Below are 55,012 nucleotides of genomic sequence, written 5' to 3' on the forward strand. Positions count from 1 at the left end.
CAAAGAACAGGTTGCGCATGGGCTGGGTCTCGAAGAGCGTGGTGGCGTGGTCAGCACGCCAGTCTAATCACTTGCGATGCTCGCGGCTCGTTGCCGTTTCGCAATCGTCTTAAAGCCAGGCTTCACCCCAGGTGGGCATGTGGTGATTGCCCATTCGCCAATGGGGCTGCCGAGGCCTGAGGCACACACCGCCGACCCAACGCTCATGGCTGGCGTGGTCCATCCAGTTGGTGTCGCCGTTCAATACAGCCTGCCCCAGTGGCGTCAACGCCAAGGGGCGCTTAGGCCATGGTTGATCCCTCTCTGTTTCCACCAGCAACGGCTGCTCGCCATCGATCAACGGCCGCATCAGCGCATGAAACATCAGGTCGCCAAGGAACGGCAGGGGTTCGCGCCTGGCCATCAACTCTGCGAAGACCCGGGCAAACGCCACTGGCCCGCTTTCGGCGATATACCTCAGCGCCAAGCGCTCGGTCAGTGAGAGGCCATCCTCAATTCCTGGCAACTCCTGCAATTGGCGGCGTAGCGCCGGTGCAAGCAGCGGCAGGCTCGGGTGAGCGGTACGGGCCAGTTCTGCCAGCTTGGTCGGCGAGGAGTCGCAATAAGCCGACCAGGCTTGTTTGGCCAGGTGCACCGCCGTGTCGTCGATCAAGCGTCGCTGCGGCCATAGCCAGGCAAGCACGTCGGGCGCCAGTTGCCCGATCCCGATAAACCGTTCGACGCCCGGTATGCGGTCGACCTCGATCAGCTCAAGTTTTTTCGGCGTGCGTTCAAGACTTGAGAGTGCGCGAATCAGGAACAATTGGTCATAGGCATCCGCTTCACACCACAACACGCTATGTTCGGCGCCGGCCAGTGCGTCCAATTGGGTGTATTCCCCGTCAACGCGCAGGTTTACATCAGCAGGGGTCAAGGCAAAAGTCTGGCTGATAAAAGCGCTGCGCAGGCGGCGGAATTCGGCGCTGGGAAGATTGCGTACGGGGCCCATGCACAGTGGGTCGCTGAGCATCTGGAAGCGGCCCTTGAACCCAGCCACCTGCAAGCTGTGGGCAATGTCATTGCCACAGCGCCAATGGTGAGTACGTGCCTCGTCGCTGGCCTCGAAACCGGGGTGGCGCGCAGCAAAGTCCAGGGCATCGATATGCGCCTTGAGCTTGGGCCAACTGGCAAAACCCAATTGCCTGGCGACCTGCCATTGGGCCTGGGCCAAGGTGGCGCTGGGGTCTAGTTTTTTCAGGTGCGACAACAGTTCCTTGGCGCGCTTGCGCTGCTGCTCAAGGTTGAGGCGGCCATTGGTAGAGGAGGCCAAAGGGCGTTGCGACATACGAGCTCCTTGCACAAACCTTTTCCGCTTCAAGGTTGGGAGTCGTAGAAATGTGGTGGAGCTGGGATGTCTTGGGCGCAGCCCTTTCCGCGGAAGGTGGCGTAGAGAGCGCCAGGCGGGAAATATAGGCAGCATTGCCGTTCGGTGCAACCCTGAAAATGTGGGCTTGCCCCAATGCCACTCAGTCAAGCGCAGCTCCCACATAGGATTTTCGTTGCTTTGGGGATTGCGTTCGCTTAATTCATCGACATTGGGGCAGGTGCTGTTTTATTTGTCCTGGCGCGCATCCAGGGTTTTTTGATGCTCGGCCAGGAAGGGTTGCTCCGCTGGATCAAAACGATCAATCCCGGCGGTGAAGCGGTGCCAGTAGGGGTACAACGGCTGACGGCGAGTGACGGCTTCGATGCGCGCCGACTGCTCGTCGGTGAGTTTCAGTTCGGTGGCCGCCAGGTTATCGCGCAGGTGTGCTTCCGTACGGGCGCCGACAATCAGCGAGGTGATCCCCGGGCGATCCTTGAGCCAGGCCAGGCAGGTACGGGCGACCGAGACGCCGTGTTCATCACCGACGGCGGCGAGGGTCTCGATAATGTCCAGCGCACGTTCCTGGTCGTGGACGTAGGGTTCCGGCCAACCGCTGCCCTGGCGGGTATTGGCCGGTGGCTTGTGCCCGCGGCGGGTTGTGCCGGTCAGCAAGCCTTCGCCCATCGGGCCCCACACCAAAGTGCCGACCTGCTGGTCCAGGGCCAACGGCAGCAACTCGTACTCGGCCTCGCGGGATTCCGGAGTGTAGTAGATCTGCTGGGTAATCGGCTTGAGCATGCCGTGCAGTTCAGCCTTGCCCAGGGTTTTCATCATCTGCCAGGCGGTGAAGTTGCTGGTGCCGAAATAGCGGATCTTGCCCGAACCCACCAACAGGCGCAGGGCTTCCAGGGTCTCTTCGATTGGCGTCATGCCGTCCCAGTTGTGCAGTTGGTACAAGTCGATGTGGTCGGTACCCAGGCGCTTGAGGCTGGCTTCGCACGCGCGGATCAAGTGGTAGCGCGATGAGCCGGAGTTGTTGGGGTTGTCGTCCACCGGGCTGCGGCCCTTGGTGGCTAGCAGAATGTCGTGACGCTTGTCGCCCAGCGCCTTGCCCACCACTTCTTCGGCCAAGCCGTGGGAATAGAGATCAGCGGTGTCGACCATATTCACCCCGGCGTCGAACGCCATATCGAACATGCGCTTGGCCAGGGGCACATCCACCGCACCGCATTTTTCAAATTCTGCGCGACCGCCAAAAGGGACGGTGCCAAGGATGATTTCCGATACCAGCAGGCCGGAATGACCCATTTGTCGATACTGCATGTTGCCTCCTACTTAACGTTGCACGTGAAGGTGTGAACGATGGGGGCGGCGATAGTTTGAATTTTTTCGTGAAATCCTCGCGCCCGTCTTGGCATGACGTCAATGAAGATTGTTTCGCTGGATGAAATGCTGGATTGTGAATCCTGGTCATTCCGCCAGACAGGGCAGCGGTAGAACATCCCTGGCGTCGATACCCACTCATTTGGAGCCTGTAATGACCCAGCCTGCGATCAAACTCTATGGTTTTCCCCTGTCCGGCCACTCCCACCGGGTCGAGCTGATGTTGTCCCTGCTGGGGCTGGCGAGTGAATTTATCCTGGTGGACCTCAAGCAAGGCGCGCATAAAACGCCTGAGTTCCTCACCACCCTGAACAGCTTTGGCCAGGTGCCGGTGATTGATGACGGCGGGATGGTACTGGCCGACTCCAATGCGATCCTGATTTACCTGGCCAGCACCTATGGCAGCGGCCAATGGCTGCCGAGCGACCTTGTCGGGCAAGCCAAGGTGCAGCGTTGGCTCTCGGCCGCCGCCGGCCCACTCCATGCCGGGCCTGCCACGGCGCGCTTGGCCACGGTGTTTGGCGCCGAGGTGGACACTGTCGGCGCAATCAACCGTGCCCATGCCTTGCTTAGCGTGATGGAGCAGCAACTGAGCCAGAGCCGTTTCCTCGCCAGTGAACAGCCCAGCATTGCCGATATCGCCTTCTACACCTATGTGGCCCACGCGCCGGAAGGCAATGTGTCCCTGGCCGACTACCCTAAGGTGCGCGCCTGGCTCGCTAGCATCGAAGCACTGCCGGGTTTCGTTGGCATGCCGCGCACGGCGGTGGGGCTGCAATCGCAATAACAACCAAGGGGCACCGATGGACCGTTTTCATGAAATGCAGGTGTTCCTGGCCGTGGCCGAGGAGGAGGGCTTTGCGGCTGCCGCACGGCGCCTGAACACGTCGCCGCCCAGCGTGACCCGCGCCATTGCCGCCATGGAGCAACGCATCGGCACCCAGCTGCTGGCGCGCACCACCCGCAGTCTGCACTTGACCGAAGCCGGCCAGCGTTACCTGGAAGATTGCCGACGAATCCTTGCCGAGCTGAACGAAGCCGAGGAAGCGGCGGCGGGCAGTTACTCCATCCCGGGCGGCCAGTTGACGGTGACCGCACCGGTACTGTTTGGCGAGTTGTATGTGGCGCCGGTACTGGGGGATTATCTGGACCGTTTTCCCTTGGTGACTATCAACGCCTTGCTGGTCGATAGGGTGGTCAATATGACCGACGAAGGTGTTGACGTGGCGGTGCGTATCGGCCACCTGCAGCCATCCTTGCAGCAAGCGATCAAGGTCGGCGAAGTACGCCGGGTGGTGTGCGCATCGCCGGCTTATCTTGACCAACACGGGCGGCCCCAGCGCCCCGAGCAGTTGCGTGAGGCCAAGCTCGTCACCTCATCGTCCAGCCAACTGGTCAGTGAGTGGACATTCATCGACGCCGGCCAGCCGCTGAAGGTACCGATCGAGCCACGCCTGGTGGTCACCGCCAACAATGCCGCGATCAACCTGGCCCGCCTGGGCTGGGGCATGACGCGGGTACTGTCTTATCAAGTCGCGGCAGCGGTGGCGGCGGGTGAGTTGGAGCTGGTGCTGGAGGATTTCGAACCGGCGCCGCTGCCGATCCACGTGGTGTTCCAGCAAAACGGCCGCATACCGGCCAAGGTCAATACGTTTGTGGATTTCCTCAGCCATCGCCTCGGGCAGGACCCGGCCCTGAACGCGGCGACGAAGCAGCGCGCCTGATGGAGCGTTTTCGCGATATGCAGCTGTTTGCCGCGCTGGCCGGGCAACCCAGCCTGGCGTCGGCGGCGCGCCATGCGCAGGTCTCCGGCCCGACGCTGGTACGAGCGGTTGCGCGCCTTGAGGCACGCCTGCGCGTGGTGTTGCTGCAACGCAGCACCCGTGGGGTCAGCCTGACCGATGCAGGCCAGGCTTACCTTGCCGACTGTGTGCGTCTGCTGGCAGCGGTGGACGCGGCCGAGGCTTCGGCCAACGGTTTGCATGTGCAGGCCCAGGGCGACCTGCGGATATTCCTGCCGTTGCTGTTCAGCCGCTATGTCATGGCGCCGTTGTTGGCCGGCTATGCGGATCGCTACCCGGCGGTGCGTGTCATCGCGCACTATCACGATTATTTCCCTAACCTGCACGTAGAAGGGCTGGATGTGGCGGTACTGGTCGGCGAATTGCCCAGTTCGTCGCTGATTGCGCGGCAGGTCGGGCAGGTGGGCACTGTCCTTTGCGCCAGCCCCGCTTACTTGGCGAACCGGGGCGAACCCCGACATCCGGCCGACCTCAAGCAGCATCATCTGATTGCCAGCGCCGACCCGGTGCACTGGGATTTCCCGCATTACACCCTCAAGGCTCGCGCCCGGCTGCGTTGCGCCACTGTCCAAGGTGCGATCAATGCGGCGGTGCAGGGGGCTGGCGTGATTCGAGCCTTGAGTTACCCCCTGCACGAACACCTGGCGAGCGGCCAGTTGCAGCGCCTGTTGCCTTCCTTCGAGTCGCCGCCGCAGCCGGTGTATGTGGTTTACCGCGAAGGTCGTCATGCGTCGATGCGCGTGCGCAGCTTTGTCGACTACTGCGTCACCGCGTTGCGCGAGCATCCGGCGTTTCAGTTGGCGTAATAGTGGATTGCCCAGGGTGGGCATTCTCTCCATCGCGGTGTGGGTGCAGCATCTTCAGTATCTAACCGGAGGTGAGCGCCATGCACTCGATTGAACCAACCCCTTGGCATGTCGGCGAACGACACATGCAGGAAAGTGCCGGCGTCTCTGAACGCATGGCCATGATCGGGCCTAAGGTCATTCGTGATCATCTGCCTGAGCAGCACCGCGATTTTTATCCGCTGCTGCCGTACTTGATCGCGGGTGTGGTGGACGAACAAGGCATCCCCTGGGCAACGATGCTGGAAGGCGCTCCAGGGTTTGCGCATTCACCGGACCCACACACGCTGCAGATCGACAGCCTGCCCGCCAAAAGCGATCCCGCCTGGGCTGGGATAACGGATGGCGCGGCGATCGGCCTGCTGGGCATCGACCTCAACACCCGCCGCCGCAATCGCATGAATGGCCGGATCGGATCGCTTGAGGATGAGGGCTTTACTGTGGACGTAGTGCACACCTTCGGCAATTGCCCCAAGTACATCCAACTGCGGCCCGTCGCTGGCATTGCACGCAAACCCGGCAACCTGGCCGAGCGCAGCTGCCGCCTGGACGACGCCGCACAAGCACTGATCCGCCACGCCGACACTTTCTTCGTCGCCAGCTACGTCGAACTGCACGGCGAACGTTCGGTGGACGTCTCCCACCGAGGCGGCAATACGGGATTTGTGCGCGTGGAAGGTAACGTACTGACCATCCCGGATTTTTCCGGCAACCTGTTCTTCAACACCCTCGGCAACCTGCACGCCAACCCGGTGGCGGGGTTGTTGTTTGTTGATTTTGAGACGGGTGACGTGCTGCAAGTGGCCGGGCGTACTTCGTTGATCCTGAGCGGGCCGCAAGTAGCTGAGTTCGAAGGCGCGCAGCGCTTGTGGACGGTGACGGTGGAACATGTGGTCCGCCGCCCGGCAGCGTTGGCCTTGCGTTGGCAATTCGCTGAATTTTCACCGCACAGCCTGGCGATGGGCACCTGGTAGCCTGGCACGATAATGCCATGTAGGAGCGAGCTTGCTCGCGAAAAACGTCAACGATAACGCGTGCTTCCTGAGTAAGTGCGGCGCCTGTGGGTTTTTCGCGAGCAAGCTCGCTCCTACAGAAGGTGGTATGAAGTGTGGCGCAGGCAGGTGGATGAGCTCGCTCTAGGGAAGAAGGTCAGCCTGACGTCGAGTCATGCCGTAATCAGCATTGGGAAACAGCTGATTGGTCATCTCGATGATTTTGCTTTGCGCGTCGATGAACTTGCCCATTCGGGCGCCACCCGAAGTTGAGTCATACAACGCCTGTCCGACCCTTCGACCGTTCTCGAACACCTGAATATCGGCGAAGCTCATGTACAGCGCCATGTCCCAGCTCCATGTACCGATATAAGTGGTCGACAGCGCGCAACTGGCGGGCGGGGCGCCTGGCGGCAACTCGCGGGGTTGAAAGCCCTTACTGCGTAATTGAGCGGTGTAAGTCGTATTGAAGCCTTCACGCAAGCCTGCGGCGGGAATCATGCAGATTTCGGGCGAGTGAACAGTTGAGGAGGGAACGGGGGTGACGGTTTGCGTGATACTGCAGCCGGTGAGGGCGCCGCATACCAGTAAGCAAGCGAGGGTTGTTACCTGGTGCATAGCGACCTCCATGTCATAAGTAGTGGCTGGATGATAGCAGTGAAGTTCCAGCATGGATCACTATCTACTGAGACACAGCCGATCCAATGTGGGAGCTGTCGAGCTTTAGCGAGGCTGCGATGGCGGCGGCACTGTCAACATACTCATTGCCTGACCCACCGCTATCGCGGCCTCGCTAAAGCTCGACGGCTCCCACAGGGGAATGTCATTGCCTGGCGGGTTTGCGCGTTTTCATCAGGCCGCCGGGCACTCAAGGTTCAGCGCTTCACCCACGAACATGTTGCTGGATGTTGAACCATCATCCTTAGCGATTCCTTTGGGTTAGCCTTGTTTTCCTACTGACAACAAGGATTGGTCATGCAACGAAAGGTTATTAATCCCACGACGGTATTCAACTCCCTGCAGTACGGTTTCAGCCAGGCCATGGAAGTGCCAGAGGGCCGGCGAATCATGCTGTCGGGGCAGGTGGGGGTAGATGCTCAAGAGCACACGGTCGGCCCCGGCATCGCCGAACAGACCGCCGCAGCGTTGGACAATATCGAAAAGGTGCTGGCCGAGGTCGGTGGCGACCTGTCTCATGTGATCATGCTGCGGCTGTATACCGTCGAGTCTGCCCGTGAGCAGCAAGCGTCGATCGCCCATGCGCTACTTGAGCGCTTCCCGCACAACCCGCCACCGTCTTCGTGGATTATCGTCAGCGGGTTGTCGTTGCCGCAGTGGTTGATTGAGATTGAGGCGGAGGCGGTGATATGAGTGGCTTTCACCGAGCGCTGACAAATGCTGCTGATCATCTGTAGTCAAACCGCGATTCCCCCCGTACCATTCGCCCCCCTCGCAGTGACGCGAGGCGCAGCGCCAGGAAGGCTCATCCCATATTTTTCCTGACGCCTGCCGTTTATTTTTATGCCTGCGTTCAGGGTTCGATATGTCTCGCTTCTCTCGGCCTTTGGCCTTGTTCTTGATTACGGCAGCCCTGGCAGGTTGCGGTACTCAGTCTGCGTCGCTGGTTAGCCAGCCGTTGCAACCTGGCCCCCAGGACCCGGTCGCTTATGTAGTCGGATCAATCGGCCCGCAGAGCCTTAGCGCATCTCCTGCGCCTAATCAGCGTTTACTGTTTCGCAAGCGCGGTTCCGAGTTTGGCGCCGCAGCGATCTGGGTGGGCGTCGGTCGGCAAACACCTCAGGATGTGAAGGATGCGGCCGGTGCCGCCAGTGTATTCGTGTTGGCGCTCAAGCCTGGGGATTATGAGTTCTATGATTTTCAGTTTTTCTCCAGCAGTTATTCACCCCCTCTGGGGACGACCTACACCTCGGTGCAGGCGCGAGAGAAATTCAACCTGCCACTGCGCCTGAAGGCCGGCAACGCCTATTACCTCGGTGAATTTCGCTCGTTATGCCTTGGCGCTTCGCTGTGTGCCTTCCGCTGGCGCGACCAGCAAGCACGCGATGAGCCGCTAGCGCGGCACTCTGTTGCGGGCCTGCCGGCTCTGGAGTTGTTGCCGCTGGATTATCGCAGCGCCGCCCCTTATATCATCGCGCCGCTGCCATCCGGGGCGGGCCAGAACATCCTTCACGAGACACGCCCATGAACCGTTTTATTACGTTCAGCGCCCTGGCGCTGCTGACCGGGTGTGCAACCACCCATACGCTTCCTGAGCGTGCATTGCCGGATGGCAAGGAATATCTCAAGCCGATCCACGTCATGATCGATGACCCGCTTAATGCAGCACAAATTCGTAACCAATTGCGTGAGACTGGGGTGTTTCGCAGTGTCGAAAGCGGCCGGGGCAACGCGGACGATTACTCGGTGTGGGTGCGCTACAACGTTCAGCGTGATATGCCGCCTTTCCCGGTGGTACTGCTGAGCGCGGCAACTCTGTTTCTGCTGCCCCTGTCCGTGAGCATTGACACCACCACCGAGTTCTCCCTGCAGCACAATGGGAAGCAGCTCAAGCAGTACAGCTACCGCAACGTCACCCACAAATATTCCTGGCTGCTGGATGGCCCTGGCGGGATGGAGCTACAGAGCGGTCACCGTGTTGCACGGGCTTTTGCCGAAGATGTACAGCGCGACGGGCTGCTGCCCGAAGAGCACGCACAATGATCAGGACTGCGTTACTGGCCGCCGTGCTGTTGCTCGGTGGTTGCGGTACCGCCCTCAAACCGTTGGATTACAAGGCAGAGCGTGCCTACGTGCCGATGAGTGTCACGATGCCGTCGCCCGTGTCGAGGTTTGAACAGCAGACGCAACGCGAAGTTATCCAGTTGTTGCGTGACACAGGTGCCTTCAGTTTTATGGATGGCGGTTTCAGCAAGACGGGCTACAGCTTGTTGGTCGATCAACGCGGCGGTAAAGGGGCCGGTGCGCTCCCGGCGATACTTGGCGCGTTGACGCTGTTGACCGTGCCAGTGCCCTACACCTACGAGCGCCAGTTGCACGGCTCGCTGTTCAAGGACGGGCAACTGCTCAAAACCTATGCTTACAAGCGTGGTGGTTGGACAGCTACGACCTGGTACATCCCCATGACCGAGCCCCGCAGCGAAAGCGAGATGTTGAGCGAGTTGATGCGGGATCTGGAGCACGATCACTTGATTCCTTATCAGTGACAGTTGGTTATTTTAATTAGTGTTGATAGAGAGGTTCACGGATGAATTACGAATTGTTGTTTGGCTTGGATGTGCAACTGGGCTTTTTGGTGATGGCCTTTGTGTTGGTGATGGCGGTGATTGGCTTCATTCTGGACAAAGACACCACGCCGCAAGTTGTCGTGGCGACCGGCGTTGCGCTGATTTCGATTGCCGCGTGTGCCGTGGTCTCCATCGACGCATTCAATGGGCTGGCGCAGTCACTGCACGAAAAAGGCAAAATCAGCGGTGCTCTGTTTGACCAGGTGAAACACCGCTCCAACCTGTTCCTCTTTGTTTTCCCGTTTGTAACCGCCGCCATCGGCACGAACCTGATTTCCGACGTGTTGACCAAGAAATTGCATTATGAAAAATCCTTGGGCCCTGTGAATTTGTTGCAAGGGTGCTTGGAACTTATGAAAATTCTTTTCGGTTTGGTTATTTTTCCGTTTGTTGCAATTGGCTTGGCGCCCTTCGTGTTGGTCGATACGTGGAAGCGCCATGTCACCCGTTATATGGAAGGAGTTGGCGCAGTGAATCGTCATCTGCAACTCAAGATGCTGAAGGCCGACATCATTTCCAGGAACCTGTTTCGTGGCCCACCCGCCAAACCTGCGCCCTGATTCCGGTCGTCGGCACTCAGCCCTTAATACCGAACCATCACCGACTTAAGCTCGGTGTAGTCCTCAATGAACGCACTGCCAAACTCCCGCCCTAATCCCGAAGACCGGCTGCCACCAAACGGCACTGCCGGGTCGAGCAAGGTGTGCATGTTCACCCACAGGGTGCCGGCCTTGACGGCCGGGATCATGCGCAGGGCCTTGCCCAGGTCATTGGTCCACAGGCTGGCGCTCAACCCGTAGGCCCCGTGGTTCATCATGGTCAGTAGTTCGTCTTCATCGTCGTAGGGCAGGAAGGTGGCGATGGGGCCGAAGGTCTCTTCGTTGAGCAGGGTGTCGTGCAGGTGGTTGGCGAGGATCACGGTGGGTTCGACGTAGCAGCCGGGGCGGTCGATGAGGTGGCCACCGTGGATGATCGTGTTGTTTTCGGCGCGGGCCTGGTTGAAGTAGCCGAGCAGTTTTTGTTGGTGTTGCTGGTGGGTCACCGGGCCGAATTCGGTGTGTTCATCCAGGGGCGAGCCGATGGTCAGGCGGCTGAGACGCGCCTTGAGTTTTTCCAGCACGGCGTCGATTTGCGAGCGGTGCACGAAGAAACGTTCGGCCGCTGCGCAGATTTGCCCCGAGTGCAGGAAACCCGCTTCGATAATGCCATCCACCGCTTTGTCTACATCCATGTCGCGCAGGAAGCCGGCGGCGTTCTTGCCACCCAGTTCCAGGGTCGCGCGGGTCAGCCCGGCGCCCATGGCACTGCGGCCTACTGCAATACCGGTGGGCACTGAGCCGGTGAAGGACACCTTGTGCGTGCCGGGGTGTTCCACCAGCCCCTTGCCGACTTGGCCGCCGCCGGTCAGCACATTGAGCACCCCCGCCGGCAACCCGGCGTCGATGGCCAGTTCGGCGATGCGCAGCAGGGTCAGCGGTGTGAATTCGCTGGGCTTGATGATGATGCTGCAACCGGTCACCAGTGCCGAGGCGAGCTTCCAGATGGCGATCATGGTCGAGAAATTCCACGGCACAATGCCCACCACCACGCCCACCGGTTCGCGCAAGGTGAAGGCGGTGTAGCGCTCGCCATTGAACGAAGGCAGCGACGGCGTGAGGGTCTGGCCGCTGAGCTTGGTGGCCCAGCCTGCGTAGTAGCGCAGGAAGTGCGCGGCCTGGTCGACCTCAAAGGCGCGGGAAATCTGGATGATTTTTCCCGACTGGCAGGTTTCGATCTGCGCCAGTTCTTCGCGATGGTGTTCCAGCAGGTCGGCCAGTTTCAGCAGCACGTTGCCACGGATGGCGGGAGCGGTCTGGGACCACAGCTGGAAACCACGGTTGGCGCAAGCGACCGCGGCGTCGATATCCGCCAGGTCTGCGTCGGCCACGTCGGCGATCACCTGGCCGGTGGCGGGGTTGGTCACGCTCAGGCGTGCATCGGCGTGGCTGCGCACACTGGCGCCGTCGATAAACAGCCCATGACGGCGACGCAAAAAGGCTTCGACGTGAGGCAGCAGCGGGATATCGCTCATGGCAGGTTCCTGGCAGTTCACAAAAGAAACCCCGAGGTTAACCAACGCGCAGGTACGCGGCTTGACTGTGCCTGCCAGGTTTTATGCCTGTGCCTGCCGTGCCTGTGAAAAGTACAACCTTGCCTGCCGAACGTGCATGTTGTGCCGGCGCAAGCCGTTCGATACTGGCCCTGCATCCCGCGCCGTTCCACGATTCGGAGCGCCTGCCGGACTTCCAATAATAAGCAGGGCCGTCCATGAAAAAGCCAAACCCGCTCCTCGAAGACCTCAAGCCTCTTCTGCCTGCCATTGCCGCGAACGCCAGCCGTGCCGAACAGCTGCGCCAGGTGCCGGATGAGAATATCGCGCTGCTCAAAAGCATCGGCCTGCACCGCGCCTTCCAGCCCAAGGCATTCGGTGGCCTGGAACTGTCGCTGCCCGAATTCGCCGACTGCATCGCCTTGCTCGCCGGCAGTTGCGCCAGCACCGCCTGGGCCATGAGTTTGTTGTGTACCCACAGCCATCAACTGGCGCTGTTCTCGGCGCAGTTGCAGGAGGAGATCTGGGGCGCCAACCCGGATGCCACGGCCAGCAGCAGTATTGCGCCGTTCGGCCGGGTGACCGAGGGCGAGGGTGGCGTGTACTTCAGTGGCGAGATGGGCTGGAGCAGCGGCTGTGACCATGGCGAGTGGGCGATTGTCGGCTGCCGTCGCCAGAATGCCGAAGGTACCCAGGATTACTGCTTTGCCGTGCTGCCGCGCAGTGACTATCAGATCCGCGATGACTGGTTCGCGGCCGGCATGAAAGGCAGTGGCACCAAGACCCTGATCATCGACAACGCCTGGGTGCCTGAGCACCGGATCCAGAAGGCCAAGGACATGATGGAAGGCAAGTCCGCAGGCTTTGGTCTCTACCCAGACAGCCAGATTTTCTACGCGCCGTACCGGCCGTATTTCGCCAGTGGTTTTTCCACCGTCAGCCTCGGCGTGGCCGAGCGCATGCTGGAGGTGTTCCGCGAAAAAACCAAAAACCGTGTGCGCGCCTATACCGGTGCCGCCGTCGGCGCAGCGACCCCGGCGCTGATGCGCCTGGCCGAGTCCACCCACCAGGTGGCCGCTGCTCGGGCGTTTTTGGAGAAGACCTGGCAAGACCACGCCGAACACAGCGCCGCCCACCGCTACCCAGCGCGAGAAACCCTGGCGTTCTGGCGCACCAACCAGGCCTACGCCACCAAGATGTGCATCGAAGCGGTAGACCGCCTGTTCGCCGCCGCCGGTGGCAATGCCTGGTTCGAACACAACGAAATGCAGCGCCTGTTCCGCGATGCCCACATGACCGGCGCGCATGCCTACACCGACTATGACGTGTGCGCGCAAATCCTTGGCCGTGAGCTGATGGGCCTGGAACCCGACCCGAGCATGGTGTAGCTGCGTTTTCCCTACAACAATCAGGGCGGCCCATAGAGGCCACCCGGGAGTCTTGCATGTCTGACGTATTCGACCCACGGGCCTTTCGTCGCGCCTTGGGCAATTTTGCCACCGGCGTGACCGTGGTCACCGCCGCCACCGCCTCCGGGCGCAAGGTGGGCGTGACGGCCAACAGTTTCAACTCGGTGTCCCTCGACCCGCCGCTGGTGCTGTGGAGCATCGACAAACGCTCCAATAGCCATGCCGTGTTCGAGGAGGCCAGCCACTTTGCCGTGAATGTGTTGGCGGCGGACCAGGTGCATCTATCCAACAATTTCGCGCGCCCCCGTGAAGACCGCTTCGCCCTGATCGAATACGAGCCGGGGGAGGGAGGCTCGCCGGTATTCGCCGATTGCTCGGCGCGTTTTCACTGTGAGAAATACCAGCAGGTGGACGGCGGCGACCATTGGATCATGATCGGCAAGGTGGTGGCCTTTGATGATTTTGGCCGTGCGCCGCTGCTCTATCATCAGGGCGCCTATGCCGAGGTCCGGGCGCTGCCTCCGTGCGCGCCCGAGGCGGTTTAGAACGGCACGGCGACCACCAGTTGGCTGTAGACATTGGTGCCGTTGCCGCCGATCTGATTGCCGCCGTTTTCGGCTGATTTATTCGGTTTGTACAGGCCGAGCAGCGGCGTGATGATCAGGTGCTCGTTGACGGCCCATTCGGCATACAGGTCCAGTTCGCGGCCATCCAGGTTCAATTGGCCGCGGGTGCTGACGGTGTTGTAGTCGAAGAACAGCGCCCCAAGCGTGACGTTCTCCAGTGGCTTGACCTTGAGCGCCACGTGCTGCACGGCGGTGTTGCTGTTGAAGGGGCCGGAATAGTTGCCCGCTACTTCGCCCTGCACCCAGGTGCCGTAGCCACGGTTGAAGCCTGAGAACATGCCGTCCCAGTTCTTCGAATAACGGGCGTAGCGGTAGGTCAGGTCCGGTGACCACGGCAGGTTGGCGAAGGTGTAGCCGGCTTCGGCGTAACCGGCATTTTCCTGGCCATCGCGACGGCTTTGGCGCGCCAGTTCGAAGGCGAAGTGCGCGTTGTCGATACCGGCATTGCCGGTGCCGCGCAGGCTGTAGAGGTTCATGCCTTTGCGCTGGCGCTGCAGGTCGGTGGCGAAGCGCTCATCCACGTCGATGCCGTGAATATAGGTCAACCCCAGGGTGCCCGGCGCGGCACTGTATTCCAGGGTACCGGCGGCCATTTCGGTGAGGGCCTGGGCGCGGTTGTCGGATTTGATCCACATCAGGCTGCCATGCACGCCGTCCTTGCCACCCAGGCGAATCACCGCCGTCTTATCGAAGGCATGGCGTGCGGCGATGTAGTAGGCGCCGCCGCGATTGAACTCGCCGTCGCCCACACCGTTGCCCAGGTTGGGGCCGTCGTCGTTAAGGATAAAACCGTCGCCCAACATGATGATCTGGCGGCCAAACGACAGGTCCACACCGTCCTTGCCCAAAACCGGGAACAGCTCCCCGGACCGCCAGCCGGCGAAGGCTTCGTCAAACTTGGTGGTGCGCTCGGTGCCGTTGGTCAACCCGGATGCGTCGCCATCGCCCCAGGTACCGGAACTCACCAGGTTGGCCGTGCCATACACACCGCCCAGGTTGCCCAGGCGCTGTTCGACGCTCAGGCCGTACTTGATGAACGCCTCACGCCAAGTGGAGCCGTCGCGGCGCCCATCGTAGTTCTTCGGGCTATTGAACATACCGTACACGGCGAGGAAGTTGCCGGTGACCTGAGTGTCGGCGTCGGCATACAACTCGATGGCCTGCGCCTGGCCCACCAGCAGTGCCACGCCCAGGCCGACCGTCTGGCGCAGGCGGCGGTTTTTCAGTGTGTGCTCCATTGTTATTGACCCCATCTTGGTTAAGAGTGAGGGCGCATTAGGGCGAGCGGTATGAGGCCAAGTCTTTTCCCTGCGTGCCAGGCAATTGACTCTGGCCGCCAGGCCACACGCCGTGGCAGGCAGCAACAAAACCGGCGGCAGACAGGGGCAAGACGATCAACGGGAGTGGGGCGCAGAGTGCCGACACATTAAAAAAAACCGCTTCGAGGACCCCTCCATGTCGATCAACGACCGACTCACCGCACACCTCAACCGGGGCACGGTAGGTTTTCCCACTGCGTTGGCCAGCACCATCGGCCTGATCATGGCCAGCCCGGTGATCCTCACCGCCACCATGGGTTTCGGCATCGGCGGCAGCGCCTTTGCCCTGGCGATGCTGCTCGCCGTGGTGATGATGCTGGCCCAGGCCACCACCTTCGCCGAGGCCGCGTCGATACTGCCTACCACCGGTTCGGTGTACGACTACATCAACTGTGGCATGGGTAGGTTCTTTGCGATCACCGGGACCTTGTCGGCCTACCTGATCGTGCATGTGTTCGCCGGCACCGCCGAAACTATCCTCGCCGGGGTCATGGCCCTGGTGAACTTCGAACACCTCAATACCCTGGCAGAGTCGGCCGGCGGCTCGTGGTTGCTGGGCGTCGGTTTCGTACTGGTGTTCGGCGTGCTGAATGCTTTTGGCGTCAGCGCATTTGGCCGCGCCGAGATCATCCTGACCTTCGGCATGTGGACCACCCTGATGGTGTTCGGCGTACTGGGCCTGATCGCCGCGCCGGCGGTGCAGTTGGAGGGCTGGTTCGGCGAGTCGTTGGTGGGCACCGACCTGGTTACCGTGCTGTCGCTGGTGGGCATGGCGATGTTCATGTTCGTGGGCTGCGAGTTCGTCACCCCGCTGGCGCCGGACCTGCGCCAATCGGCCAAGGTGATGCCACGGGCGATGATGCTCGGGCTGATGGGCGTGGCCACCTGCATGTTCATCTATGGCGCGGCGATGAAACGCCAGGTGGAGAACGTGGTGCTCGACGCAGCTTCGGGGGTGCACCTGTTGGACACACCCATGGCCATCCCCCGGTTTGCCGAACAGGTAATGGGGCAGATAGGCCCGTTGTGGCTGGGCATCGGTTTTCTGTTCGCTGGCGCTGCGACCATCAATACCCTGATGGCCGGCGTGCCGCGCATTCTCTACGGCATGGCAGTGGATGGCGCCCTGCCCAAGGTGTTCACCTACCTGCATCCGCGCTTCAAGACGCCGCTGTTGTGCATCCTGGTGGCCATGTTGATCCCGTGCCTGCACGCGCTGTACCTGGGCGGCAACACCGACAACATCATGCACCTGGTGCTGGCGGCGGTGTGTGCCTGGAGTTTCGCTTACCTGTTGGTGACGCTGTCGGTGGTGATCCTGCGCATTCGGCGTCCGGACTTGCCCCGCGCCTATCGCTCGCCGTGGTTCCCGCTGCCGCAGATCGTCTCCAGCATCGGCATTCTGTTGGGCATGTGGTTTATCACCCCGCCCGGCATGAACCCGGCGGACATCTACGTGCCGTTTGGCGTGATGCTCGGCGTGACGGCCACCTACGCGCTGTTCTGGACCCTGGTGGTGCAGAAGGTCAACCCCTTCAAGCCCGCCTGCGTAGAGGAGGTGTTGGCCAAGGAATTCAATCACGAACCGGGGCACGCCCATGCAAGTTATAGCGACCTTGCGGCAAAAACTGTTTGAGCTGTTTCGTGCTGACCGCGCACCCAGTGGGTATCGGCCGGGGGTGACCCTGGCCCACCTGCGGCGTGATCTGGGCCTGGCAACCCTTGAAGTGGACGGTGTGGCCTTCGAAATTGTCGAGCGCACCGAGTCGCAGTTGTTGATGCACCTGGTGCTGACCGAATATGTCCTGCGCGCTCCTGCGGCAGCGGGTGGCGCTGGCAGCTTCGAAGTGCACCATGGCGGCGCGATCCGTCGCAGCGGCATTCATGTGCGGCGCCGCTCTGGCAATCAGGCACTGGGCCGTGAGTTGCAGGCGCGTCTGCTGGCTGACAGCACGTTGTTCCAAGCGTTAATGCCGCTGGATTTCAAGCGCCTGCGCATCGAGCTGCACGACCAGCAATGGTGCGTTCGCCTGGAGCATATGGGCGGCAGCGAGGTGGTCAACCGCATGCCGGCGTTTCGGCGCTACATTGCGCTAAGCCGTGCACAACGCGAGCATCTGCTCGCCACATTGGTCGGCCTGCACAGGGTACTGTCGAATCTCTGATTGGCACCATTAGTGCTTCTGCAAAGGGCAAACAGGTTGTTGTTGCGTGCATATAGATAACATGTTAACTATTGCGCAGAACAACAAGAATAACGCCACTGCGGAGACACCCCATGAGCATCCCACAGCATGCACCCGACGGGCTCGACAGCTGGAACCGCGAACTGCGCGCCGCGTGCGGCCACTTCGATACTCAGCTGGCTTTCAACCGGTCGCTGTTTATTGGCGAGATCCACAACCTGTCGCGTGGCTTGGCCATCCTGCGCACCAACGCCGGGCTGATCAAACGCCCGACGCACCAAGCCGACCATGACAACGACCAGGAATGTTTCCTGGTCAGCCAGCGCAGCGGCTACTCCCAGATCACCCAAAACGACCAGACCGTACAACTGGCCCCCGGAGAAATGCTGTTGATGGACTCGGTGGGCTCCATCGAAATCACCCCCTTCGGCCTGATCGAACACGCCTCGTTGTCCCTGTCGCGCAGTGCGGTGTGCAAGCACCTGGGTGGCCAGGCACGGGCCTTCGGCAAGATCTCCTCGACCAAAGCCTGCGGGCGCATGCTGCATGTGCTGATGGACCAACTGTGCAAGGACGATACCGACGAAGACGCCACGCAAGTGGAAGCGCTGCAAGCGGCCTTCGTCTCGCTGTTGGGGTCGGCGTTGGAGCAGGGCGATGAGTGTCGCGAGGGCGTTGCTGCGTTGCACGGCAATAACCTGCGCAGCTATGTACAAAAGGTCATCGATGAGTCCCTGAGCCAGCCAGGCCTGAGCCCGATCGGCCTGGCCAACCGCCTGAATATTTCGGTGCGGCATCTGTACCGTCTGTTTGAAGAACAGGACGACAGCGTCTGCCGCTATATCCAGCGCGCACGGCTCAAGCGCAGTGCGGATGACTTGACCAACCCGTTCCTGCGCAGTGAGTCGATCACCTCGATTGCGTACAAATGGGGCTTTACCGACTCGGCGCATTTCAGTCGGTCGTTCAAGAAGCAGTTCGAGGTGTCGCCCAAGGAGTTTCGTTCCAGCCGGTTGCAGGCGGTGGGGGCATAAACAGCTCCTCGTGATCGTTCCCACGCTCTGCGTGGGAACGCCGCCCCGGACGCTCCGCGTCCCGCTCCAGAAGTCGTGACGCGAAGCGTCACAGGATGCATTCCCACGCAGAGCGTGGGAACGATCGGGTTTCAGATTTCGGGCAGCGTCGCGCCACCGTCCACCACCAGCGTCTGCCCGGTGATATAGCCCGCCAGGTCAGAGGCCAGAAACACCATCGCCCCGGCAATATCCGCCGCCGCGCCCAGGCGCCCCAGCGGCACACGGCGGGCGATGCTGTCATTCACGGCCGCATCGCCCAGGTTATCCATCGCCGGAGTGGCGATCATGCCGGGCTCCACGCCGTTGACCCGCACATTCAACGGCGCCAGCTCCAGCGCGGCATTGCGGATAAACCCATTCACCCCGGCCTTGGACGCCGCATAGTGGCTCAGCCCCGGGTAACCCACCCGGTTGCCGGTGACTGAAGACGTCACCAGCACGCAGCCCCGGCCTTGCTCGCGAAACCTCGGCAACGCCGCCTGGGTCAGCCAGAACAGCGCCGACAGGTTCACCGCCAGGGTGCGCTCCAGGATCGTTGGGGTGATGTCGGCAAAGGCGGTCAGCGGAAAGTACCCGGCGTTGTGCACCAGTACATCCAGTTGCGCCAAGCCTTGGACGCAAGCAAACACCGCTTTGGCATCCGCCAGGTCAACGCCAACGGCTTCAACTTGATGCCCCCGTGCGCACAACCGGGCAGCCACGGCTTCAGCCTGTTCAAGCAGACGGTCAGCAATCACCACCCGCGCACCGCGTTGGGCAAAGGCCTGGACGATGCCCAGGCCAATGCCCTGGGCGCCGCCGGTGACCAGCACGACCTGGCCGCTGAAATCCAGGTCATTCGTCATGGGCAGGCTCCAGGCGCGTAAACGCCAGCGTCGGCACGTCGACGATGCTGGCCCCACCGTCCGCCACCAACGTGGCGCCGGTAATGATCGAGGCGTCGTCGCTGGCCAGGAAGCGGCACACCTTGGCGATCTCGTCGGCACGGGCGGCGCGCCGCAGCGGGACATCGGCACACACCCGTGCATAGGCCTGCTGCAAGCTCTCGCCGTACGCCTCCATCAAAGGCCGCATCTCCGCGTCGGCCATCGGCGTGTGCACCCAGCCTGGGCACACCGCGTTCACCCGCACGCCATGGGGGCCATAATCACGGGCCAGCGAGCGGTTGAGCCCGAGCAGCGCATGCTTGGCGGTGGTGTAGCCACACACCTCGGGGCCTGCCGCCAATGAAGCGATGGAACCGATCAGCACCATGTTCCCGGCGCTTTCCTGCAACAGCGGCAGGCAGGCGCGGGCGCTGTAGAACGCACTGTCGAGGTTGCTGCGCAGCGCGCCTTCCCAGGTGGCCGGGCTGGTCTGGGTCGCGCTGCCTAGCCCGTGGCCACCGGCACAGGCCAGCAGCACATCGAGGCGCCCGAAGTGGCTGCGGATTTGCTGGATAAAGCCGTCCCAGGTGTCCGGGCAGGCGGCATCGCCCACCAGGATCAGCCCGCCGGTGTCCTGCGCCACCTGTTCCAGGGGCTCACGACGCCGACCGATCAGCACCAGCCGTGCGCCTTCCTGTGCGTACAAGCGTGCGCAGGCAGCGCCGATGCCGGTGCCGGCCCCGGTGATCACCACCGTGCGCGGCTCAGTCACGGGGATACTCCGTGCGGTTGAGCACCTGGCAATAGGAACTGATCGGGAAGTTCGACAGCGCGTCGAAGGACGCCCCGGCATAGCCGAAGATCTTGCCGTCGCTGCGGTGCTGTTGCAGGTCGATCAGCACCAGGCCGAGGGTCGGTACGATCTTCTCCTGCCACACGAACAGGTACAGCTGTTCGGCGATCTTGTAGTAATGGCAGCGGTCGGTGTCGCACAAGCCTTTCTCCACGCCCTCAAGGCATTGCCAGGCGTAGAACCGAGGGTTGAGGTAGATGTGCTCGTAGACCTCGCTGGGGCTGTAGCGATAGTGGTTGCGCAGGCCGACCAACTCGTCGGTGGGGGCGTGCAGGCAGTGGCCATCCTGCCACGGCCGGTCGAGGCTGCCGTGGAGGAAGTCGACCTGTACCGAGGTCAGCGGTTTGCCGGCCAGGGCGCGGTGGTAGAGGCCTTCGTGGGTCTTTGCTGGTTCCGGCATACGGCCAATCACCGCGGTAAAGGAGGCATTTGGTGTGTCCAGCACCAGGCTGATCGACCAGCTTTGCCCGGCCTCGTGCTTGATAAAGTCCACCAGGTACAGGCCCGGGCGAATCGAGCTGGCGCGGTAGGCGGCGCTGCCGCTGGAGTGGCCATCGGCGGCGTGCCAGGCCAGGCGCTCCTGTTCGAAGCGGTGTTCGATCTGCCAGCCATTGGCAAAGTGCAGGGTGAAGGTCTGGCCGGCCAGGTCGGCCAGGTTCGGCAGGATGAACGCCTCGGGTGCAAACCCCTCAGCCAGGACGCCCACGGTGATCCAGTCAGATGAATTCGACATGGCAACGCCTCCCTTACACGACGGCGAAGTAGTGTTTGACGAAACTCTCGCTGACCACTTCCCACAGCACCGGCGTGCCCTTGGTCACGAACCAGCTGTCACCGGCCTTGTAGCGGGTGGATTGGCCGGTGGACTCGTCGGTCAGCACCACTTCGCCGGTCACTACTGTGGCTTGCTCGGCGAAGGGGTAGACCATGCGGAACTTGCCCTGGGTCGTGCCGAAGTACGCACTGCTGACCGCATCGGTGGGCGCGCCAAAGGTCATCTTGCCGAAGGCGCGGACGTCGCCTTCAAGGATTTGCGAGCCGAGGTCGGCCACGGTGCCCCAGGCGTCGAGTTCCGACAGCTGGACGTTGTGTTTCAGGGCGGTAAGAGGCATGGCAGTGGTTCCTGTGAGTGAGAAAAGAGGGTTAGCGGCGCCCATTCCAGTAGCCGGAAAGTTGGTGCCAGGATTTGCCCGCCGTCAGCAGCAGGGGGCGAATCGCGTCCTTGCCGATGATGGTGGGGCGGTGAATCGAGCTGACCAGGTCATAACGCGCCGAGCCTTCGCTCATGCCTTCGGCCAGTACCTTGCAGATGATGTGGCTGGGCGTGACGCCAAAGCCGGAATAGCCCTGCACGAAAAACGCATTGCTGCGCCCCGGCAAGGTGCCCACTTGCGGGAACAGGTTCGGGCTGCACGCCATCGGGCCGCCCCAGGCCAAGTCGATTTTCACGTCCTTGAGGTAGGGGAAAATCTTCAGCATCAGGTGACGGTTCCAGGCTTTCAGGTCGCCGGGAATGTGCTCCACCAAAGGCGTTGCGGCGCCGAACAGCAGGCGGTTCTCGTTGGTGACGCGGTAGTAGTCGATCACTGGGCGGATGTCGCTGTAGGCCCCACGGATTGGGCTGATGCGCTGGATCAACTCCTCGGACAACGGCTCGGTCATCATCTGGAACGCGTAGGTGTTGATGGTCGAGCGGTGCAGTTCTGGCTCCAGCTTGTTGAGAAAGCTGTCACAGGCCCACAGCAACTTGCTGGCGCGTACCGAACCGCGACCGGTGCGCACGGTGATGCGCTCGCCGTAGCTGACTTCCAGCGCCGGGCTGTTTTCGAAGATCTTCACGCCATGGCTGGCCAGTGCGGTAGCTTCGCCCAGCAACAGGTTCAGCGAATGCACATGCCCGCCACCCATGTGCAACAGGGCGCTGGTGTAGGCGGTGGAGCCGATGATCTGCTGCACATCGGAGCCGGCGAGAAAGCGGATTTCGTGCTGGCTGTTGATCGACTTGAAGTCTTTCTCCCAGGCGCGCAGGGTTTTTTCCTGGCGGGCGTTGAAGCCCATATAGCCGTAGCCGTGGCAAAAGTCCGCGTCGATGTTGTACTTGGCGATGCGGTTCTTGATGATGTCGGCGCCCAGGTCGCTGATCTCGAACACTTGGCGCAGCCCGTCTTCGCCCACGTCCTTCTTGATCTTCTCCAGGTCATGGCCGATGCCCGCCATGATCTGCCCACCGTTGCGGCCCGTGCCGCCAAAGCCCAGGTAGCGCGCTTCGAGCACCACAATGTTAGTGATGCCTTTTTCCGCCAGCTCAAGGGCCGTGTTGATCCCGGAAAAGCCGCCACCGATGACCACGACGTCTGCGTCGATATCCTGTTCCAGGGTGGGGAAGCTGAGGTTGTATTTCTTGGTGGCGGTGTAGTACGTGGGGGTTTCGATGTTGATCATGGCGCAGCCTGAGAAAGTGAAGGAAGGCGCTAAAGCGGATGCCTCCATTAGGGCCCCTGGCGGGCTGGAAGTCTTGATCCTGCGTGCCCGGTTTTTTGATTCAGCGCGCCACGGGCGAGGGCACCTACAAGTTATAGCGCGCTCGCCGGCCGGGAATGTTAGAGTTTCGTTAAACTATTAACTAAATACTTCGTGACCCTGAGCCCTATGTCCACACCTCGACAATCCCTGACCCTGGCCTTGCTGCAAGCGCGTGAGGCCGCGATGAGTTTTTTCCGTCCTTCCCTGAATGAACACGGCCTGACCGAACAGCAATGGCGCATCATCCGCATCCTTGAACAGCATGGTGAGTTGGAGATCTACCAACTGGCGGAACTGGCCTGCATCCTCAAGCCGAGCATGACCGGCGTGCTGGTGCGCATGGAAGCGGCCGGCATGGTGCACCGGCGCAAGGCCGAACAGGACCAGCGCCGGGTGCTGATTACCCTGGCGGACAAGGGCAAAGCGAGTTTTGAGTCCATGAGCCAGTGCATGGAGGCCAACTACCAGCGCTTGCAGGATCAGTTTGGCGAAGAGAAATTCCAGACCTTGTTGGGGTTGCTGGATGACTTGAAGAACATCAAGCGCTGACCTAGTGACTGAACCACCACCGGTCAACGGTGGGAGCAGGCAAGCCAGCTCCCACATGGATTTCAGTAGACACCACCGGTATTGGCAGCCACCGGTACGTCTTTGAACTTCCCGGCCAGGCTTTGCAGCCCCCGCATCAACACCGTGGTATCCACCCCCACCGCCACGAACGTCGCCCCCAACTCGATATAGCGTCGTGCGAGATTTTCATCTGCACTGAGAATCCCTGCGGCCTTACCCGCCTTGACGATACGCACGATGGCGTCCTCAATCGCCGCCTGTACCTGCGGATGCCCCGGGTTACCCCGATGGCCCATGGACGCGCTCAAATCTGCCGGGCCGATAAACACACCGTCCACGCCTTCGACGGCGGCAATGGCGTCCAGATTGGCCAGGCCCTCGGCATTCTCAATCTGCACCAGCAGGCACATCTGCGCGTCGGCCTGGTCGAGGTAATCGGCGATGCTGTTCCAGCGCGAGGCGCGGGCCAGGGCGCTGCCGACCCCGCGAATACCCTGGGGCGGGTAGCGCAGGGCGCGCACCCGTTCTTGGGCCTGGGCAGCGTTTTCGACCATGGGCACCAGCAGCGTCTGGGCGCCGATATCCAGCAGTTGTTTGATCAGCGCCGTGTCGCCGATCACCGGGCGAATCAACGCCTGGCTGGGGTAGGGCGCGATGGCCTGTAATTGCGCGAGCATCCCCGGCAGGTGGTTGGGCGCATGTTCGCCGTCGATCAGCAGCCAGTCGAAACCGGCGTTGGCCGCCAGTTCCGCGCAGTAGGCGTTGGCAAGGCCGAGCCACAGGCCGATCTGTACTTCGCGGTTGTGCAGGCGTTGCTTGAAGCGGTTGACAGGCATGTCCATGACAGCACTCCTGGGTTCAGACGAAGCGGCAGGCAATCGAGCCGAGCAGGTCGTAGTCGACGTGGAAGGTATCGCCAGGGCGGGCCGCCACCGGGCGGGTAAACGAACCGCCGAGAATCACTTGGCCGGGCAGCAGGGTGACGTCATAGGGCGCCAGCTTGTTGGCCAGCCACGCCACGCCCTTGGCCGGGTGGTTGAGCACTGCCGCCGAGACGCCGGACTCTTCGATCACGCCATTGCGATACAGCACCGCCGGCACTTTGCGCAGGTCGATCTCGGTGGGGCGCACGGCGCGGCCGCCGAGCACCACACCGGCGTTGGCGGCGTTGTCGGAGATGGTGTCGAATACCTTGCGCGTGGCGTTGGTGTGCGGGTCGACCTGCTGGATGCGGGCGTCGATGATTTCCAGCGCGGGGATTACCCATTCGGTGGCGTCGAGCACATCGAACACCGTGCAGTTGGGCCCCTTGAGCGGTTTTCCGAGAATGAAGGCCAGTTCCACCTCCACCCGTGGCACGATGAAACGCTCGAAGGGAATGTCGCTGCCTTCGTCGAAAAACATGTCGTCGAGCAGGGCGCCGTAATCGGGTTCGGTGATATTCGACGACACCTGCATGGCCCGTGACGTGAGGCCGATCTTGTGGCCCTTGAGCGTGCGCCCGTCCTTGATCTTCTGCGCGACCCATTCACGCTGGATGGCGTAGGCGTCCTCGATCGTCATATCGGGGTAGTCGAGGGAAAACTGGCGCACCTGTTCGCGGCTGCGTTCGGCGCGGTCCAGGTGGGCGGCGGCCGCGAGGATTTGCTGGGAGTCGAGCATGGCAACGGTCTCTAGTGTGGGTTGACGATGGCGGCCTGGGTGCGCAGCACCAGCAAGCCACCGAGGGCGATAAACAGCGCGAGTACGTACAGGGCCAGGCTGGCGCTCTGGGTGGCGTCGCGCATCCAGCCGATCAGGTAGGGCGCGAGGAACGCCGCGATGCTGCCGAACGAACTGATCATGGCGATGCCCGCGGCCTGGGTGGTGTGGGAGAGAAACGCCGGCGGCAGTTGCCAGAACATCGGCAGGGCGGCACTGGCGCCCATGCCGGCGACCACCAGCCCGCTCATCACCAGCAGCGCATTGGCGGGCGCCAGGCCCGCCACGGCGATACCGAACGCCGCCATCAGCAATGGCACGCACAGGTGCCAGCGGCGCTCGCGGTGGCGGTCGGACGAGCGCCCACAGCCGAGCATAAAGAAGCAACCGGCCAGGTACGGCACGGCGCTGAGCAAGCCGACCTGGCTGTCGCGGCCGATGCCGGCGCCGTGGATCAGGGTGGGCATCCAGAACGCCAGGGTGTTGACCGCCAGCATCACCGCAAAGTACACAGCCACCAGCAGCCACACCTGCGGGTCTCGCAGGATGCCGCCAAACGAGGTGATGGTCTTGCGCTGTTCCTCGTTGCTCAATTGGGTGCGCAGTTGCTGTTTTTGCTCGGCAGTCAGCCAGTGCACCGACTCGAAACTGTCCGGCAACCACTTGAGCACCACCAGTCCCAGCAGCACCACGGGCGCGCCTTCGATCAGGAACATCCACTGCCAGCCGCGCAGGCTGCCGACGTCGTGGAAGTTCTCCAGGATCGCCCCGGAAATCGGCCCGCCCAACACCCCGGCCATAGGCACGGCAATGGCAAACAAGGCGGTGACCTGGGCGCGACGGCGCGCCGGGTACCAGCGGTTCAGGAATACCAGGATCCCCGGAAAAAACCCGGCCTCGGCCACCCCCAGTAGAAAGCGCAGCACGTAGAACCCGCGCGCGCTCTCCACCCACAACATGCCGGTGGAGAGCAGGCCCCACACCACCATCAGGCAGGCGATCCAGCGCCGTGGCCCGACGCGGTCCAGGGCAATGTTGCTGGGCACGCCGAACAGTGCATAGGCGATGAAGAACAGACCGGCGCCAAAGCCATACACGGTGTCGCTGAAGTGCAGGTCGCTGCTCATCTGCATCTTGGCAAAGCCGATGTTGATGCGGTCCAGATGGGCGAACAGGTAACACACCAGCAACAAGGGCATCAGGCGCCAGGTCACCAAACGATGGGTGCGGTCGTGCTCGGCAAGCCGCAGGCTTGCAGTGGAATGGGCTGTGCTCATGATGGTGTTCTTCTTGTAGTTGTAGGAGCCGGGGTCGTTTCAGCTCGCCGCGTTGTTCAGGAACGCGTGCACATTGTTCTGCTTGAAGTTGAGCTGCGGGTGCAGCTCGATCATCTCGAACGACAACGCGAGCAAGCGCTGTGCCTGCAGCTCGGCGAAGTGCGCGATGATCACCGCGAACACCGCTTGGGCGACGGCCTCGCGCGTGGTCAGGTCGCGGCCATGGCCGACCTTGAGGGTCATGTGCACAAAGGCATAGTCATGCTTGCCGTCGGCCATGCGCCAGGTGTCCAGGCGTACGCCGCGACTGCGAATGCCGCCCAGCGGAAACACACCGCTGTCGCCCAGCACGCGGTGGACTTTTTCAAACAGGCCGGGCAAGTCGGCCTGCTGTTCGAGGTTGTCGGTGTACTCGGCGATAAAGTGCGGCATGGGGCTCTCCCAGGGTTAAAGCGGGAAAATCGCGTTGATCTGGCCGGTGCCCGAACTGCCGAACGGCGGCGTGATGATCTCGGCCGGCTTGGCATAGTCCGGCCCACCCAGCAGGCCCAGGAGCATGGCGGTGTCGTGCATCTTGCCTTCGCCAAAACAGTGTTCGGCGTAGTCGGGCAACATGGCGCAGAACTCCTTGAAGCGGCCTTGCTTCCACATTTGCACGACATGCAGGTCCACCTGCTTGTCGAATTCGCGGGTCCAGTTGTGGATATTCGCCTCAGCCTCGCGGTCGTCCGAGAACCGATGGGACAGCGAGCCGGACGCCAGCACCAGTACCTTGCGATCGCTCTTTTCAATCGCCCGGCGCACGGCGGCGCCGAAGGCAAAACTGTCTTCCAGGCGATGCCAGGCGCACCAGGCAGCGATGGAAATGACTTTGAATTTTTCTGCGTCGGACACGCCCATATGCATGTAGCGCATGGGCACCAGGGTGCCGTATTCCAGCTCCAGGCTCGGGATGTTGTGGGCCATGCTGCGCACGCCAGCCAGGTTGGCTTCGGCGGAGATCAGCTCGCCCAGCTCGGGGCAACCGGGGTAGGCGTAGTCCATGTTCTTGATGAAGTGCGGCAGTTCGTTGCTGGTGTAGGTGCCCTGGAACTGCTCGCCGCAGTTGACGTGGTAGCCGCTGTTGACCAGCCAGTGCACGTCGAACACCACCGCGGTGTCGGCCCCCAGTTCGCGGGCGCGCCGGCCGATTTCCTTGTGCCCGGCAATCGCCGCTTCGCGACAGCCGTGATGTTTGCCGGGCAGTTCCGACAGGTACATCGACGGTACGTGGCAGATCTTCGCTGCCAGAACCACTTCGCCCATGATGACTCTCCTGAATAATTATTCTTGTATGGCCTGTGAGGTCCCTGTGGGGGCTGGCTTGCCTGCGATGGCATCGGCTCGGTACGGCTGAAGGACCGCGGTGCCTGCATCGCGGGCAAGCCCGGCTCCCGCAGGAGGCTTGTTTGAGCCTGGGCTATACGCCCCAGCGCGGAATGTGATGACTACCCATGGAAATACACACGTTCTTGATCTCGGCAAACACTTCGAAGCTGTACTGGCCGCCTTCACGCCCGGTGCCCGAGCCTTTGACCCCGCCGAACGGCTGGCGCAAATCCCGTACGTTCTGGCTGTTGATAAATACCATGCCCGCTTCGATACCGCGCGCCAGGCGGTGGGCCTTGCCGATGTCCTGGGTCCAGATGTAGGAGGCCAGCCCGTATTCGGTGTCGTTGGCCAATTGCAGTGCCTCGGCTTCATCCTTGAACGGAATCAGGCACACCACCGGGCCGAAGATTTCTTCCTGGGCGATGCGCATCCGGTTGTTCACGTCGGCAAACACCGTCGGCTGGATAAACTGGCCGCGGCTCAGGTGCGCCGGCAGGTTGGCCGGGCGTTCCAGGCCGCCAGCCAGCAGCGTGGCGCCTTCCTCCAGGCCGATCTTGATGTAGCCGGTGACCTTGTCGTAATGGGCCTGGGTGATCATCGAGCCGACCTGGGTCTTGGGGTCCTGGGGGTCGCCCACGATCAGGCGCTTGGCCCGCGCCGCGAATTCGGCGACAAATTGCGGGTAGACGCTTTCCTGGATAAAGATCCGGCTGCCAGCGGTGCAACGCTCGCCGTTGAGGGAGAAGATCGTGAAGAGTGCGGCGTCGAGGGCGCGTTCCAGGTCGGCGTCTTCGAAAATCAGCACCGGCGACTTGCCCCCCAGTTCCATGGAGTACTTTTTCAGGCCGGCGCTCTGCATGATTTTCTTGCCGGTGGCGGTGCCGCCGGTAAAGGAAATCGCCCGCACGTCCGGGTGGCGCACCAGTGCATCGCCAGCGGTGGCGCCGTAGCCCTGGATCACATTGAGCACGCCATTGGGAATCCCGGCTTCCACCGCCAGGCGCCCCAGTTCATTGGCGGTCAGCGGCGACAGTTCCGACATCTTCAACACCGCCGTATTGCCCAGCGCCAGGCACGGCGCGGTCTTCCAGGTGGCGGTCATGAACGGCACGTTCCAGGGCGACACCAGTCCGCACACGCCCACTGGCTGGTACAGGGTGTAATTGAGCATCTGGTCGTCCACCGGGTAGGTGTGGCCGTCCATGCGGGTGCAGACTTCAGCGAAGAAATCGAAGTTGTGCGAGGCACGCGGGATCAACACGTTCTTGGTCTGGTGGATCGGCAGGCCGGTGTCCAGGGTTTCCAGCTCGGCCAGGTGTGGCACGTTCTGTTCGATCAGCTCGCCCAGCTTGCGCATCAAGCGCGCGCGCTCTTTGGCCGGCGTATTGGCCCACTTGGGGAACGCGGCCTTGGCCGCCGCCACGGCCTGCGCGACTTCTTCGGCACCCCCGCTGGCCACTTCACCGATGGCCTCGCCGGTGGCCGGGTTGTAGTTGATAAAGGTGTCTTTGCTTTCGACCTCACGGCCATTGATCCAGTGTTTGATCATGGTGCTCAAGCCTCTTTGCGCGCGGAGAAAAACTCCGTTTCACTGACAATACGGTTGACCAGGCGGCCCACGCCTTCGACTTCCACCACCACTTCATCCCCCGGTACCACATCGGCCAGGCCCTCGGGCGTGCCGGTGGCGATCATGTCGCCCGGTTGCAGGGTCATGAAGCTGGACAGGTATTCGATGAGGTAGGGGATATCGAAAATCATGTCTTTTGTGCTGCCTTCCTGGCGCAGTTCGCCGTTGATCCAGGTGCGCAATTTCAGGTTGCCTGGGTCGGGCACATCGGCCACGTCGACGATCCATGGGCCGACCGGGGTGGTGGCGTCGCGGTTTTTCACGCGAAGGTTGGGGCGGTAGTAATTCTCGAGGTAGTCGCGGATCGCATAGTCGTTGCACACCGTGTAACCGGCCAGGTAGTCCAGGGCGTCGGCGCGTTTGACGTTGCGCGCGGTCTTGCCAATCACCGCCACCAGCTCGCACTCGTAGTGCATGTAGGCGACGTTGTCCGGGCGCCAGGTGACTTGGCGGTGGCCGGTGTAGGTGCCCACCGATTTGATGAATGCCAGCGGTTCGGTCGGCGGCGTAAAGGCCAGTTCGGCGGCGTGGTCGGCGTAGTTCAAACCCAGGGCGAACATGTTGCCGGTGGCGGGTGGTAGCCATTGCACCTGGTCTTCGGCCAGCAACCGCCCATCCTCCAGGCGCACGCTGCAGTCGGCTTGCACCAATACGTTGTGGGTTGCACCTTCAAAGCGGATACGTGCGCGTTTCATGCCGATGCCTCTGCTGCAATGGTGTTGCTCAGTCGGCCTATGCCGGTGATGTCGACCTCAACCTGGTCGCCTGGCTGCACATCCACGCGGCCTTGCGGAGTGCCGGTGATTAGCACATCGCCGGGGTACAGGGTCATGAACTCGCTGATCTCGGCGATCAATTGCGGGATGTCGCGTACCCAATGGACGGTAGAGCTTTCCTGGCGCAGCTCGCCATTGACGAACAGCTTGAGGCTCAGTTGATTGGGGTTGGCCACTTGATCCCGCGCAACCAGCCGTGGGCCCAGGGCGCAAAACCCATCGCGGCATTTAGCTTTGACGGCAGGGCGGTAGTAGCTGTCTTCCGGCAGGCTGAATTCATTCACCACCACATACCCGGCCACATGGGCCATGGCGTTCTCCGGGCTGACACGGCTGGCGCGCTGGCCGATCACCACGCCCAGCGCCGGGCCCGGTTGCAGGCGCTCGCCGTGCGGGTGTAACACCACGCCGTCGTGCCCATTGCGCGTGTTGGGGGTTTTGATAAACAGCACCGGCTTGGTCGGTGGCTGCTGGTAGGGCGCCTGCTGGAAGGCGGCGAGATGCTGGTCCAGCAGGCCTTGGTAGTTCAGCGCAACGCCGAACAGGGTGCCGCTGGCAACATCATGCAGGGTACGACTCATGCGTTTCTCCTGGCGGTGACGACGGCTGCACAGGCCGTTCGTTAAGTTGTTAACGTTATAATTAATATGTTAACTACCGTCAAGCGTGGCACACTGCGCTGGCCTCACAACAACAAGAAGAGAGCCCCGTGAAGCCGATTCCCAACATCAACATCGGGCAGGTCTACGACCAGCGCTACAGCGACGCCGAGGTGCATTACGACAAGCTCGGCAACCTGGCAGGTTTTTTCGGGCGCAATATGGCCGTGCATCGCCATGACCGGTTTTTCCAGGTGCATTACGTCAAGAGTGGCGCGGTGCGGGTATATCTGGATGACCACCAATACGTTGAATCGGGGCCGATGTTTTTTCTCACGCCGCCCACGGTGGCCCACGCTTTTGTCACCGAGGCCGATGCCGACGGGCATGTGTTGACGGTGCGCCAGCAACTGGTGTGGAGCTTGATCGACGCCGACCCCAGCCTTGCTTGCGGTGCCGCATGTGTGGCCTTGACTGGCGACGCCGAGGGTCTGGAGCCACTCTTCGAGGCGCTGTGCAGTGAGATCAACGCCGAACGGGCAGGGCGCGCCGCCGCCCTCGACAGCCTGACGCGGCTGATCATGATCCGCCTGCTGCGCCTGTGCGCCCACGCCCAGCCCGCACGTCCGACAGCCCATGAAGACCTGCGTATCTTCCATCGCTTCAACGAACTGATCGAAGCCCACTATCTGGAACATTGGCCGTTGGCGCGTTATGCCCAAGGTATTGGCGTGACCCAGGCGCGGCTCAATGAAGTGTGCCGGCGCATCGCCGGCCTGCCCTCCAAGCGCCTGATCCTTGAACGGCTGATGCAGGAGGCCAAGCGCCTACTGTTGTTTACCGGCAGTTCCGCAAATGAAATCTGCTACCAACTGGGGTTCAAGGACCCAGCGTATTTCAGTCGGTTTTTCTTGCGGTACGCGCAGATGACGCCGGGGGAATATCGGGTGCGTCAGTCGGCGATACGCTGAGGATTGTTCGGAGAAAAAGCGCAACGCTGAGGAATTTTCTGATAGCGGTTCGTTGAACGAGAAGGATGTTGTTACCTGTCTGGCAGGAACTTTTCCGACCGCCTGGCCACGCATGAGTACTTGTTCAGTGCAGGCTTTCGGCAGCGGCGGTGAGCAAGTAGCGCCTGATAGTTTTCGCTTGTCCTCCTTCAATTAAATGAGACTTCCTACAATGCTCACGCACACTCAGCCTGCTTACTCACCTGCGCACTCAACGTTTACACAGCCTGATAAAACCCTTGATCAACCCGTTACAGATCGACCCAATCCCTTGGGTCAATCACCGGCACATTATCCGATTGGCCCAAGCGTTAACTCAAACCGTGACGCAGAGCTGGGGGAGCTGTTGAGGTTGTTGGGGACATTAGTCGTGGCACTTAAAACATGGATGAGCAGGGAGAATGAGGCGCCGAAACCCCAGCCACCCGTTGTGGCTTACCCAACCCCTGTTGTGGGTTCGCCGCACAGACCACTGATGAATACGCAGACTGCACCTGACACCGTGCCAACCGTTAAAAGTGTATGGAAAGAACAATTGGCGCCCTTCATGAACCGGCCGAACCTGGCCAAGACCCGAAGCGCGTTTGATACCGAACTCGCTGAGATGTTTTCAGATAAAAACTATGAGCCAATCACTACGTTTATGTCTGAAAAACCCAAAGGGCAAAAGCCTGACGACCTGCGCAATGGGTTGCGTGCCACGTATGAGAACTTTCCTTACCTGGGCATCTTGGGCCGAGAGGAGCACGTGGCCGCGATCAAGGTTGTCATGGCTACATTCGGGCAAAGCCCTATCGGGATTTTCAAGCACGTCGTCAAACATGGCGACCACTATGACGTGACGATGCGAGACGGCTTCAAGCTGATAATCACCGTTGAAGAACTTGAACTGGCGGCCAGGGCGGCAAAGTTCAGTGGCGGCGATGAAGGCATGGTCAAGGATGCGCAATTTCTGTTTGGCGTGATGAGCAAGCGCCAGCACATTGAGCTGGCGCGCGAGAGGGCCGCGGACCGTTTCTTCAGCCACTATGAAAAAGACAGCGCGTACCATGCCGAGGCTAGTTATCCGGGTGTACTGGTGGGGGCCGGAGGCGGCATCGACGGTGACACGGCGCTGTCCTATCTGGGGCTGAAAGAACATATGCAGGTCATCGAGGCCAGTGCTTTGGGGGCGCAGGTCGGGGTGCCGTTGGACAAGGGCGGGAGAAACAAGAACGGCGTGATTATTGAGGGCGTGATGGAGGGCCAGTTATACAACACGCCGGTTTCACCGTCATTGAAGGTAGTCACCCTTCGCGGGTAATTTGAAGTGTTCGGTAAGTGTCAGGAGGTTATCCAACATGTTAGTGTCTTGCGTTAATGCTGTTGCTCTTGGTCATGCCAGGGCGAGCGATGCTGTAACTTCTCCAGTTGTTTTATCTTCTTCCAATCCGCCTGCGCCAGCCAGCGAAGCCAAACAACTGAGTAGCCTGGTAGGCGAGTTGGAACGTCTGTTGGCCACGTTATCCGCTCGGTTGAAACCCGACGTTGATTCAGTACCTTTGCCTGCGAGTGTCACCGATAACCGCACCGTCAATCGTGACGAATTCTTGAAAGGTACGCCTGCGAATACGGGCATCAAGCCCACTGATATTTTCAAAAGCTTTTACCAATTGACCGAAGGTAATTGCGTGACGATATCCGCCATTAAGGCCGTGATGATGAGATTCGGCCATAACCCTTACGGTATTTACAAATCCATCGTGGTCACCGACACCGGCTATCGTATTGTCACGCGCGATGGGTTCAAGCTGCACATCACCCATGACGAACTGAAGCAGGCCACGGCCGGCGCCAACTTCGGCTCCGACCGGCCCAACGATGTTCTGGTCAATGCACACTTTCTATATGCCGTCAGTGCCAAACGCGCCTACCTCGAAAATAATGACGGGGAGGCTAATAAGAGTTTTGCCGCCGCCATACGCAGCCTCAATGATGGCGAGTATCCGGGACAGGCCTTGCGTCGCCTGGGCTTGAAAGACTTCGTGGCGCCCGCAACCCTCCAGGACTTCCTGAACGGCGCTATCGGCACGGTCACCAGCGGCTTTCATTCGATGGCCGTGGTGGGCGGCTTCCTGGACAAATACGGGCACAAACAACCACTGGAAAGCGGCGATGCAAACCGGCGTGCCGCGGTTGGGCTCAAGTTACTCTAACGTCGTGTGTTTATCAGGCGCCCACCATCCATTTGGCCAGGCCATGCCGGCCGCTCACGCCCAGCTTGGCGGCTGCGCGCTTGAGGTAGGTCTCGATCGAGCTGTTTTTGACACTGAGTTTCTCCGCGATTTGCGGCACGGTACCGCCGGTCAGCAGGCCGAGGCACACCTCCTGTTCCCGCGCCGAAAGGGTGATGTCGCTCAAAGACAAGCGTTTGTAGAACTCACGCTGCAACTGCGATTGTTCCAGCAGGGTATGGGCCGGCTCAGTTTCGGCGCGTGGAGCCTGGCGCAGGCTCTGGGCGTGCCGCTCCATCAACGGCAACAGTGTGTCCGACAGGCGCTTGAGAAACGACAACTCAGCCAGGGAAAACCCCTGCTGGGTCGGCGGACGGTAGAGCGAAATCACACAGCGTCGATTGCCCTGGCGCGATACCAGGTTGCATTGGTGGGAAGTGCCGCGCGGATGCGCGCTGTTGGCCTTGGCGTTCATTTGGATCAGCAGCGGGTCTTGCATGTGCAGCATCTGCCGCAACAGCGGGTGGTCGTTCAGCGCATGCAAGGTCTGGGGCACCGACAAATCCTTTTTCACCCCGGCGCTGCCTAGTAACTTGATGCCCAGCACGCGGTCGCGCAGTTCATCCAGGGTCCATTCGCTGAGGTCTACCAGGTGAATCGGTACCCACTTGCCCACCAACTGCAACATCGTGGCGGCGAAATGTTCGTCGCCGCTGTTTGAAATCAACTCGCCCATTTCGGCATAGAAAAAATGCGGGCCGCAGGTGCCGCCAATACTGGGGGTCAGACTCATAGCCATCTCATCCTTGATGTCGAAAACCGTCAACGGTTGCCCAGGGCCTGTGCAGGGCGCTCCGTACTGCTTGAACGTAACTCGGCGTTCGAAATTTCATTTAGCCATGGGGCTTTGTCCTACGTATGTAGCGGGAACGAGGGACACAAGCTGCCATAAAAACTGCGCCATTAAACCGACGTTTCTCATGAGTTGAGCCGGCTACGTACAGGCATAAGTTATTTTTAGTTTTGCTTAACTTACTGAAAATCATTAGGAAAATAGAAAAAACAGGAGGTATCAAAAACGCCACTATCGATCAGATGTAGCCAATCTCCTACAGCGCTTTAATCATTTCAGCCATGCACCGTCGGCCAAGGCCTATCCCTCCGTTTGAATGTCCGGGTTTCGGGTGACAGCCCCCCCGGCGGCCATGCTCCCATCCGGCAACTTCGGCGTAATGAGCCACCTCTGCGCGGCGAGTGCCTGACCCCCCATGAGAAGGATCTTATGCAGCATTCCTCTAGCCTGCCGGCCCGCTTCTCCCTCACTGGCGCCCAACAAGACATTTGGCTCGACCAACTGCGCGTGGGCGAGTCACAATCCTGGCCCGGCGTGGTCTCGACACCCTGGCGGGGCTGTTGGCGATCCTCAAGTCCGAGGCCTGCTACGTGCCGCTGGACCCGGCCCATCCCGCCGAACGCCTGGAGTATCTGCTGCACGATAGCGCACCGGTTGCCATCCTGACCCAGCAGAACCAGGGACACGGCTGGCTGGCCCTTTACAAACCATGACAAAAGGCCAGCAAGTACAGTGCCTCAGCGTATCCCCGGAACAAACGCCACACTCCCTCCCTCACGCGCCCTGAACAACCGCTCCCCATTATCCGGCTGGGTCGTCACCACCTGATGATCCACCCCCAGAAACGCCAACGGCGTCGGCTCGTCCTTGGAATACTGCGTGACGATAATCGTGCGTTGCGGATCAAATCCCTGGCCGCTGGTTTTTTCCAACCAGGCCATGAACGCGACGCTGTTGCCCTGGCGCCGGAAGTCCTGGCTTTCGCTGACGTAGTAGAAAGGTTTACCGTGGTTTTGCAGGTACATGGGCAGCTTGTTGTCGACCTCTACCAGCACCAGTTGCCATTGGTTCCAGGGCGCGCTTTTCTCCGCCTGGGCTTGCAGGTCGGCGGCGAAGCGGGTAACGCCGCCGTTGCCATTTGTCCAAGGGTAGATCACGCCCAGCACCAGCAAGAGCAGGCCTGCGCTGAGGCCAAAGCCTGTTTGCCAGCGCGGCCAGCTCATCGGTTTTTTGCGCAGGCGTTCACTCAGCCACCAGGCGGCGAGCAGTTGGGCAAAGGGTACCAGCGGCAACACGTAGTAGCTGCGGCGGCTGCCGCTGGCGGTGAAGAATACAAACAACAGGCCCAGGCCCCACACCAGCCAGCGTACGTTGGGCGGCGCTCTGCGCCAGTTGCGCACGGCCAGCCACAGGCCAAGTATCCAGCAGGGTGCCCAGGGCAGGGTGTAGACCGGCAAGTAGATCAGGTAGGTGTAGATCGGCCCCATATGGTCGAAGGGGTCGAAGAAACGCACCACGTTTTCGCGGAACACCAGCTCCAGGCCGCTCTCGCCGTAAGTGGGGGCGCCGTAGCGGTGGGACAGTACAAAGGGAATCGCATACACCACGCCGGCGATGAGCAGGGCCAGCACCAGGCGCAGGTTGAGGTGGCGTTTGTAGCGGTGTTCGCTGAGCAAGTGTGGCAACAGCATCAGCGCCGGCAGCACCACACCGATCAAACCCTTGAACAGCGAGGTGGCGGCCAGCAACAGGAAAAACACCGTGTAGCGCCCCAGCCGCGTGTCATCCGGCCCACGCCAATACCACCACACCGCTGCCAGTACGCCACACACGGTGAGGACATCGGCGGTGGCCACGCGGGCCCAGAACAGGAAGTAGAAGGTGGTGGCGAGCATCCACCCGGCAATCAGCCCGGTGCCTTTGCGAAACAGGCGTTCACCGATCAGGTACACCAGCCAGGTGCTCAACCACGCGGCAATCACCGATGACAGGCGCAGCGACCACGGGCCGAGGCCGCCGAGCAGATGGGCAAACCCGGTGATCAGCCAGTAGGAGGGCAGGGGTTTGTCGTAATACGGCGTGCCTTTGAGGTATGGGTCGAAATAGTCACCGCTTTGCAGCATCTGCAAGGCGATATTCGCCCAGCGCGTTTCCGGCCCCCACAGGTCGCGGCTGCCCAGGCCCAGCAAGAGCAGCAAGGCCGAGGTACCCAGCAGTAACACCAGAGCGCCGCGTTCGGTTTTCCAGAAACTCATGGGATGTTCCCCGTGGCAGGCGCTGCATTCAAGGTTGTTGGGAGTAAATCGTCAGTACCAGGTTGCCCTTGCGATAGCGTTTGCCGCCGGGGGGCAATTGCCCTTCTTCGCGGTGTTCGCTGGTGCTCTTGACCTGCATCAGCACGCCGACCGACCCGTGTTGGCGTGCCTCGACCAGCCAGGCCTGGACGCTGTCCGGCGTGACCTTGCGCTGTGCCGCGTCTTCGTAGTTCAAGCCGTAGCGCAGCTCGCCCTGGGTGTTATAAAACGCCACATCGGGCCGGCGCAGGCGCCAGGTCAAGGCCGATGCCAGGCCCAGGTCATTGCTTAGCAAAGCACGGGTAGGTTGCAGTTCGTCCAGATGTTCCAGCACGAATTGGTCGGGCATCTCGTTATCTTCGATCAGGGCCGGCATGCCCGCCGGTAGCAGGGCCACCAGCAAGCCAATGCCCAGGGCGGGCATCGCCCACAACGTCAACGGGCGCACCGCTTGCAGCAGGTTGGCGAGGATCCAGCCCAGCAGCACGATAAACGTCAGGGACAGGTTGAACATCTGCGCATGGCTATTGCCGTACAGCGGGCGGGTGATTTGCAGGTAAATCAGCGCCACCATGGCCGTCATGCCGAGCACGAAATTGAGCGCGCCGTTGATGGCCAGTGGGCGCGCCTTGCCTTGCTTGATCAGGTCGATCAAACCGTGGCCCATCAACAAGGCCAGGGGCAACAGGCACGGCATGATGTAGGTCGGCAATTTGCCTTTGCTCAGGCTGAAAAAGCCCAGGGGCAGCAACAGCCACAGGGCGAGAAAGGCAATCACCGGCTGGCGCTTTTCCTGCCAGGTTTTTAGCAGGGTGCCGGGTAACAAGGCAGCCCACGGCAGGCACGCCACCACCATGATCGGCAGGAAGAACCACAGCGGCCGTGCATGCTGTGCATCGTCGGCGGCAAAGCGGCGGATGTGCTCATGCCAGAAAAAGAAATGCCAGTAATCCGGTTCGCGCAAGTGGATGGCCAGGGCCCAGGGCAGGCATACGAGCACGGCGACCAGCACCGCCAACGGCCCGTAGCGCATCAACTCGCCGACGCGCCGCTGCCAGACGAGGTAGGGTACGGCGATCAAGACCGGCAACAGCCAGGCCAGGAAGCCCTTGGTCATGAACCCCATGGCGCAGGCCACCCCCAACACCGCCCAGGCACAGAGGCGTTCGCGTGGCGTGCGGCAGTCCAGGGCAAACCACAACGCCACCAGGCTCAGGTTCACCCACAGGGTGAATTGCGGGTCGAGGTTGGCATACCCGGCTTGCCCGGCTACCAGGCCAAAACTCAGGTAGAGCAGCGCGCAGGCAAAGCTCTTGCGCGGGTCATTCCACACGCGCCGGGCGAGCAGGTAGGCCAGCACCACGCTCAGGACTGTGCTCAGGACCGAGGCGATGCGCACACCGAACAGGTTTTCACCGAACACCGTCTGGCCGAGGGCGATGAGCCAATAGCCGGCGGCGGGCTTCTCGAAATAACGCACGCCCATGAAGTGCGGCGCCACCCAGTTGCCGCTCATCAGCATTTCCTGGCTGACCTGGGCGTAGCGGGTTTCGTCTGGCGTCCATAAACCGTGAAAGCCCAGGGGCAACAAGATGAACACGGCAACGCCCAGCAATAGCCAGGCCAGAGGGTTTACGCGGGGCATGCGCACATCGCTCCATAACGTTCAAATACGGGCAATGGCGGTATTAACTTAATAGGGTGAAGCATCGTAAGGGTCACTAAGTAGTTGTAGGAAAACATAACTAATAGACGCGACTAAACATGCCAGAACAGGGCTGTCGTTTTGCTGAACACGTTGTGGCTTAATATGTAAACAAGTGTAATTAAAGTTGTTTGAGTGCGGCGGTCCACTCTTCGCTGTTCATGGTGCCCATGGCCTTGAAGGTGCCGTTGGGCAGCACCTTGACGAACAGTGCGCTGCCGTACTCTGCAGCGGCTGCGTGAGGGAAGCCCAGGCTGGTCTGGAAGTCGCTCATGCAGGCGCTGTGGGTGATCAGCATCAGGTTGCGTCTCGGCTGTTTGTGGCCGAGGATTTCATCGCCCATGGCGTCGCCGCAGATGGCCAGCGGGCCGGGGGACAGTTCGGTCTTGCCGAACATGAACAGTGACGTCTGCGCGGTTCGCGTGGTGGGGCTGCTGAGTACGTCGGTCAGGGCCATGCCCAATGAATCAAAGGCTTTGCCCAGTTCGACGGCGCGTTCAGTACCGTTGATGGTCAGGCCATCGGCGGGGCCGAAGCAGGGGTTGGCCGAGCGGTCGCAGCGCTCCTCATGGCGCACCAGCACCACCAGCTCACCCTCACGCCAACTGGCGAGCACCCCGGAGGTCAGCAGGCGATTGCCCACGCCCAGGTCCAGGGGCGAGCTGGGCCAGAATAAAAAGCCCGTCAACAACAAGGCGGTAACGCTGATGCCAAGCAGGTGCAGGCGGTATTTTCTCAGGCGTTTTAACCTTGACCTTTTGGGTTGGGGGTTGGCCAGGATCATGTCTGCCACGCGGTTCATCCTCGGCACTGTTTATTGTGTTTATAAAAAGGCTGCACGATTGGGCAGTTGCCCTTGGTGAGGCAGGAGACTGTCACAGCGCCGCTGTCTTTTTGCTGAACACTTGCATGTTAGGAGTGTCACTTGGATTAACTAATAAGTTGTGAGTCACCACGAGTTGGCGGGCACTTTAAAGTTCGGTGGATGGGCAGACGGTGAAATCCATGTGAAAAATTTGCGTGGGCAGGAGCGTCAGCCGTTATTCTCGTTGCTGGTCCTTCAGATGAGCGTTCTTATGTTGCAGGTGCAAGGTGTTGTTAAAAACTACGCGACCCCGCAAGGCCCGCTGACCGTCCTGGCCGGCGTCGACCTGCACCTGGGTGAACGCAGCAGCCTGGCGCTGATGGGCGAATCGGGCAGCGGAAAAAGCACCTTGCTGCACCTGGTGGCCGGGCTGGACCGAGTGGACGCCGGCAGCATCCGCATCGGCGAGCAGCGCCTCGACCAACTCAACGAAGGGCAACTGGCCCATTGGCGCCGCACGCAAATCGGTCTGGTCTTCCAGCAGTTCAACCTCATCGGCAGCTTGCGCGTGGAAGACAACCTGGCGTTCCAGGCGCGGCTGGCGGGGCGTTTCGACCCGTACTGGCAAGCGCAATTGGTGGAGCGCCTGGGACTGGGCGACTTGCTCCGGCGTTACCCCGAGCAACTCTCCGGTGGCCAGCAGCAACGGGTTGCCGTCGGGCGGGCGCTGGCCTCGCGACCGGGTTTGTTGCTGGCCGATGAGCCCACCGGCAACCTCGACGAAGCCACCAGCGATGAAGTGCTGCAACTGCTGTTGGACCTGCTGCGGGACAGCCCCACCAGCCTGCTGATGGTCACCCACAGCCCGCGCCTGGCCGCACGGCTTGACCGGCAAGTGGTGCTGCACCGTGGCCGTGTCGTGCCAATGGACGCGCGCTGAAATGGCGCTGTTTTACTGGACGCTACGCGCATTGCTGAGCCACTGGCGGCGCCATCCGGTGCAATTTTTCAGCGTGCTCACCGGCTTGTGGCTGGCCACCGCGCTACTGACCGGCGTGCAGGCCCTCAACAGCCAGGCGCGGGACAGCTACGCACGCGCCAGCCAATTGATCGGTGGCGAACCCCAAGCCAGCCTGGTTGCGCCGGACGCCGCCAGTTTCCCCCAGGCACTGTTTGCCGAGCTGCGCCGCGCCGGCTGGCCGGTATCCCCGGTGGTGCAGGGGCGAGTGGTGCTCCAGGGGCGTGACCAACAGCGTCTGCAACTGATGGGCATCGACCCTGTGTCGTTGCCCGGCAGCGGCAGCGTGGCGGGGCAACGCTTGAGCCAGGCGCAAATGCTGGCGTTCTTCGAGCCGCCGGGGCGTACCTGGGTCGCTGCGCAAACTTTGCAGGCGCTGGGGTTGCATGAGGGCGAGCAGCCGCTGACTTCTACTGGGCAACGCCTGCCACCGTTCCAGGTGCAAGCGGATATGGCGCCCGGCCTGCTGCTGACGGATATCGGTTTTGCCCAACCCTTGCTCAACATGCCCGGGCGCCTGTCGCGCTTACTGTTGGACAACACCTTCGCCGCCCGCCACCCCGCGCCACCCGCCGCGTTGCAACTCAAGCAGGGCGAGGACAACAACCTGTCACGCCTCACCGAGAGCTTTCACCTGAACCTGGATGCGGTGGGTTTTTTATCCTTTGTGGTGGGGTTGTTTATCGTGCATGCGGCCATCGGCCTGGCCCTGGAACAGCGCCGTGGCCTGCTGCGAACCTTGCGCGCTTGTGGAGTCAGCGCACGCATGCTGATCCTGAGCCTGGGCGTCGAATTGGGCGCTTTGGCGGTGTTGAGCGGTGTGCTCGGTATCGCCAGCGGCTACCTGCTGGCCAGCCTGTTGCTGCCGGATGTCGCCGCCAGTTTGCGCGGCCTGTACGGCGCCGAAGTCGCCGGCCAATTGAACTTGAGCCCCTGGTGGTGGCTGGCCGGCCTGGGCGTGAGCCTGCTCGGCGCGTTGCTCGCCGGAGCCAGTAGCCTGTGGCGCGCAGCGCGTTTGCCGTTACTGGCGCTGGCCAACGCCCAAGCCTGGCATCAAGCCCATGGGCGCTGGCTGCGGCGCCAGGGGTGGGTGGCGTCCGCGGCCCTGGCGATCGCTTTGTTGGCGCTGTGGCTGGGCGATAGCCTGGCCGCCGGGTTTGTGCTGATGGCGGCCTTGCTGTTGGGCGCGGCATTGGCACTACCGGTGCTGCTCAATGGGTTATTGAAAGCCGTGCTGGGGCGTAGTCGCTCGGTACTGGGCCAGTGGTTCCTGGCCGATTGCCGCCAACAACTGCCGGCCTTGAGCCTGGCGCTGATGGCGTTGCTGTTGGCCCTGGCGGCGAATATCGGCGCCGGCTCCATGACCTCGGGCTTTCGCCAGACCTTCACCCATTGGCTGGAGCAACGCCTCACCGCCGAGCTGTACCTCAACCCGCAAAATCCGCAGCAGGCCGAGCAACTGAAAACGTGGTTGACCCGTCAGCCCCTGGTGCAGGCCGTATTGCCCGCCTGGCAGGTGGCGGTGCAACTGCAAGGCTGGCCCGCGGAGGTGTTCGGCGTGGTCGACAACCCCACTTATCGTCAACACTGGCCGCTGCTGGAGGCGGTGGACGCGCCCTGGGACCGCTTGCTGCAAGACGACAGCCTGATGCTCAGCGAACAACTGGCGCGACGCCTGAAGGTGCAACTGGGCGACACGGTGTCCATCCCCACTCCGCAGGGCACCTGGGCGCCGAAGATCGTCGGCATCTATGCCGACTACGGCAACCCCAAGGGCCATCTGCTGGTCAATGTCCAGCACCTGTTGGCGCATTGGCCGACGCTCTCACCGGCGCGCTTCAACCTGCGGGTGGCGCCCGCCGACGTGCCGCCGCTGATCCGTGAAGTGCAGCGTGAGTTCGCCCTGGAAGACAGCCGCATCGTCGATCAACAGCAACTCAAGGGGTGGTCCAGCCAGGTCTTCGAACGCACCTTCGCCGCCACCGCGGCGTTGAACAGCCTGACCCTTGGCGTCGCCGGCGTGGCATTGTTCATCAGCTTGCTGACCCAGAGCCAAAGCCGCCTCGGCCAACTCGCGCCGTTGTGGGCGCTGGGCGTGACGCGCCGACAATTGATGCTGCTCAACCTCGGCCAGACCTGGCTGCTGGCGGTACTCACATTGATCCTGGCGTTGCCGCTGGGGCTGTTGCTGGCGTGGTGCCTGGATGCGGTGATCAACGTGCAGGCCTTCGGCTGGCGCCTGCCGTTGCAAGTATTCCCCGGGCAGCTTGCGCAATTGCTGGGGCTGGCGATGCTTGCCACCTTGCTCGCGTCGGCCTGGCCCCTCTGGCAGCTGTACCGCAGCCGCCCGGCGGATTTGTTGAGGACGTTCGCCCATGAAGATTAAGGCATTGGCGTGCATCGCCTGGTTACTGCTGAGCGGCTGCGACCAGGCGCCCGCACCCGAGGACAGTTTCGCCGGGCTGGGCAGCGATGCGGCGGACTTTGCCCAGGTGGTGCCCGGCAAAGTCTTCAGCTTTCCCGAGGACCACGGGCCCCATGACGGCTTTCGTATCGAATGGTGGTACGTCACGGCCAACCTCAAGGATGACGAAGGCAATGTCTTCGGCGTGCAATGGACGCTGTTTCGCAACGCATTGAAGGCCGGTCCCGTCCAACCGGGCTGGCGCGATTCAACCGTGTGGCTCGGCCACGCCGCCGTCACCTCCGCCACCCGCCACTACGCCGCCGAACGCCTGGCCCGGGGTGGCGTGGGGCAAGCCGGGGCCCAGGCAGAGCCGTTCAACGCCTGGATCGACGACTGGAACTTCGCCAGCCGCCCCGGCGCCGCCAGCCCCCTGGCCGACATGCAACTCAAGGCCAGTGGCGCGCAATTTGCGTACGACCTGCACCTGACTTCCAGCCGCCCGCTGGTGCTGCAAGGCGACCATGGCTACAGCCGCAAATCCGACCAGGGCCAGGCGTCGTACTACTACAGCCAGCCGTTTTTCACTGCCAACGGCAGCGTCAGCCTCGACGGCCATACCTACCAGGTCAGCGGCCCAGCCTGGCTCGACCGCGAGTGGAGCAGCCAACCCCTGGCCGCCAGCCAGACCGGCTGGGACTGGTTCTCCCTGCACCTGGACCGCGGCGCGCAGCTGATGCTGTTTCGCGTGCGGCAGAAAGACAGCGACGGTTACCTCACCGGCACCTGGATCGACGCCCAGGGCCACACCCAGACCTTGCACAACAGCGACATCCAACTCACACCGCTGACCACCACGGCCATCGACGGGCGCAACATTCCCACACGCTGGTCGCTGAAAATTCCCGGCAAACAGCTGGACATCACCACCGAAGCCGTCAACCCGAAGGCGTGGATGGACCTGGGTATTCCGTATTGGGAAGGGCCGGTGCGGTTTGAGGGTGGGGTGGGGTATTTGGAGATGACGGGGTATTAGGGGCGCTTTCTGTAGGCGTTCATTTTTTGCTGTGTAGGCAACTTCCCAAACGTACTTTTTGACCCCCGCCTGCTTGTGTTCGGGCTGTAGGCGCTTGCTTATATTTCGATGCCATCTCTCTCGGTATCGGAATCCAGGACATGGCGTACGGCTACATCAATAAACAGGCTACACCCTACTCATTTTTGAAATCACGGCTATGGCACGCAGTTTTGTTGCAGGGCCCAGATCATTTTGATGTGCTGAATAAACACCTGCGCCAAGGAACGGTGAGGCCGGGTGAGTTGGTGATCGTTCCAGAAACGTCCAGTGCCCATTGCTCAATCGAAGAAGCCTGGTTGATGCGCCACGCTGAAGAGATTAGTCGCCAACTGGACCAGAATGTGCCGCTTGATAGAGCAGGAAACACAAATTACGACTTGGCGCAGAGCATTCTGGGGTATGGCTCGATAGGCATCGGCAGCGCGACGTCGGCTTGGAGCCGGCACCTGCAGTCGGTTGCACAGACTTTGAAGGAAATCGAGCAACTGCATCGCCAATTGAAGGACGGTGGTTTGGACAGAGAGTCGTTCATACGACAGCGTCAAAGGATGTTTGGCGTTTTGGATATGCAACTGCAAGGGGCTGCACGATTTGGCTCGGGGTTGCGTGGCAATCAACCGCTGAAGGGAGCGCTCGGGATCTCGACTAAAAGCTATCTGCATCAAGGCGAGATTGCGGGGTATGCGCAGCGGGTTCGGACGATTACGCAGATGTCGAAATGGTTAAAGCAAGGGACATATCTTGGGTTGGCGTTGGATGTAGGCGTGGCGGGTTTGGAAATGAAGGAGGCGTGTGTGGTGGGAAGGGAGGCGCAATGCAACAGAGCGAAGTATGTGGAGACTGGGAGGTTGGTGGGGGGTGTGGCAGGGGCGGCTGGCGCAGGGGTAATAGGGGCTGAATTAACACGCCGGGCATGCCACATTTTCCTAGGTGTCGCCACGAGAGGATCCGGTGCTCTGACCTGCGGAATAATTGGAGGGGCGACGGCAGGGTATATAGGCGGTAAGAAGGGCGGGGATGGCGGGGCGTTTCTCGGCGGAAAAATTGTAGAGCGCAACGGTGATTTGATATTCCAGTCAGAGGGGGCTTAAGCGTGGATTTTTTTGTCGCCTATACCGCTGTGATGATCATCGGGACGTTTGTGGTTTTAGGACTGATACTTTTTGTCGAACGAACAAAACTCGAGGAGTTGGAAGGTTACTTCATTGAAAACGTGCAGGTGCGTAAATATCAGCAACGTTGGGGACGAAACCAGCGGTTCGTCAGGTTTCATCGCATGTGTCTCATGATTGATATCCTCCGCGCACCAGAACGCTCCGTCAAAGAAGGTTACATGACCGAGGCAGAGTTAGCCGTCATTCCGCCAGCGCTCAAGCGTTGGGCTGTATGGCCCTATCGGCTCGCGATGATTTGGGCGATCAGTTGGGGCTATTGGTGTACCTGGCTTTAGAGGTGCTCTCGCTTCCTGAACCTTAATTTCAGGGCTCACATTTTTAAAAAAAATACTGTACATGCATACAGTCTTGTCCTACAGTCCATCCCAGGTGACCGGATGTCACCGGTTACCTGAGCTTCAATTTTTTAACTATGGATGGATAAAAAATGAAATCGAAAAAAGCCTTCATTCTGGGCGCGGCCATGGCGGCCTCTTGCTTCGTTTCGGCCTTTGCCCTGGCCGAGCAAAACCCGGCAAAACTCAGCGCGCAGGCGGTCAAGCAGGCCGTGGACAAAGCATTGAAACCTGGCGGCACGCTGGAAAAGGCCAGCGTCTCGGGCGAGCTCAAGCAAAAGCTCAATGCTGCCAAGGCCGGGCAGTCCAACGTCGTCAAAAAAAGCAAGGCAGCCGTCGGTAATGTGGCGATCGACTCCCCGGTTGGCCTGCTGGAAAAACCTGACTCGGCGCACATGAAACAGGCCGCGGTTGCAGCCTTCACGCCGTTGTTTCCCACCTTGGATATCAACACGCTTTACACTCTCACCGGTGTGGAGACCGGCGCGCAAATCGCTTACCACTTCAACCTGCCGAAAAACGCGCGAATCCAGGTGCAGCTGCTGAACCAGAGTGCCGGCACGGATATGTCGTTGACGCTGTTCCATGACGACGGCCAAGGCAACCTGACGCCGTTGGGCACCTCGGATAACCCCGGCAGTGCCGATGAATACCTCAACGGCGTGTTGCCGGCTGGTGACTACTACTGGTTCATGGTGGCCAATGCCGCGAGCAACTCGCAGTTCAGTTTCGGTGTGGCAGTGGACAGCAATATTGATGCCTACGAGCCCAACGACACTGAGCAAACCGCGTTCGCGCTGCCGGATGCCTTGAACCAGGTGACCGGTAACCTCGACAGCGTCAATGACGTGGATTACTTCTCCTTCGTCTCGTTGCGTGGCCAAGGTGTGGGCATGTTCCTGGGCGATGACGGTGCGGGCACGCGTAACCAGTGGATCTTCGAACGGTTCGATGGCACCCAGTGGGTGGAAGTCCCGCAGGGCTCTACTTCTACCTATCCCAACCTGACGCCGGGCTACACGGTCAAGGTGCGCGTGCGGGCCAACCCGGCGGTGGCATTGAACCCTCAGGCTCAATACAAGCTGACCCTCGGCTCGGCGCCACGCCTGAACCAGCACAATGTGAACGGCGATAACGTGGTGCGGATTCCCAGCTCGATCTTCCAACTGGCCACCCAGGCGGCTCGCAATCTGAGCTGGAGCACCCAGTGGTCAGACAGCACTGGCGAGCCCCTGCGTGGCGTCACTCCTGTACTGCGGGTCGACAAGCATTTTGGCGCCACTTACAACTGGGTCGACTATGAGGCCAAGACTGGCATCACCGGCGCGGCCTCGGGGAATGTCGCGCTGGGCACCTGCTCTGGGGACTACAAAGTGCGCTACCCGGACAGCGCCTCAGGCCAGACCTACAACTGGGAAACCTGGTTCAACGAGGGCGGCTGGCGCATCGAGCTCAGGGAGTTCCCTGGTGTGGGCGTGGGTGGCAATACCGTCCAATACGTCAGCCTCGGCCACATCTGCAGCCAGACTATCGTGCGCTGATTGATCTATGTGTGTGAAGCGGGGGGCAGTCCAGTTGGACTGCCCCTTTTTTTTACCGCGGGTTCCCAATGCAAAGTGCCAAATAGATAGTCCATCAACGGCAGCACGATGTTGAAGTTACGTCCCTGCATCAGCTCACGACGGTGATGCAAGGCGTGCAGGCGATGCATCTGGCGAATCCACGGTAGGCGTGCCACCGGGTGTTCAGCAGGCAGGTGTTCGCAGGCATGGAACACTTCGTAGAGCAGGTAGCCAAGGATCATGCAGCCTGCAAACAACCCGGCAACGTTGGGGCTCAGTTGGCTGAGCAGCCACCAGGCGGGGAGGGTGATGGCCAGGCTGTGCAGCACGATCAGCCAGGCTGGAAACAGGATGACGCGCCAGTCCCGGGGGCTGTCGTAAGTCATGTGATCAGGGGTGAAGAAGCTGTGGTGGTCGCCAGTGTGGCGTGCGTAGAACAGCCGGGCGAAGGCATGTTTGTGATGGCCCAGGTGGCGGTGCACGAGATAGATACACAGGTTGAAAAACAGCAGGCTCAAGGGCACGGTCAGCCACTGGAGGGCGGTGATATCGGCGGTGGAGGACCAGGCCAGCGTGATGCAGGCGATGCCGTAGCCAAGCACGAATGCGGCGTGCAGCCAGGGGTTGTAACGCGGGTTGACGCTTGCGCGGTAACGGTCGCGGAAAGTCTCGGTCGGGTGGGGCATGGCCGGCTGCTCGCTGTGTTTTTATTTGAGGCTGAGCTTAGTTGGCGTAAGCGGATGTGCGAGTTTTTACTGACCACCTCATCGCCCTGTGGGAGCTGGCTTGCCTGCGATGGCGGTGTATCAGGGCCAGATCAGTAGACTGACACTGCGCTATCGCAGGCAAGCCAGCTCACATATTTTTGCCCGAGGCCGACCAGTGGAGACTTGCACAGGTCTGAATTAATTGTTAGCTTCTGGCAAAATGTTAACGATAACATTTGCTCTAAAAATAAAAACAAAACAGAGACCCACGCCATGAAAATGCTCCCAAAAACCCTGTGTTTACTGGCTGCCAGCATCACCCTGGGCAGCGCGACCCCCGCGTTTGCCGACGCCGCCAAGCCCATCCGCATCGGCGCCTCGTTCCAGGAAATCAACAACCCCTATTTCGTCACCATGAAAAACGCCCTGGAAGAAGCCGGCGCGACCATCGGTGCCAAGTTGATCATCACTGACGCCCGCCACGACGTGTCCAAGCAGGTCAGTGATGTCGAAGACATGCTGCAAAAGGGCATCGACATCCTGTTGATCAACCCCACTGACTCCGTCGGCGTGCAATCGGCCGTCAAGTCGGCCCATGCTGCCGGCGTCGTAGTGGTGGCGGTGGATGCCCAGGCAGATGGCCCGTTGGATTCGTTCGTGGGCTCGAAGAACTTCGACGCTGGTTTCCAGGCCTGTGAGTACCTGGCTAAAACCATCGGTGACAAAGGCAATATCGCTATCCTTGACGGCATCGCCGTGGTGCCGATCCTCGAACGTGTGCGCGGCTGCAAAGAGGCGGTGGCCAAGCACCCGGACATCAAGATTGTCAGCATCCAGAACGGCAAACAGGAACGCGATCAGGCCCTGACCGTCACCGAAAACATGTTGCAGGCCCAGCCTACCCTCAAGGGCATTTTCAGCGTGAATGACAATGGCTCCCTCGGCGCGCTGTCGGCCATCGAAGCCAGCGGTATGGACGTGAAGCTGGTCAGCGTCGACGGTGCGCCGGAAGCGATCAAGGCGATCCAGAAACCCGGCAGCCATTTCATCGCCACCTCGGCCCAATACCCCCGCGACCAGATCCGCCTCGCCCTGGGCATCGCCCTGGCCAAGAAGTGGGGCGCCCAAGTACCGGCCAGCGTGCCGGTGGACATCACCCTGATCGACCAGGCCAAGGCCAAGGACTTCAGCTGGTAAACCCCCCAGGCCCCGCGTAGTTCGTGGGGCCCAGGTCTTCCTTCTGAGTGCGAGGTCGGCGGTATGAGCAGTCTTCTGAAGCTGGAAAACATCTGTAAGCGTTACCCTGGGGTGCAGGCCCTCAAGGCCATCAACCTGCAAGTGGAGCGCGGCGAAATCCACGCCTTGCTCGGGGAAAATGGCGCGGGCAAATCCACCCTGATGAAGATTCTGGGCGGGGTCGAGCACCAGGACGAAGGGCAGATCCTTATCGACGGGCAGGCCCGACAATTTGCGACCTATCGGGATGCGATTGCCGCCGGGATTGGCATTGTGTTCCAGGAGTTCAGCCTGATTCCCTACCTCACGGCGGTAGAAAATATCTTCCTTGGCCATGAGCTGAGCAACCGCTTCGGCCTGTTGCGCAAACGCGAAATGGCCGAGGCCGCGCAGGCGTTGTTCCAGCGCCTCGGGGTCAGCATTGACCTGCACTGCGCGGTCAAGCACCTGAGCGTGGCCGAGCAGCAGTTTGTCGAAATCGCCAAGGCCCTGGCCCTGGATGCACGCCTGCTGGTGCTCGATGAGCCGACCGCGACACTGACTCCCAGTGAGGCCGAGTTGCTGTTCGACATCATGCGCGAACTCAAGCGCCAAGGCGTGGCGGTGATTTTTATCTCGCACCATCTGGAAGAGATTTTCCAGGTCTGCGACCGCATCAGCGTCCTGCGCGACGGCAGCAATGCAGGCGTTACCGAAGTGGCCGACAGCGATATCGATCACTTGGTCGAGATGATGGTCGGCCGCCGACTGGAATGCAGTTTCCCGCCCAAACCCAGCAGCGAACGCGGCCCCTTGCTGCTGGAGGTCAAGGATATCCAGCTGGTGCGCAACGGCCCCCACAACCGTTTCAATTTGCACAAAGGCGAGATCCTGGGCTTCGCCGGCCTGGTGGGCTCGGGCCGCACCGAGCTGGCCCTGGGCATGATGGGCGCGCTGCCCACGATGAGCAAAGACGTGTGGCTGCGCGGGGAAAAAGTCAGCCTCGATGACCCGGCTCAAGCCCTGGCCCACGGCATCGGCCTGCTCCCCGAAAGCCGCAAGAGCGAAGGGCTGATCACCGCCTTCAGCATTCGCGAAAATATCTCCCTGAACAATTTGCCCAAGTATCAGCACGCCTCGGGCCTGATCGACAAGGCCCGCGAGTGCGCCAGCGTCGAAGCGCTGATGCGCCAGCTGTCGATCAAGGCGCCCAGTGGCGAAAGCCTTGTGGTGAACCTCAGCGGCGGCAACCAGCAAAAAGTCGTGATCGCCCGCTGGATCAACCACCACTGCGACGTGCTGGTGTTCGACGAACCGACACGCGGCATCGATGTGGGGGCCAAGGCGCAGATCTACGCGTTGATGCGCAGCCTCACCGAACAGGGCTACGCGATCATCATGATTTCCTCCGAGCTGCCCGAAGTCATCGGCATGTGCGACCGCGTCGCCGTGTTCCACAAGGGCGCCATCGTCAAAGTACTGGAAGCGTCCGCCGTCAATCCTCAAGAGGTCATGCGCCATGCAACAGGGGGCTCAAGTGAATACGTCCATTAACACCGCCGGCACCGGCCGGTTGCGCCTGAACCTGGCGCGGCTGCTGCGTTCGCCGGCGTTTTATCCCTTTGTCGGGCTGGTGGTGGTGACTCTGGTGATGATCCTCGCCAGCGACACCTTCCTCACCGCCAGCAACCTCTCCAACATCGCCCGCCAGGTGTCGATCAACGCCATCATCGCGGTGGGCATGACCTGCGTGATTCTCACCGGCGGTATCGACTTGTCGGTGGGGCCGGTGATGGCGTTGTCCGGCACCTTGACCGCCGGGCTGATGGTCGCCGGGTTGCCGCCGGGCCTGGCGATTGGCGTCGGGCTACTAGTGGGCGTGGCCTTCGGCATCGGCAACGGGCTGTTCGTGGCGTACCTGCATATGCCGCCGATCATCGTCACCCTGGCGACCATGGGCATCGCCCGTGGGTTCGGGCTGATGTACACCGACGGCTATCCGATTTCCGGCTTGCCAGAGTGGTTCGCATTCTTCGGTCGCGCCAGTGTGTTTGGCCTGCAGGTGCCGATCCTGATCATGCTGATCACCTACCTGGCGGCCTATGTGCTGCTGCAACACACCCGCATCGGCCGCTACATCTACGCCATCGGCGGCAATGAAGAAGCGGTGCGCTTGTCCGGGGTGCGAGCGGCGCGTTTCAAGCTGCTGGTGTATGGCATCAGCGGCTTCACCGCCGCGATTGCCGGGCTGGTGCTCACCTCGCGCTTGATGAGCGGCCAGCCGAATGCCGGCGTGTCGTTCGAGCTGGATGCGATTGCCGCCGTGGTACTGGGTGGTGCGTCGATTGCCGGCGGCCGCGGAGTGATCATCGGCACCTTGCTCGGCGCCATGCTGCTGGGCGTGTTGAACAACGGTTTGAACATGCTTGGCGTGTCGCCCTACGTCCAGAGCGTGATCAAGGGCGGGATCATCTTGCTGGCGATTTTCATCAGCCGTCAGCGCCATCGTTAATACTTCACTACACAGGACCGAACACATGGACAAGCACACTCACATGCAAGCCGTCGTCTGCCACGGCCCGAAAGACTACCGCCTGGAGCGCATCGGCAAACCCCAGGCGCGTACCAATGAGCTGGTGATCCGTATCGCCGCCTGCGGCATCTGCGCCAGTGACTGCAAGTGCCACTCGGGCGCGGCGATGTTCTGGGGCGGCGACAACCCCTGGGTCAAGGCGCCGGTAGTACCGGGCCACGAATTTTTCGGCTACGTGGTCGAAGCCGGCGAGGGCGCCGAGGAGCACTTTGAGGTCAAGGTCGGTGACAAGGTCATCGCCGAACAGATCGTGCCGTGTGGCAAATGCCGCTTCTGCAAATCAGGCAAATACTGGATGTGCGAAGTGCACAATATCTTCGGCTTCCAGCGCGAAGTGGCCGAAGGCGGCATGGCCCAGTACATGCGCATTCCCAAGACCGCCATCGTGCACAAGATCCCCGAATCGGTGTCCCTTGAAGACTCGGCGCTGGTGGAGCCGATGGCCTGCTCGATCCATACCGTCAACCGTGGCGATATCCAGCTCGACGACGTGGTGGTGATTGCCGGCGCGGGTACCCTTGGCCTGTGCATGGTCCAGGTCGCCGCGCTGAAGACCCCGAAAAAACTGGTGGTGATCGACATGGTCGACGAGCGCCTGGAACTGGCGAAAAAGTTCGGCGCCGATGTGGTGATCAACCCCGCCCGTGACAACGCTCGCGAGATCATCAACGGGCTGACGGACAACTACGGCTGTGACGTCTATATCGAAACCACCGGCGTACCGGCCGGCGTCACCCAGGGCCTGGACCTGATCCGCAAGCTCGGGCGCTTTGTCGAGTTCAGCGTGTTTGGCGCCGAGACCAGTGTGGACTGGTCGATCATCGGCGACCGCAAGGAGCTCGACGTGCGCGGCGCGCACCTGGGCCCGTATTGCTACCCGATCGCCATCGACCTGTTCGAGCGTGGCCTGGTCACCTCCCAAGGCATCGTCACCCATGATTTCCCGCTGGACGACTGGGCCGAGGCGTTTGAACTGGCCAATTCGACCAAGTCGATCAAGGTGCTGTTGAAGCCGGTGCTCTGAGATGGACTACGTCATCGGTGTAGACATTGGCACCCAGAGCACCAAGGCGCTGCTGGTGGATGCCCAGGGCACGATCATCGCCCAGCATAGCCACGGCTACCGGGTGGACACCCCGAAAGTGCGCTGGGCCGAGCAGTGGCCGCAGGTGTGGCTGGATGCCGTCGAGACTTGCGTGGCCCAGTGCATGGCCAAGGCCGGGGTGCCGGCGCCGCAGGTCAAGGCGCTGTGCATCAGCAGTTTGTACGGCGGTTCTGGCATTGCCGTGGATGCGCAGATGACGCCGCTGCACCCGTGCCTGATCTGGATGGACCGCCGCGCCGGCGAGCAGGTGGCCTGGGTGCGTGAGCATGTGGACCTGGAGCGCTTGTTCGCCATCACCGGCAACTCGGTGGACAGCTACTACGGCTTCACCAAGATGCTCTGGCTCAAGCAGCACCAGCCTCAGGTGTGGGCGGATACCCGTTACCTGTTGCCGCCCAACAGCTACATCAATTGGTGCCTGACCGGCGAGTTGGCGGTGGACCACAGCAGCGCCGGGAATATCGGTGGTGTCTACGACGTGGCGGCGCGCAACTGGTCAGGCGAGATGCTGGAGGCGTTGGGTATCGCGCAGTCGATGATGCCCCAGCGGTTGCTGTATTCCGGCGAGGTGGTGGGTGGTTTGCTTGCAGACTGGGCCGCACGCCTTGGCTTGCAGGCGGGCACGCCGATCCTCGCCGGGGGCGTGGACGCGGCCATGGCGACCCTGGCGGCGGGTGTCACTCAGCCAGGCAATCATGTGGCGATGATCGGCACCAGCATGTGCTGGGGCTATCTGAACCAGCAGGTGGATGCACGTCACGGTTTGGTGAGCATGCCCCACGTCTACAACGGCCACCGCGACCTGTACATCTTCGGCGGTGCGATCACCGCCGGGGCCTCGGTCAGCTGGTTTCGCGAGCAGTTCTGCCAGGCCGAAGAACAGCAGGCCCAGGCCACGGGGCAAGACAGCCTGGCGCTGCTGGAGCAGAGCGCGATGAAGATTCCGGCAGGCAGCGAAGGCGTGGTGTTTTTGCCTTACTTGATGGGCGAGCGCAGCCCGGTGTGGGATGACCGCGCCAGCGGCAGTTTTGTCGGGCTCAACCTCTACCACAGTCGCTTTCACCTGTACCGCGCGGTGCTGGAGGGCGTGAGTTTTGCCCTGCGCCACAATATCGAAGCGGGCAGCCAGGGCGCGCATTCCCTGGACCCGCGCTTGATTGTGGTGGGCGGGGCGAGCCATTCGGACCTGTGGATGCAGATCATCGCCGATGTCACACGCTACCCCGTCTACACCATCGTGCAAGAGGTAGAAGCGGCCCTGGGCGCGGCGTTGTTGGCGGCGCATACGGTGGGGCTGGTGAGTGATGGGCAGATGGACACGGGTTGGGTGCAGTTGCAACTGCGGGCGCAGCCCAAGCGGGAGAATGTCATGACCTATGACCGGGCGTTTGCCGAGTACCTGAAGCTGTATCCGGCCCTGAAACCGGTCATGCACAACCTGCAAGCCACCTGATTCAACACAGTCCAAAAATGTGGGAGCTGGCTTGCCTGCGATAGCGGAGTGTCAGTCTCCTTATCGGGAGCTGATACACCGCTATCGCAGGCAAGCCAGCTCCCACAGTGGGTCTTCATTGGTTTTGAGATCTTTATTTATGACTACCACCTTCGACTTCTTGCACCAGCGCATCCTCGTCACTGGTGCCAGCAGCGGCATCGGTCGCGAAATTGCCCAGCAACTGATCGCCAGCGGCGCTGAAGTCTTCGCTCTCGGTCGCGATGCCCAGGCGTTGGCTGCATTGGGGTGCCACACCCTGTGCGTAGATATCGCTGACAGCGTCGCCCTCGACAAAACCCTGCAAGATTTGCCGCCTCTGCACGGTCTGGTCAACTGCGCCGGTATCTCACGCCTGGAGCCTGCCGCGGCCATCAGCGCCAGCGCCTTCGACCAGGTGATGAGCGTCAACGCCCGCGCCGCTGCGCAAGTGGCCAGCCGGGTCGCGGCAAAGATGATCGAAGCGAACATGGCGGGCAGCATCGTCAACGTCTCCAGTCAGGCGTCGTTGGTGGCGCTGGACGATCACCTGAGCTACTGCGCCTCCAAGGCTGCACTGGATGCGATCACCCGCGTGCAATGCGCCGAGTGGGGCCGTTTTCGCATACGCGTCAACAGCGTCAACCCCACCGTGACCTTGACGCCGATGGCGGCCATGGCCTGGTCCGACCCGGCCAAGCGCGACCCGGCGCTGGCAGCGATTCCTTTGGGGCGTTTTGCGCAACCGGCGGAAGTGGCGCTACCGGTGCTGTTTTTGCTTAGCGACGCGGCGAGCATGATCAGTGGCGTCAGCCTGCCGGTGGACGGCGGCTACACCAGCCGCTAGCCGTTTTCCAACTGCCCGGCGATGACCACTTTGTCCCGTGGCTTGTGCGGGTCTTGCAGGCGGTCAAGTAGCAGGCGCA

The 55,012-nt window shown here is 61.4% G+C and carries 54 protein-coding genes and 2 pseudogenes (2 of these 56 only partly in view); 31 read left to right on the top strand and 25 right to left on the bottom strand.

The annotated features are described in order from the left end of the window. The 3 genes from BOP96_RS12890 to BOP96_RS12900 form a co-directional block, all read right to left on the bottom strand. Nucleotides 1-19, bottom strand: partial view of a 5'-nucleotidase, lipoprotein e(P4) family gene (locus BOP96_RS12890; RefSeq protein WP_060767777.1) — the start only. It extends 818 nt beyond the left edge of the window; only the first 19 of its 837 coding nucleotides appear in the window; it begins with the start codon at nucleotides 17-19; the stop codon falls past the left edge of the window. Between the two features lie 90 nt (nucleotides 20-109). Continuing rightward, nucleotides 110-1,324 (bottom strand): DUF1835 domain-containing protein, encoded by a 1,215-nt coding sequence (locus BOP96_RS12895; protein ID WP_073452980.1) that lies wholly within the window; start codon nucleotides 1,322-1,324, stop codon nucleotides 110-112. 267 nt (nucleotides 1,325-1,591) lie between these two features. Next, nucleotides 1,592-2,668, bottom strand: a complete 1,077-nt coding sequence (locus tag BOP96_RS12900; protein ID WP_032874237.1) for an aldo/keto reductase — start codon at nucleotides 2,666-2,668, stop codon at nucleotides 1,592-1,594. A 214-nt stretch (nucleotides 2,669-2,882) separates the two neighbouring features. On the opposite strand from BOP96_RS12900, the gene BOP96_RS12905 reads away from it, so the two are divergent. From BOP96_RS12905 to BOP96_RS12920, 4 genes are all read left to right on the top strand, one after another. Beyond that, nucleotides 2,883-3,515: a glutathione S-transferase family protein gene (locus BOP96_RS12905; RefSeq protein WP_019821152.1), complete on the top strand. Its 633-nt coding sequence runs from the start codon at nucleotides 2,883-2,885 to the stop codon at nucleotides 3,513-3,515. A gap of 16 nt (nucleotides 3,516-3,531) precedes the next feature. Next, nucleotides 3,532-4,452 (top strand): LysR family transcriptional regulator, encoded by a 921-nt coding sequence (locus BOP96_RS12910; RefSeq protein ID WP_019821154.1) that lies wholly within the window; start codon nucleotides 3,532-3,534, stop codon nucleotides 4,450-4,452. Then, a complete protein-coding gene (locus BOP96_RS12915; protein WP_014719093.1) occupies nucleotides 4,452-5,336 on the top strand; it encodes a LysR family transcriptional regulator in 885 nt (294 codons plus the stop codon). Before BOP96_RS12910 ends, BOP96_RS12915 begins: the two co-directional genes overlap by 1 nt. Nucleotides 5,337-5,416: 80 nt before the next feature. Then, nucleotides 5,417-6,349 carry a pyridoxamine 5'-phosphate oxidase family protein gene (locus BOP96_RS12920; protein ID WP_073452982.1) on the top strand — a complete coding sequence of 311 codons (933 nt, stop codon included), beginning with the start codon at nucleotides 5,417-5,419 and terminating at the stop codon, nucleotides 6,347-6,349. 162 nt (nucleotides 6,350-6,511) lie between these two features. On the opposite strand, the gene BOP96_RS12925 is transcribed toward BOP96_RS12920, so the two are convergent. Continuing rightward, nucleotides 6,512-6,985, bottom strand: coding sequence for an Sbal_3080 family lipoprotein (locus BOP96_RS12925; RefSeq protein ID WP_032874240.1), 474 nt, complete (start codon nucleotides 6,983-6,985; stop codon nucleotides 6,512-6,514). A gap of 357 nt (nucleotides 6,986-7,342) precedes the next feature. Between BOP96_RS12925 and BOP96_RS12930 the strand changes: the two genes are divergently transcribed. The 5 genes from BOP96_RS12930 (at nucleotide 7,343) to BOP96_RS12950 (ending at nucleotide 10,232) form a co-directional block, all read left to right on the top strand. Further along, nucleotides 7,343-7,738: a RidA family protein gene (locus BOP96_RS12930; RefSeq protein ID WP_073452984.1), complete on the top strand. Its 396-nt coding sequence runs from the start codon at nucleotides 7,343-7,345 to the stop codon at nucleotides 7,736-7,738. A gap of 172 nt (nucleotides 7,739-7,910) precedes the next feature. Further along, nucleotides 7,911-8,573 carry a hypothetical protein gene (locus BOP96_RS12935; protein WP_032874242.1) on the top strand — a complete coding sequence of 221 codons (663 nt, stop codon included), beginning with the start codon at nucleotides 7,911-7,913 and terminating at the stop codon, nucleotides 8,571-8,573. Then, the gene (locus tag BOP96_RS12940) at nucleotides 8,570-9,088 is read left to right on the top strand and encodes a hypothetical protein (RefSeq protein WP_003192421.1); all 519 of its coding nucleotides are present in this window, start codon (nucleotides 8,570-8,572) and stop codon (nucleotides 9,086-9,088) included. Before BOP96_RS12935 ends, BOP96_RS12940 begins: the two co-directional genes overlap by 4 nt. Next, nucleotides 9,085-9,591 (top strand): hypothetical protein, encoded by a 507-nt coding sequence (locus tag BOP96_RS12945; protein ID WP_073452986.1) that lies wholly within the window; start codon nucleotides 9,085-9,087, stop codon nucleotides 9,589-9,591. The genes BOP96_RS12940 and BOP96_RS12945 overlap by 4 nt, the downstream gene beginning before the upstream one ends. Before the next feature lie 41 nt (nucleotides 9,592-9,632). Further along, nucleotides 9,633-10,232 carry a hypothetical protein gene (locus BOP96_RS12950; RefSeq protein WP_003192417.1) on the top strand — a complete coding sequence of 200 codons (600 nt, stop codon included), beginning with the start codon at nucleotides 9,633-9,635 and terminating at the stop codon, nucleotides 10,230-10,232. A 23-nt stretch (nucleotides 10,233-10,255) separates the two neighbouring features. On the opposite strand, the gene BOP96_RS12955 is transcribed toward BOP96_RS12950, so the two are convergent. After that, complete coding sequence (locus tag BOP96_RS12955; RefSeq protein ID WP_072433822.1) at nucleotides 10,256-11,743, bottom strand: aldehyde dehydrogenase family protein; 1,488 nt, start codon at nucleotides 11,741-11,743, stop codon at nucleotides 10,256-10,258. Between the two features lie 236 nt (nucleotides 11,744-11,979). Between BOP96_RS12955 and BOP96_RS12960 the strand changes: the two genes are divergently transcribed. Then, nucleotides 11,980-13,149, top strand: a complete 1,170-nt coding sequence (locus BOP96_RS12960) for a p-hydroxyphenylacetate 3-hydroxylase oxygenase component (RefSeq protein WP_032901980.1) — start codon at nucleotides 11,980-11,982, stop codon at nucleotides 13,147-13,149. A 56-nt stretch (nucleotides 13,150-13,205) separates the two neighbouring features. Next, a pseudogene (locus BOP96_RS12965) lies at nucleotides 13,206-13,679 on the top strand (flavin reductase family protein); the annotation flags it as partial. A 32-nt stretch (nucleotides 13,680-13,711) separates the two neighbouring features. Here BOP96_RS12965 and BOP96_RS12970 read toward each other — a convergent pair. After that, nucleotides 13,712-15,034 carry a hypothetical protein gene (locus BOP96_RS12970; RefSeq protein WP_073452988.1) on the bottom strand — a complete coding sequence of 441 codons (1,323 nt, stop codon included), beginning with the start codon at nucleotides 15,032-15,034 and terminating at the stop codon, nucleotides 13,712-13,714. A 217-nt stretch (nucleotides 15,035-15,251) separates the two neighbouring features. On the opposite strand from BOP96_RS12970, the gene BOP96_RS12975 reads away from it, so the two are divergent. The 3 genes from BOP96_RS12975 to feaR all read left to right on the top strand — a co-directional run bounded on the left by BOP96_RS12975 (nucleotide 15,252) and on the right by feaR (nucleotide 18,335). Further along, nucleotides 15,252-16,751, top strand: a complete 1,500-nt coding sequence (locus tag BOP96_RS12975) for an APC family permease (RefSeq protein ID WP_032901975.1) — start codon at nucleotides 15,252-15,254, stop codon at nucleotides 16,749-16,751. Further along, a complete protein-coding gene (locus BOP96_RS12980) occupies nucleotides 16,714-17,280 on the top strand; it encodes a DUF3156 family protein (RefSeq protein ID WP_032901972.1) in 567 nt (188 codons plus the stop codon). The genes BOP96_RS12975 and BOP96_RS12980 overlap by 38 nt, the downstream gene beginning before the upstream one ends. Nucleotides 17,281-17,393: 113 nt before the next feature. Then, a complete protein-coding gene (gene feaR, locus BOP96_RS12985; RefSeq protein ID WP_014719084.1) occupies nucleotides 17,394-18,335 on the top strand; it encodes a transcriptional regulator FeaR in 942 nt (313 codons plus the stop codon). A 131-nt stretch (nucleotides 18,336-18,466) separates the two neighbouring features. Here the strand turns inward: feaR and BOP96_RS12990 are convergent, their stop codons facing one another. The 5 genes from BOP96_RS12990 to BOP96_RS13010 are packed head-to-tail and all read right to left on the bottom strand — an operon-like array spanning nucleotide 18,467 to nucleotide 22,538. Then, the gene (locus BOP96_RS12990) at nucleotides 18,467-19,222 is read right to left on the bottom strand and encodes an SDR family oxidoreductase (RefSeq protein ID WP_073452990.1); all 756 of its coding nucleotides are present in this window, start codon (nucleotides 19,220-19,222) and stop codon (nucleotides 18,467-18,469) included. Beyond that, nucleotides 19,212-20,015 (bottom strand): SDR family NAD(P)-dependent oxidoreductase, encoded by an 804-nt coding sequence (locus BOP96_RS12995; RefSeq protein WP_072433826.1) that lies wholly within the window; start codon nucleotides 20,013-20,015, stop codon nucleotides 19,212-19,214. The genes BOP96_RS12990 and BOP96_RS12995 overlap by 11 nt, the downstream gene beginning before the upstream one ends. Beyond that, nucleotides 20,008-20,829 carry a molybdenum cofactor biosynthesis F family protein gene (locus tag BOP96_RS13000; RefSeq protein ID WP_073452992.1) on the bottom strand — a complete coding sequence of 274 codons (822 nt, stop codon included), beginning with the start codon at nucleotides 20,827-20,829 and terminating at the stop codon, nucleotides 20,008-20,010. The genes BOP96_RS12995 and BOP96_RS13000 overlap by 8 nt, the downstream gene beginning before the upstream one ends. Before the next feature lie 13 nt (nucleotides 20,830-20,842). Then, the gene (locus tag BOP96_RS13005) at nucleotides 20,843-21,208 is read right to left on the bottom strand and encodes a cupin domain-containing protein (protein WP_019821177.1); all 366 of its coding nucleotides are present in this window, start codon (nucleotides 21,206-21,208) and stop codon (nucleotides 20,843-20,845) included. A gap of 31 nt (nucleotides 21,209-21,239) precedes the next feature. Continuing rightward, nucleotides 21,240-22,538, bottom strand: a complete 1,299-nt coding sequence (locus BOP96_RS13010; protein WP_073452994.1) for an NAD(P)/FAD-dependent oxidoreductase — start codon at nucleotides 22,536-22,538, stop codon at nucleotides 21,240-21,242. Between the two features lie 207 nt (nucleotides 22,539-22,745). Here BOP96_RS13010 and hpaR point away from each other — a divergent pair, with 207 nt between their 5' ends. Beyond that, nucleotides 22,746-23,168 (top strand): homoprotocatechuate degradation operon regulator HpaR, encoded by a 423-nt coding sequence (hpaR, locus tag BOP96_RS13015; protein ID WP_014719078.1) that lies wholly within the window; start codon nucleotides 22,746-22,748, stop codon nucleotides 23,166-23,168. Nucleotides 23,169-23,230: 62 nt separating this feature from the next. Here the strand turns inward: hpaR and hpaI are convergent, their stop codons facing one another. The 8 genes from hpaI to BOP96_RS13055 form a co-directional block, all read right to left on the bottom strand. Further along, the gene (gene hpaI / locus BOP96_RS13020) at nucleotides 23,231-24,031 is read right to left on the bottom strand and encodes a 4-hydroxy-2-oxoheptanedioate aldolase (RefSeq protein ID WP_014719077.1); all 801 of its coding nucleotides are present in this window, start codon (nucleotides 24,029-24,031) and stop codon (nucleotides 23,231-23,233) included. 16 nt (nucleotides 24,032-24,047) lie between these two features. Continuing rightward, nucleotides 24,048-24,851: a 2-oxo-hept-4-ene-1,7-dioate hydratase gene (gene hpaH / locus BOP96_RS13025; protein ID WP_019821184.1), complete on the bottom strand. Its 804-nt coding sequence runs from the start codon at nucleotides 24,849-24,851 to the stop codon at nucleotides 24,048-24,050. A gap of 11 nt (nucleotides 24,852-24,862) precedes the next feature. Continuing rightward, entirely contained in the window at nucleotides 24,863-26,167 is a 1,305-nt protein-coding gene (locus tag BOP96_RS13030; protein ID WP_020301328.1) for an MFS transporter, read from the bottom strand. A 39-nt stretch (nucleotides 26,168-26,206) separates the two neighbouring features. Further along, entirely contained in the window at nucleotides 26,207-26,599 is a 393-nt protein-coding gene (locus BOP96_RS13035; RefSeq protein WP_014719074.1) for a 5-carboxymethyl-2-hydroxymuconate Delta-isomerase, read from the bottom strand. 15 nt (nucleotides 26,600-26,614) lie between these two features. Then, a complete protein-coding gene (hpaD, locus tag BOP96_RS13040) occupies nucleotides 26,615-27,472 on the bottom strand; it encodes a 3,4-dihydroxyphenylacetate 2,3-dioxygenase (RefSeq protein WP_058410666.1) in 858 nt (285 codons plus the stop codon). 154 nt (nucleotides 27,473-27,626) lie between these two features. Beyond that, complete coding sequence (gene hpaE, locus BOP96_RS13045; protein WP_014719072.1) at nucleotides 27,627-29,087, bottom strand: 5-carboxymethyl-2-hydroxymuconate semialdehyde dehydrogenase; 1,461 nt, start codon at nucleotides 29,085-29,087, stop codon at nucleotides 27,627-27,629. A gap of 5 nt (nucleotides 29,088-29,092) precedes the next feature. Beyond that, nucleotides 29,093-29,863: a fumarylacetoacetate hydrolase family protein gene (locus tag BOP96_RS13050; RefSeq protein WP_019821191.1), complete on the bottom strand. Its 771-nt coding sequence runs from the start codon at nucleotides 29,861-29,863 to the stop codon at nucleotides 29,093-29,095. Next, entirely contained in the window at nucleotides 29,860-30,525 is a 666-nt protein-coding gene (locus BOP96_RS13055) for a fumarylacetoacetate hydrolase family protein (protein ID WP_073452996.1), read from the bottom strand. Before BOP96_RS13055 ends, BOP96_RS13050 begins: the two co-directional genes overlap by 4 nt. Before the next feature lie 128 nt (nucleotides 30,526-30,653). Here BOP96_RS13055 and hpaA point away from each other — a divergent pair, with 128 nt between their 5' ends. The 3 genes from hpaA (at nucleotide 30,654) to BOP96_RS13070 (ending at nucleotide 33,748) form a co-directional block, all read left to right on the top strand. After that, nucleotides 30,654-31,514, top strand: coding sequence for a 4-hydroxyphenylacetate catabolism regulatory protein HpaA (gene hpaA, locus BOP96_RS13060; RefSeq protein WP_073452998.1), 861 nt, complete (start codon nucleotides 30,654-30,656; stop codon nucleotides 31,512-31,514). A gap of 514 nt (nucleotides 31,515-32,028) precedes the next feature. Further along, a complete protein-coding gene (locus tag BOP96_RS13065) occupies nucleotides 32,029-32,856 on the top strand; it encodes a type III secretion protein (RefSeq protein ID WP_224796950.1) in 828 nt (275 codons plus the stop codon). A gap of 37 nt (nucleotides 32,857-32,893) precedes the next feature. Continuing rightward, a complete protein-coding gene (locus BOP96_RS13070; protein WP_236598445.1) occupies nucleotides 32,894-33,748 on the top strand; it encodes a hypothetical protein in 855 nt (284 codons plus the stop codon). A 13-nt stretch (nucleotides 33,749-33,761) separates the two neighbouring features. On the opposite strand, the gene BOP96_RS13075 is transcribed toward BOP96_RS13070, so the two are convergent. Beyond that, nucleotides 33,762-34,559, bottom strand: coding sequence for a helix-turn-helix transcriptional regulator (locus BOP96_RS13075; RefSeq protein WP_014719066.1), 798 nt, complete (start codon nucleotides 34,557-34,559; stop codon nucleotides 33,762-33,764). 572 nt (nucleotides 34,560-35,131) lie between these two features. Between BOP96_RS13075 and BOP96_RS13080 the strand changes: the two are divergent. Then, nucleotides 35,132-35,293: pseudogene (locus BOP96_RS13080) on the top strand (AMP-binding protein); the annotation flags it as partial. Between the two features lie 63 nt (nucleotides 35,294-35,356). Here the strand turns inward: BOP96_RS13080 and BOP96_RS13085 are convergent. The 3 genes from BOP96_RS13085 to BOP96_RS13095 form a co-directional block, all read right to left on the bottom strand. Beyond that, nucleotides 35,357-36,874, bottom strand: coding sequence for an ArnT family glycosyltransferase (locus tag BOP96_RS13085; protein WP_073453000.1), 1,518 nt, complete (start codon nucleotides 36,872-36,874; stop codon nucleotides 35,357-35,359). A 28-nt stretch (nucleotides 36,875-36,902) separates the two neighbouring features. Further along, nucleotides 36,903-38,558, bottom strand: coding sequence for a lipid IV(A) 4-amino-4-deoxy-L-arabinosyltransferase (gene arnT / locus BOP96_RS13090; RefSeq protein ID WP_073453002.1), 1,656 nt, complete (start codon nucleotides 38,556-38,558; stop codon nucleotides 36,903-36,905). Nucleotides 38,559-38,739: 181 nt separating this feature from the next. Continuing rightward, nucleotides 38,740-39,420 (bottom strand): histidine phosphatase family protein, encoded by a 681-nt coding sequence (locus BOP96_RS13095; RefSeq protein WP_073453004.1) that lies wholly within the window; start codon nucleotides 39,418-39,420, stop codon nucleotides 38,740-38,742. 274 nt (nucleotides 39,421-39,694) lie between these two features. On the opposite strand from BOP96_RS13095, the gene BOP96_RS13100 reads away from it, so the two are divergent. From BOP96_RS13100 to BOP96_RS13125, 6 genes are all read left to right on the top strand, one after another. Further along, a complete protein-coding gene (locus BOP96_RS13100) occupies nucleotides 39,695-40,363 on the top strand; it encodes an ABC transporter ATP-binding protein (RefSeq protein ID WP_014719054.1) in 669 nt (222 codons plus the stop codon). A gap of 1 nt (nucleotide 40,364) precedes the next feature. Beyond that, a complete protein-coding gene (locus BOP96_RS13105) occupies nucleotides 40,365-42,827 on the top strand; it encodes an ABC transporter permease (protein WP_073453006.1) in 2,463 nt (820 codons plus the stop codon). Then, the gene (locus BOP96_RS13110) at nucleotides 42,817-43,881 is read left to right on the top strand and encodes a lipocalin-like domain-containing protein (protein ID WP_073453008.1); all 1,065 of its coding nucleotides are present in this window, start codon (nucleotides 42,817-42,819) and stop codon (nucleotides 43,879-43,881) included. The genes BOP96_RS13105 and BOP96_RS13110 overlap by 11 nt, the downstream gene beginning before the upstream one ends. Nucleotides 43,882-44,021: 140 nt before the next feature. Further along, the gene (locus BOP96_RS13115) at nucleotides 44,022-45,014 is read left to right on the top strand and encodes a hypothetical protein (protein WP_073453010.1); all 993 of its coding nucleotides are present in this window, start codon (nucleotides 44,022-44,024) and stop codon (nucleotides 45,012-45,014) included. A gap of 2 nt (nucleotides 45,015-45,016) precedes the next feature. After that, entirely contained in the window at nucleotides 45,017-45,373 is a 357-nt protein-coding gene (locus BOP96_RS13120) for a hypothetical protein (RefSeq protein ID WP_019821211.1), read from the top strand. 152 nt (nucleotides 45,374-45,525) lie between these two features. Beyond that, nucleotides 45,526-46,974 (top strand): hypothetical protein, encoded by a 1,449-nt coding sequence (locus BOP96_RS13125; protein ID WP_073453012.1) that lies wholly within the window; start codon nucleotides 45,526-45,528, stop codon nucleotides 46,972-46,974. Nucleotides 46,975-46,979: 5 nt separating this feature from the next. Here the strand turns inward: BOP96_RS13125 and BOP96_RS13130 are convergent, their stop codons facing one another. Beyond that, nucleotides 46,980-47,681: a sterol desaturase family protein gene (locus BOP96_RS13130; RefSeq protein ID WP_038450634.1), complete on the bottom strand. Its 702-nt coding sequence runs from the start codon at nucleotides 47,679-47,681 to the stop codon at nucleotides 46,980-46,982. A 294-nt stretch (nucleotides 47,682-47,975) separates the two neighbouring features. Here BOP96_RS13130 and BOP96_RS13135 point away from each other — a divergent pair, with 294 nt between their 5' ends. From BOP96_RS13135 to BOP96_RS13160, 6 genes are all read left to right on the top strand, one after another. Then, nucleotides 47,976-48,899 (top strand): substrate-binding domain-containing protein, encoded by a 924-nt coding sequence (locus BOP96_RS13135; protein WP_014719049.1) that lies wholly within the window; start codon nucleotides 47,976-47,978, stop codon nucleotides 48,897-48,899. A 63-nt stretch (nucleotides 48,900-48,962) separates the two neighbouring features. After that, nucleotides 48,963-50,471 carry a sugar ABC transporter ATP-binding protein gene (locus BOP96_RS13140; protein ID WP_014719048.1) on the top strand — a complete coding sequence of 503 codons (1,509 nt, stop codon included), beginning with the start codon at nucleotides 48,963-48,965 and terminating at the stop codon, nucleotides 50,469-50,471. Beyond that, complete coding sequence (locus BOP96_RS13145) at nucleotides 50,437-51,429, top strand: ABC transporter permease (protein ID WP_014719047.1); 993 nt, start codon at nucleotides 50,437-50,439, stop codon at nucleotides 51,427-51,429. Before BOP96_RS13140 ends, BOP96_RS13145 begins: the two co-directional genes overlap by 35 nt. A gap of 25 nt (nucleotides 51,430-51,454) precedes the next feature. Then, nucleotides 51,455-52,534 carry an erythritol/L-threitol dehydrogenase gene (locus BOP96_RS13150; RefSeq protein WP_014719046.1) on the top strand — a complete coding sequence of 360 codons (1,080 nt, stop codon included), beginning with the start codon at nucleotides 51,455-51,457 and terminating at the stop codon, nucleotides 52,532-52,534. Between the two features lies 1 nt (nucleotide 52,535). Then, on the top strand, nucleotides 52,536-54,068 hold the full coding sequence (locus BOP96_RS13155) for an FGGY-family carbohydrate kinase (RefSeq protein ID WP_073453014.1): 1,533 nt from the start codon (nucleotides 52,536-52,538) through the stop codon (nucleotides 54,066-54,068). Nucleotides 54,069-54,207: 139 nt separating this feature from the next. Continuing rightward, entirely contained in the window at nucleotides 54,208-54,933 is a 726-nt protein-coding gene (locus tag BOP96_RS13160; RefSeq protein ID WP_073453016.1) for an SDR family oxidoreductase, read from the top strand. Here the strand turns inward: BOP96_RS13160 and BOP96_RS13165 are convergent. Next, nucleotides 54,930-55,012, bottom strand: partial view of a LacI family DNA-binding transcriptional regulator gene (locus BOP96_RS13165; RefSeq protein ID WP_014719043.1) — the final stretch only. It continues 922 nt past the right edge of the window; the window shows 83 of its 1,005 coding nt (coding positions 923-1,005); the start codon falls outside the window, past its right edge; its stop codon occupies nucleotides 54,930-54,932. The genes BOP96_RS13160 and BOP96_RS13165 overlap by 4 nt on opposite strands.

Origin of the sequence: Pseudomonas sp. FSL W5-0203 (assembly GCF_001896155.1) — a bacterium.
In the GTDB taxonomy this organism is placed as follows: Bacteria; Pseudomonadota; Gammaproteobacteria; order Pseudomonadales; family Pseudomonadaceae; genus Aquipseudomonas; species Aquipseudomonas paracarnis.

Bases quoted from the DNA above. Each gene is read 5' to 3' on its own strand.
- BOP96_RS13030 (WP_020301328.1), bottom strand. From the start codon at position 26,167: ATGAGCACAGCCCATTCCACTGCAAGCCTGCGGCTTGCCGAGCACGAC.
- BOP96_RS13070 (WP_236598445.1), top strand. From the start codon at position 32,894: ATGTTAGTGTCTTGCGTTAATGCTGTTGCTCTTGGTCATGCCAGGGCG.
- BOP96_RS13135 (WP_014719049.1), top strand. From the start codon at position 47,976: ATGAAAATGCTCCCAAAAACCCTGTGTTTACTGGCTGCCAGCATCACC.
- BOP96_RS12955 (WP_072433822.1), bottom strand. From the start codon at position 11,743: ATGAGCGATATCCCGCTGCTGCCTCACGTCGAAGCCTTTTTGCGTCGC.
- BOP96_RS13105 (WP_073453006.1), top strand. From the start codon at position 40,365: ATGGCGCTGTTTTACTGGACGCTACGCGCATTGCTGAGCCACTGGCGG.
- BOP96_RS13145 (WP_014719047.1), top strand. From the start codon at position 50,437: ATGCAACAGGGGGCTCAAGTGAATACGTCCATTAACACCGCCGGCACC.
- BOP96_RS13115 (WP_073453010.1), top strand. From the start codon at position 44,022: ATGGCGTACGGCTACATCAATAAACAGGCTACACCCTACTCATTTTTG.
- BOP96_RS12900 (WP_032874237.1), bottom strand. From the start codon at position 2,668: ATGCAGTATCGACAAATGGGTCATTCCGGCCTGCTGGTATCGGAAATC.
- BOP96_RS13140 (WP_014719048.1), top strand. From the start codon at position 48,963: ATGAGCAGTCTTCTGAAGCTGGAAAACATCTGTAAGCGTTACCCTGGG.
- BOP96_RS12950 (WP_003192417.1), top strand. From the start codon at position 9,633: ATGAATTACGAATTGTTGTTTGGCTTGGATGTGCAACTGGGCTTTTTG.
- BOP96_RS13005 (WP_019821177.1), bottom strand. From the start codon at position 21,208: ATGCCTCTTACCGCCCTGAAACACAACGTCCAGCTGTCGGAACTCGAC.
- BOP96_RS13050 (WP_019821191.1), bottom strand. From the start codon at position 29,863: ATGAAACGCGCACGTATCCGCTTTGAAGGTGCAACCCACAACGTATTG.
- BOP96_RS13125 (WP_073453012.1), top strand. From the start codon at position 45,526: ATGAAATCGAAAAAAGCCTTCATTCTGGGCGCGGCCATGGCGGCCTCT.
- hpaR (WP_014719078.1), top strand. From the start codon at position 22,746: ATGTCCACACCTCGACAATCCCTGACCCTGGCCTTGCTGCAAGCGCGT.
- BOP96_RS13000 (WP_073452992.1), bottom strand. From the start codon at position 20,829: ATGTCGAATTCATCTGACTGGATCACCGTGGGCGTCCTGGCTGAGGGG.
- hpaI (WP_014719077.1), bottom strand. From the start codon at position 24,031: ATGGACATGCCTGTCAACCGCTTCAAGCAACGCCTGCACAACCGCGAA.
- BOP96_RS13130 (WP_038450634.1), bottom strand. From the start codon at position 47,681: ATGCCCCACCCGACCGAGACTTTCCGCGACCGTTACCGCGCAAGCGTC.
- BOP96_RS12910 (WP_019821154.1), top strand. From the start codon at position 3,532: ATGGACCGTTTTCATGAAATGCAGGTGTTCCTGGCCGTGGCCGAGGAG.
- BOP96_RS12920 (WP_073452982.1), top strand. From the start codon at position 5,417: ATGCACTCGATTGAACCAACCCCTTGGCATGTCGGCGAACGACACATG.
- BOP96_RS12945 (WP_073452986.1), top strand. From the start codon at position 9,085: ATGATCAGGACTGCGTTACTGGCCGCCGTGCTGTTGCTCGGTGGTTGC.
- BOP96_RS12990 (WP_073452990.1), bottom strand. From the start codon at position 19,222: ATGACGAATGACCTGGATTTCAGCGGCCAGGTCGTGCTGGTCACCGGC.
- BOP96_RS13095 (WP_073453004.1), bottom strand. From the start codon at position 39,420: ATGAACCGCGTGGCAGACATGATCCTGGCCAACCCCCAACCCAAAAGG.
- BOP96_RS13150 (WP_014719046.1), top strand. From the start codon at position 51,455: ATGGACAAGCACACTCACATGCAAGCCGTCGTCTGCCACGGCCCGAAA.
- BOP96_RS12960 (WP_032901980.1), top strand. From the start codon at position 11,980: ATGAAAAAGCCAAACCCGCTCCTCGAAGACCTCAAGCCTCTTCTGCCT.
- BOP96_RS12895 (WP_073452980.1), bottom strand. From the start codon at position 1,324: ATGTCGCAACGCCCTTTGGCCTCCTCTACCAATGGCCGCCTCAACCTT.
- BOP96_RS13010 (WP_073452994.1), bottom strand. From the start codon at position 22,538: ATGATCAACATCGAAACCCCCACGTACTACACCGCCACCAAGAAATAC.
- BOP96_RS13155 (WP_073453014.1), top strand. From the start codon at position 52,536: ATGGACTACGTCATCGGTGTAGACATTGGCACCCAGAGCACCAAGGCG.
- hpaD (WP_058410666.1), bottom strand. From the start codon at position 27,472: ATGGGCGAAGTGGTTCTGGCAGCGAAGATCTGCCACGTACCGTCGATG.
- feaR (WP_014719084.1), top strand. From the start codon at position 17,394: ATGAGCATCCCACAGCATGCACCCGACGGGCTCGACAGCTGGAACCGC.
- BOP96_RS12940 (WP_003192421.1), top strand. From the start codon at position 8,570: ATGAACCGTTTTATTACGTTCAGCGCCCTGGCGCTGCTGACCGGGTGT.
- BOP96_RS13055 (WP_073452996.1), bottom strand. From the start codon at position 30,525: ATGAGTCGTACCCTGCATGATGTTGCCAGCGGCACCCTGTTCGGCGTT.
- BOP96_RS13085 (WP_073453000.1), bottom strand. From the start codon at position 36,874: ATGAGTTTCTGGAAAACCGAACGCGGCGCTCTGGTGTTACTGCTGGGT.
- arnT (WP_073453002.1), bottom strand. From the start codon at position 38,558: ATGCCCCGCGTAAACCCTCTGGCCTGGCTATTGCTGGGCGTTGCCGTG.
- BOP96_RS13065 (WP_224796950.1), top strand. From the start codon at position 32,029: ATGAATACGCAGACTGCACCTGACACCGTGCCAACCGTTAAAAGTGTA.
- BOP96_RS12970 (WP_073452988.1), bottom strand. From the start codon at position 15,034: ATGGAGCACACACTGAAAAACCGCCGCCTGCGCCAGACGGTCGGCCTG.
- BOP96_RS12975 (WP_032901975.1), top strand. From the start codon at position 15,252: ATGTCGATCAACGACCGACTCACCGCACACCTCAACCGGGGCACGGTA.
- BOP96_RS13100 (WP_014719054.1), top strand. From the start codon at position 39,695: ATGTTGCAGGTGCAAGGTGTTGTTAAAAACTACGCGACCCCGCAAGGC.
- BOP96_RS13035 (WP_014719074.1), bottom strand. From the start codon at position 26,599: ATGCCGCACTTTATCGCCGAGTACACCGACAACCTCGAACAGCAGGCC.
- BOP96_RS12915 (WP_014719093.1), top strand. From the start codon at position 4,452: ATGGAGCGTTTTCGCGATATGCAGCTGTTTGCCGCGCTGGCCGGGCAA.
- hpaE (WP_014719072.1), bottom strand. From the start codon at position 29,087: ATGATCAAACACTGGATCAATGGCCGTGAGGTCGAAAGCAAAGACACC.
- BOP96_RS12905 (WP_019821152.1), top strand. From the start codon at position 2,883: ATGACCCAGCCTGCGATCAAACTCTATGGTTTTCCCCTGTCCGGCCAC.
- BOP96_RS12930 (WP_073452984.1), top strand. From the start codon at position 7,343: ATGCAACGAAAGGTTATTAATCCCACGACGGTATTCAACTCCCTGCAG.
- BOP96_RS12935 (WP_032874242.1), top strand. From the start codon at position 7,911: ATGTCTCGCTTCTCTCGGCCTTTGGCCTTGTTCTTGATTACGGCAGCC.
- hpaH (WP_019821184.1), bottom strand. From the start codon at position 24,851: ATGCTCGACTCCCAGCAAATCCTCGCGGCCGCCGCCCACCTGGACCGC.
- BOP96_RS13160 (WP_073453016.1), top strand. From the start codon at position 54,208: ATGACTACCACCTTCGACTTCTTGCACCAGCGCATCCTCGTCACTGGT.
- BOP96_RS13110 (WP_073453008.1), top strand. From the start codon at position 42,817: ATGAAGATTAAGGCATTGGCGTGCATCGCCTGGTTACTGCTGAGCGGC.
- BOP96_RS13075 (WP_014719066.1), bottom strand. From the start codon at position 34,559: ATGAGTCTGACCCCCAGTATTGGCGGCACCTGCGGCCCGCATTTTTTC.
- BOP96_RS12925 (WP_032874240.1), bottom strand. From the start codon at position 6,985: ATGCACCAGGTAACAACCCTCGCTTGCTTACTGGTATGCGGCGCCCTC.
- BOP96_RS12980 (WP_032901972.1), top strand. From the start codon at position 16,714: ATGCAAGTTATAGCGACCTTGCGGCAAAAACTGTTTGAGCTGTTTCGT.